Source organism: Pseudarthrobacter sp. NPDC055928 (assembly GCF_042270935.1).
Lineage (GTDB): Bacteria > Actinomycetota > Actinomycetes > Actinomycetales > Micrococcaceae > Arthrobacter.
This window is the reverse complement of record NZ_JBHJZH010000010.1, coordinates 112,392-170,062: the sequence shown is the minus strand read 5'-3', so window position 1 is coordinate 170,062 and position 57,671 is coordinate 112,392. Positions and strand designations below refer to the sequence as shown.

45 protein-coding genes (2 of these 45 cut by a window edge) are annotated in these 57,671 nt (G+C 65.9%); 28 read left to right on the top strand and 17 right to left on the bottom strand.

Annotation, left to right across the window (positions count from 1 at the left end; genetic code table 11):
- Nucleotides 1–1,047, top strand: partial view of a S41 family peptidase gene (locus tag ACFC25_RS14050; RefSeq protein WP_376046103.1) — the 3' portion only. The gene continues 2,445 nt to the left of window position 1, outside the view; the window shows 1,047 of its 3,492 coding nt (coding positions 2,446–3,492); its start codon lies beyond the left edge, outside the window; its stop codon occupies nucleotides 1,045–1,047.
- A gap of 116 nt (nucleotides 1,048–1,163) precedes the next feature.
- On the opposite strand, the gene ACFC25_RS14045 is transcribed toward ACFC25_RS14050, so the two are convergent.
- The 5 genes from ACFC25_RS14045 to ACFC25_RS14025 form a co-directional block, all read right to left on the bottom strand.
- The gene (locus tag ACFC25_RS14045; RefSeq protein WP_376046100.1) at nucleotides 1,164–1,592 is read right to left on the bottom strand and encodes an OsmC family protein; all 429 of its coding nucleotides are present in this window, start codon (nucleotides 1,590–1,592) and stop codon (nucleotides 1,164–1,166) included.
- 208 nt (nucleotides 1,593–1,800) lie between these two features.
- Entirely contained in the window at nucleotides 1,801–2,151 is a 351-nt protein-coding gene (locus ACFC25_RS14040; RefSeq protein ID WP_337347779.1) for a hypothetical protein, read from the bottom strand.
- A 167-nt stretch (nucleotides 2,152–2,318) separates the two neighbouring features.
- Nucleotides 2,319–4,049: a 2-oxoglutarate dehydrogenase, E2 component, dihydrolipoamide succinyltransferase gene (sucB, locus tag ACFC25_RS14035; RefSeq protein ID WP_376046097.1), complete on the bottom strand. Its 1,731-nt coding sequence runs from the start codon at nucleotides 4,047–4,049 to the stop codon at nucleotides 2,319–2,321.
- Nucleotides 4,050–4,164: 115 nt separating this feature from the next.
- Nucleotides 4,165–5,547 (bottom strand): dihydrolipoyl dehydrogenase, encoded by a 1,383-nt coding sequence (lpdA, locus tag ACFC25_RS14030; RefSeq protein WP_337347781.1) that lies wholly within the window; start codon nucleotides 5,545–5,547, stop codon nucleotides 4,165–4,167.
- 251 nt (nucleotides 5,548–5,798) lie between these two features.
- A complete protein-coding gene (locus ACFC25_RS14025; protein WP_376046094.1) occupies nucleotides 5,799–7,325 on the bottom strand; it encodes a leucyl aminopeptidase in 1,527 nt (508 codons plus the stop codon).
- 258 nt (nucleotides 7,326–7,583) lie between these two features.
- Between ACFC25_RS14025 and ACFC25_RS14020 the strand changes: the two genes are divergently transcribed.
- The 4 genes from ACFC25_RS14020 to ACFC25_RS14005 all read left to right on the top strand — a co-directional run bounded on the left by ACFC25_RS14020 (nucleotide 7,584) and on the right by ACFC25_RS14005 (nucleotide 12,898).
- Entirely contained in the window at nucleotides 7,584–8,522 is a 939-nt protein-coding gene (locus ACFC25_RS14020) for a PAC2 family protein (RefSeq protein WP_337347783.1), read from the top strand.
- Between the two features lie 69 nt (nucleotides 8,523–8,591).
- The gene (locus ACFC25_RS14015) at nucleotides 8,592–9,941 is read left to right on the top strand and encodes an MFS transporter (RefSeq protein ID WP_337351458.1); all 1,350 of its coding nucleotides are present in this window, start codon (nucleotides 8,592–8,594) and stop codon (nucleotides 9,939–9,941) included.
- Between the two features lie 84 nt (nucleotides 9,942–10,025).
- The gene (locus ACFC25_RS14010; RefSeq protein ID WP_376046090.1) at nucleotides 10,026–11,336 is read left to right on the top strand and encodes a DUF4192 domain-containing protein; all 1,311 of its coding nucleotides are present in this window, start codon (nucleotides 10,026–10,028) and stop codon (nucleotides 11,334–11,336) included.
- Nucleotides 11,337–11,584: 248 nt separating this feature from the next.
- On the top strand, nucleotides 11,585–12,898 hold the full coding sequence (locus ACFC25_RS14005; protein ID WP_337347786.1) for an RNA polymerase sigma factor: 1,314 nt from the start codon (nucleotides 11,585–11,587) through the stop codon (nucleotides 12,896–12,898).
- A gap of 169 nt (nucleotides 12,899–13,067) precedes the next feature.
- Here the strand turns inward: ACFC25_RS14005 and ACFC25_RS14000 are convergent, their stop codons facing one another.
- Nucleotides 13,068–13,289 carry a hypothetical protein gene (locus ACFC25_RS14000; RefSeq protein ID WP_310164642.1) on the bottom strand — a complete coding sequence of 74 codons (222 nt, stop codon included), beginning with the start codon at nucleotides 13,287–13,289 and terminating at the stop codon, nucleotides 13,068–13,070.
- Nucleotides 13,290–13,544: 255 nt separating this feature from the next.
- Here ACFC25_RS14000 and ACFC25_RS13995 point away from each other — a divergent pair, with 255 nt between their 5' ends.
- Nucleotides 13,545–15,653 carry a DNA topoisomerase IV subunit B gene (locus ACFC25_RS13995; protein ID WP_337347787.1) on the top strand — a complete coding sequence of 703 codons (2,109 nt, stop codon included), beginning with the start codon at nucleotides 13,545–13,547 and terminating at the stop codon, nucleotides 15,651–15,653.
- 122 nt (nucleotides 15,654–15,775) lie between these two features.
- Here ACFC25_RS13995 and ACFC25_RS13990 read toward each other — a convergent pair whose 3' ends face one another.
- A complete protein-coding gene (locus ACFC25_RS13990; RefSeq protein ID WP_376046086.1) occupies nucleotides 15,776–16,771 on the bottom strand; it encodes a M56 family metallopeptidase in 996 nt (331 codons plus the stop codon).
- 6 nt (nucleotides 16,772–16,777) lie between these two features.
- The gene (locus tag ACFC25_RS13985) at nucleotides 16,778–17,164 is read right to left on the bottom strand and encodes a BlaI/MecI/CopY family transcriptional regulator (protein ID WP_337347789.1); all 387 of its coding nucleotides are present in this window, start codon (nucleotides 17,162–17,164) and stop codon (nucleotides 16,778–16,780) included.
- Nucleotides 17,165–17,423: 259 nt separating this feature from the next.
- On the opposite strand from ACFC25_RS13985, the gene ACFC25_RS13980 reads away from it, so the two are divergent.
- Genes ACFC25_RS13980 through cydD form a run of 3 tightly spaced genes read left to right on the top strand, consistent with a single transcriptional unit; the run spans nucleotide 17,424 to nucleotide 23,603 of the window.
- Nucleotides 17,424–19,028 (top strand): cytochrome ubiquinol oxidase subunit I, encoded by a 1,605-nt coding sequence (locus tag ACFC25_RS13980; RefSeq protein WP_337347790.1) that lies wholly within the window; start codon nucleotides 17,424–17,426, stop codon nucleotides 19,026–19,028.
- An 18-nt stretch (nucleotides 19,029–19,046) separates the two neighbouring features.
- Nucleotides 19,047–20,093 (top strand): cytochrome d ubiquinol oxidase subunit II, encoded by a 1,047-nt coding sequence (gene cydB / locus ACFC25_RS13975; protein WP_376046081.1) that lies wholly within the window; start codon nucleotides 19,047–19,049, stop codon nucleotides 20,091–20,093.
- Nucleotides 20,094–20,096: 3 nt separating this feature from the next.
- Nucleotides 20,097–23,603 (top strand): thiol reductant ABC exporter subunit CydD, encoded by a 3,507-nt coding sequence (cydD, locus tag ACFC25_RS13970; RefSeq protein ID WP_376046078.1) that lies wholly within the window; start codon nucleotides 20,097–20,099, stop codon nucleotides 23,601–23,603.
- A 2-nt stretch (nucleotides 23,604–23,605) separates the two neighbouring features.
- Here the strand turns inward: cydD and ACFC25_RS13965 are convergent, their stop codons facing one another.
- Nucleotides 23,606–25,123: an FAD-dependent monooxygenase gene (locus ACFC25_RS13965; RefSeq protein ID WP_376046075.1), complete on the bottom strand. Its 1,518-nt coding sequence runs from the start codon at nucleotides 25,121–25,123 to the stop codon at nucleotides 23,606–23,608.
- Nucleotides 25,124–25,288: 165 nt separating this feature from the next.
- Here ACFC25_RS13965 and ACFC25_RS13960 point away from each other — a divergent pair, with 165 nt between their 5' ends.
- On the top strand, nucleotides 25,289–26,281 hold the full coding sequence (locus ACFC25_RS13960; RefSeq protein ID WP_376046072.1) for a GNAT family N-acetyltransferase: 993 nt from the start codon (nucleotides 25,289–25,291) through the stop codon (nucleotides 26,279–26,281).
- A gap of 6 nt (nucleotides 26,282–26,287) precedes the next feature.
- On the opposite strand, the gene ACFC25_RS13955 is transcribed toward ACFC25_RS13960, so the two are convergent.
- Nucleotides 26,288–26,806: a DinB family protein gene (locus ACFC25_RS13955; RefSeq protein ID WP_376046069.1), complete on the bottom strand. Its 519-nt coding sequence runs from the start codon at nucleotides 26,804–26,806 to the stop codon at nucleotides 26,288–26,290.
- A 9-nt stretch (nucleotides 26,807–26,815) separates the two neighbouring features.
- On the bottom strand, nucleotides 26,816–29,323 hold the full coding sequence (locus tag ACFC25_RS13950) for a DNA topoisomerase (ATP-hydrolyzing) subunit A (RefSeq protein WP_376046066.1): 2,508 nt from the start codon (nucleotides 29,321–29,323) through the stop codon (nucleotides 26,816–26,818).
- An 89-nt stretch (nucleotides 29,324–29,412) separates the two neighbouring features.
- Here ACFC25_RS13950 and ACFC25_RS13945 point away from each other — a divergent pair, with 89 nt between their 5' ends.
- From ACFC25_RS13945 to ACFC25_RS13930, 4 genes are read left to right on the top strand one after another with little or no spacing between them, the layout of a single operon-like run.
- Nucleotides 29,413–32,094 carry a GNAT family N-acetyltransferase gene (locus ACFC25_RS13945; protein WP_376046063.1) on the top strand — a complete coding sequence of 894 codons (2,682 nt, stop codon included), beginning with the start codon at nucleotides 29,413–29,415 and terminating at the stop codon, nucleotides 32,092–32,094.
- Between the two features lie 42 nt (nucleotides 32,095–32,136).
- Complete coding sequence (locus ACFC25_RS13940) at nucleotides 32,137–32,883, top strand: DUF5998 family protein (protein ID WP_337347798.1); 747 nt, start codon at nucleotides 32,137–32,139, stop codon at nucleotides 32,881–32,883.
- Nucleotides 32,883–34,115, top strand: a complete 1,233-nt coding sequence (locus tag ACFC25_RS13935) for a nucleotide pyrophosphatase/phosphodiesterase family protein (RefSeq protein WP_337347799.1) — start codon at nucleotides 32,883–32,885, stop codon at nucleotides 34,113–34,115. The genes ACFC25_RS13940 and ACFC25_RS13935 overlap by 1 nt, the downstream gene beginning before the upstream one ends.
- A complete protein-coding gene (locus ACFC25_RS13930; protein WP_376046059.1) occupies nucleotides 34,108–34,827 on the top strand; it encodes a thymidine kinase in 720 nt (239 codons plus the stop codon). The genes ACFC25_RS13935 and ACFC25_RS13930 overlap by 8 nt, the downstream gene beginning before the upstream one ends.
- Here ACFC25_RS13930 and sepH read toward each other — a convergent pair.
- Nucleotides 34,824–36,182 carry a septation protein SepH gene (gene sepH / locus ACFC25_RS13925; protein ID WP_376046056.1) on the bottom strand — a complete coding sequence of 453 codons (1,359 nt, stop codon included), beginning with the start codon at nucleotides 36,180–36,182 and terminating at the stop codon, nucleotides 34,824–34,826. The two genes, ACFC25_RS13930 and sepH, sit on opposite strands and share 4 nt — an antisense overlap.
- A gap of 292 nt (nucleotides 36,183–36,474) precedes the next feature.
- On the opposite strand from sepH, the gene ACFC25_RS13920 reads away from it, so the two are divergent.
- The gene (locus tag ACFC25_RS13920; RefSeq protein WP_337347802.1) at nucleotides 36,475–36,774 is read left to right on the top strand and encodes a DUF4193 domain-containing protein; all 300 of its coding nucleotides are present in this window, start codon (nucleotides 36,475–36,477) and stop codon (nucleotides 36,772–36,774) included.
- A 41-nt stretch (nucleotides 36,775–36,815) separates the two neighbouring features.
- On the opposite strand, the gene ACFC25_RS13915 is transcribed toward ACFC25_RS13920, so the two are convergent.
- On the bottom strand, nucleotides 36,816–37,304 hold the full coding sequence (locus ACFC25_RS13915) for a DUF3093 domain-containing protein (RefSeq protein ID WP_376046052.1): 489 nt from the start codon (nucleotides 37,302–37,304) through the stop codon (nucleotides 36,816–36,818).
- Nucleotides 37,305–37,399: 95 nt separating this feature from the next.
- Between ACFC25_RS13915 and dut the strand changes: the two genes are divergently transcribed.
- From dut to ACFC25_RS13895, 4 genes are all read left to right on the top strand, one after another.
- Entirely contained in the window at nucleotides 37,400–37,921 is a 522-nt protein-coding gene (dut, locus tag ACFC25_RS13910; RefSeq protein ID WP_376046050.1) for a dUTP diphosphatase, read from the top strand.
- A gap of 146 nt (nucleotides 37,922–38,067) precedes the next feature.
- A complete protein-coding gene (locus ACFC25_RS13905) occupies nucleotides 38,068–38,781 on the top strand; it encodes a DUF3710 domain-containing protein (RefSeq protein WP_376046047.1) in 714 nt (237 codons plus the stop codon).
- Complete coding sequence (locus ACFC25_RS13900; protein WP_337347806.1) at nucleotides 38,774–39,127, top strand: hypothetical protein; 354 nt, start codon at nucleotides 38,774–38,776, stop codon at nucleotides 39,125–39,127. The genes ACFC25_RS13905 and ACFC25_RS13900 overlap by 8 nt, the downstream gene beginning before the upstream one ends.
- On the top strand, nucleotides 39,124–39,870 hold the full coding sequence (locus ACFC25_RS13895; protein ID WP_337347807.1) for a DUF3159 domain-containing protein: 747 nt from the start codon (nucleotides 39,124–39,126) through the stop codon (nucleotides 39,868–39,870). Before ACFC25_RS13900 ends, ACFC25_RS13895 begins: the two co-directional genes overlap by 4 nt.
- On the opposite strand, the gene ACFC25_RS13890 is transcribed toward ACFC25_RS13895, so the two are convergent.
- The 3 genes from ACFC25_RS13890 to ACFC25_RS13880 form a co-directional block, all read right to left on the bottom strand.
- Nucleotides 39,837–40,577: a TrkA family potassium uptake protein gene (locus ACFC25_RS13890; protein ID WP_337351441.1), complete on the bottom strand. Its 741-nt coding sequence runs from the start codon at nucleotides 40,575–40,577 to the stop codon at nucleotides 39,837–39,839. The genes ACFC25_RS13895 and ACFC25_RS13890 overlap by 34 nt on opposite strands.
- Nucleotides 40,577–41,248: a potassium channel family protein gene (locus tag ACFC25_RS13885; protein ID WP_376046045.1), complete on the bottom strand. Its 672-nt coding sequence runs from the start codon at nucleotides 41,246–41,248 to the stop codon at nucleotides 40,577–40,579. Before ACFC25_RS13885 ends, ACFC25_RS13890 begins: the two co-directional genes overlap by 1 nt.
- Before the next feature lie 100 nt (nucleotides 41,249–41,348).
- Nucleotides 41,349–43,682, bottom strand: coding sequence for a SulP family inorganic anion transporter (locus tag ACFC25_RS13880; protein WP_376046043.1), 2,334 nt, complete (start codon nucleotides 43,680–43,682; stop codon nucleotides 41,349–41,351).
- Nucleotides 43,683–44,136: 454 nt separating this feature from the next.
- Between ACFC25_RS13880 and ACFC25_RS13875 the strand changes: the two genes are divergently transcribed.
- From ACFC25_RS13875 to ACFC25_RS13840, 8 genes are all read left to right on the top strand, one after another.
- Nucleotides 44,137–46,104, top strand: coding sequence for an APC family permease (locus ACFC25_RS13875; RefSeq protein WP_376046138.1), 1,968 nt, complete (start codon nucleotides 44,137–44,139; stop codon nucleotides 46,102–46,104).
- The gene (locus ACFC25_RS13870; RefSeq protein ID WP_376046041.1) at nucleotides 46,101–47,492 is read left to right on the top strand and encodes a class I SAM-dependent RNA methyltransferase; all 1,392 of its coding nucleotides are present in this window, start codon (nucleotides 46,101–46,103) and stop codon (nucleotides 47,490–47,492) included. The genes ACFC25_RS13875 and ACFC25_RS13870 overlap by 4 nt, the downstream gene beginning before the upstream one ends.
- Nucleotides 47,493–47,659: 167 nt before the next feature.
- A complete protein-coding gene (acnA, locus tag ACFC25_RS13865; RefSeq protein ID WP_376046039.1) occupies nucleotides 47,660–50,470 on the top strand; it encodes an aconitate hydratase AcnA in 2,811 nt (936 codons plus the stop codon).
- A gap of 130 nt (nucleotides 50,471–50,600) precedes the next feature.
- The gene (gene dxs, locus ACFC25_RS13860; RefSeq protein WP_376046037.1) at nucleotides 50,601–52,574 is read left to right on the top strand and encodes a 1-deoxy-D-xylulose-5-phosphate synthase; all 1,974 of its coding nucleotides are present in this window, start codon (nucleotides 50,601–50,603) and stop codon (nucleotides 52,572–52,574) included.
- Complete coding sequence (locus ACFC25_RS13855) at nucleotides 52,571–53,188, top strand: DUF402 domain-containing protein (RefSeq protein ID WP_337347813.1); 618 nt, start codon at nucleotides 52,571–52,573, stop codon at nucleotides 53,186–53,188. The genes dxs and ACFC25_RS13855 overlap by 4 nt, the downstream gene beginning before the upstream one ends.
- On the top strand, nucleotides 53,185–53,745 hold the full coding sequence (locus ACFC25_RS13850) for a hypothetical protein (protein ID WP_376046034.1): 561 nt from the start codon (nucleotides 53,185–53,187) through the stop codon (nucleotides 53,743–53,745). Before ACFC25_RS13855 ends, ACFC25_RS13850 begins: the two co-directional genes overlap by 4 nt.
- A 12-nt stretch (nucleotides 53,746–53,757) precedes the next feature.
- The gene (locus tag ACFC25_RS13845; protein WP_337347815.1) at nucleotides 53,758–54,735 is read left to right on the top strand and encodes an aldo/keto reductase; all 978 of its coding nucleotides are present in this window, start codon (nucleotides 53,758–53,760) and stop codon (nucleotides 54,733–54,735) included.
- A gap of 25 nt (nucleotides 54,736–54,760) precedes the next feature.
- Nucleotides 54,761–55,792, top strand: a complete 1,032-nt coding sequence (locus tag ACFC25_RS13840; RefSeq protein WP_376046029.1) for a nucleoside hydrolase — start codon at nucleotides 54,761–54,763, stop codon at nucleotides 55,790–55,792.
- Between the two features lie 22 nt (nucleotides 55,793–55,814).
- Here ACFC25_RS13840 and ACFC25_RS13835 read toward each other — a convergent pair whose 3' ends face one another.
- A complete protein-coding gene (locus tag ACFC25_RS13835) occupies nucleotides 55,815–57,239 on the bottom strand; it encodes a mycothione reductase (RefSeq protein WP_376046026.1) in 1,425 nt (474 codons plus the stop codon).
- Nucleotides 57,240–57,515: 276 nt separating this feature from the next.
- Here ACFC25_RS13835 and ACFC25_RS13830 point away from each other — a divergent pair, with 276 nt between their 5' ends.
- Nucleotides 57,516–57,671: the 5' portion of an ECF transporter S component gene (locus tag ACFC25_RS13830; protein ID WP_376046023.1), read on the top strand. The gene runs 699 nt beyond the window's last position; 156 of the gene's 855 nt are visible here — the first part of the coding sequence; its start codon is at nucleotides 57,516–57,518; its stop codon lies off the right edge, out of view.

Below are 57,671 nucleotides of genomic sequence, written 5' to 3'. Positions count from 1 at the left end.
GTCCGGCCTGCCCCGGTGACGGAGAACGGCAGCAACGGCCAGGGACGCCTCGGAGCCGATCTCGCGTTGACGCCTGCCGGATGGGAGATTACCCGGATCCTGGCGGGCGAATCCTCGGATCCGCTGGCAACGTCCCCACTGACCCGCCCCGGCGCAGGGGCCAGGGCAGGGGACCTCCTGCTGGCCATCGATGGTGTCCCGCTCTCGGCCACGGTGACGCCCGCCATGCAGCTCGTAGGCGCAGCGGGCCGTGCCGTGGAACTCACGCTCCGCAACGGTCCTGGCCACGGCCCTGCGGCCGGCACCCAACGGCGCATCGCCGTCGTCCCGGTCAAGGACGAGGAGCGCCTGCGCTACCAGGAATGGGTGGCCGCGAACAGGCGAACCGTGCGCGAGGCATCCGGCGGTTCATTCGGCTACCTGCACATTCCGGACATGATGGCCAATGGCTGGGCCCAGCTGCACCGCGACCTTGATACGGAAACGGCGCTTGACGGGCTGATCGTGGACGTCAGGCGCAACCGCGGCGGGCACACCTCCCAGCTGGTAGCGGAGCTGATCGGCCGCAAAGTTACTGGCTGGAGCATGCCCCGCGGTGAGGCGCCGCGCACCTACCCGCATCACGCCCCGCGCGGGCCGGTGATCGTCCTGGCTGATGAATTCGCGGGCTCCGACGGCGACATCATCACGCAGGTTTCCAAGCTCCGGGGCATTGGCCCCGTGATTGGTACGCGCACCTGGGGTGGTGTCGTCGGGATCGACAACAGGTTCTCGCTCGCCGACGGCACAGGGGTCACCCAGCCCCGGTACGCTACCTGGTTCGGCGGCGGCGTGGGCTGGGGCGTTGAGAACTACGGTGTGGATCCGGATATCGAGGTTGCGTACCCGCCGCACGCCTATGCCGCTGGCCGCGACCCCCAGTTGGAATACGGAATCGGCGCACTGAAGGAAATGATCCAGGAGCTGCCCACGGACCGCCCGCCAGTCCGCGAAGGCTATCGCAGGCTCAAGCCCGCGCCGTTGCCGGCCCGCCGTCACGTGGACTGACCGCACGCCGCGGCAAGAAAGGCTCACACACCAAAAAGGCCCTGCTTCAACCGGTGATCCGGTTGAGGCAGGGCCTTGAGGTTTTCAGCAGCTGGATACGCTGCTGATTCCCTGGATCAGGACTCCAGGGTTGCATCCAGGGTGATGTCGATGCTGGCAAGCGCTCCGGATACGGGGCAGCCAACCTTGGCCTCGCCGGCGATTTTCTGGAACTCCTCTTCGGAGATGCCGGGGACGGTGGCAGAGACGGTCAGGTGGCTGCCGGTGATGCCGGTGCCCGGAACGAAGGTCACGTCAGCCTTGGTGTTGACCTCGTCCGGGGTGTGCCCGGCCTGGGCGAGCATGTTGCTGAACGCCATCGAGAAGCAGCTTGCGTGGGCGGCGGCGATCAGCTCTTCCGGGCTGGTCTTGCCTTCGGCAGCTTCGGTGCGTGCCTTCCAAGTGACGTCGAACGTGCCCAGTCCTGAGCTGTCCAGCGTGGTCTGACCCGATCCTGCAAAGAGGTCGCCATTCCATACTGTGTGTGCGCTGCGCGTTGCTGCCATGTCCACTCCTCAAACGTAGATTCGAACCGGGGCCGGCTCCTGCCTGGGGCCCCGCCGGTTCCCATCCTAGGGACTCGCGGGCACCCATGCACGGGCTGTCCGCTCTCAGTGGATTGTGACCGCCCAAAGCTTGATCTTTGCGGCTTAAGCGCGACGGCGCCGTTCCCGGACGAGGGGAGCGGCGCCGTCGGGCTTTGTTGGAAGGCGGTCAGTTCCACAGGGTGGCGATGGCCACGTTGAGCAGTGCAAGCCCGCCCACGCTGTGCGCCAGGCCCTTGCTGATGTCCTCGCCGTTTTTGTATTTGCGGCGGCCGATGAAGGCCAGCACGCCGACAGCCAGGGCAATCGCGAACTTAATGCCCAGCTTGGCGTAGTTCGCGTCCATGTCCAGGGCCGGGATCAGCCCCATCATCACGATGCCGGTGATGAGCTGAAGCGCCGCGCCGTCGAACTGCCGGGGGTGGACAGTGGGCTTCTTCATGTTGCCGATCCAGATGCCGACGATCATGGCGGCGCCAACGATGTGCAGGAAGACCATGATGTTGTAGACGATAATCATGGCTTCAGTCTAGCCAGAGGTTTCTACGCTGTGTAGTAAGGCTGGCCGGGTCCTGCCGTGTCGTGCGGTCAGCATCGGCCGGAACCGTTAAACCGCGACGGCGGTGCGCGCTTTCCGGTGGTTTCCCACCGGCGCGTGCACCGCCGTCGAGCGTTCCGAAGCCGGGGCTACAGGCCCAGGTCAGCCTCGAAAGCGCCTTCTTCAAGGCGGGCCTTCAGCGTCTGCAGGAAGCGGCCTGCGTCTGCGCCGTCCACCAGGCGGTGGTCGTACGTCAGCGACAGGTACATCATGGAGCGGATGGCGATCGAGTCATCGCCGTTCTCATCGGCCACCACCACCGGGCGCTTGACGATCGCGCCGGTGCCCAGGATGCCAACCTGCGGCTGGTTGATGATCGGGGTGTCGAACAGTGCGCCGACCGATCCGATGTTGGTGATGCTGAAGGTGCCGCCGGACAGCTCGTCCGGGCCGATCTTGCCGTCGCGGGTGCGGCCGGCGACGTCGGCGATCTTGCCGGCCAGGCCGGCCAGGTTGAGGTTACCGGCATCCGAGATGACCGGGACCAGCAGGCCCTTGTCGGTGTCGACGGCGATCGCCAGGTGCTCGGCATTGTGGTACGTGATTTCCTGCTTGTCCTCGTCGTACGCAGCGTTCAGCTTCGGGTGCTGCTTGAGGGCCTCGGCAACTGCCTTGGCGATGAACGGCAGGAAGGTGAGCTTGACGCCGTTCTGGGCCTGGAACGAGTTCTTGGCCTTGAGGCGGAGCTTGGCGACCTTGGTCATGTCCACTTCGTGCACCTGCGTGAGCTGGGTGGAGACCTCAAGGGACTCGCGCATGCGGCGGGCGATGACCTGGCGGATGCGGGGAGCCTTCTGAGTGGTTCCGCGCAGCGAAGAAGCAGCCGGGCCAGCGGGCGCAGCGGATGCCGCCGGTGCTGACGGCGCAGCGGCCGGGGCAGCCTTTGCCTCGGCTGCGGCGATGACATCCTGCTTGCGGATGCGGCCACCAACACCGGTGCCCGTGAGCGAGGAGATGTCTACTCCCTGCTGGTTTGCGAGCTTGCGGACCAGCGGCGTGACGTAGCCGGATTCGGCCGCTGACGTGGCCGGTGCGGCCTCAGCGGCCGGCTTGGGGGCTTCAGCCTGGGGAGCTTCTGCCTTGGGTGCCTCTGCCTTGGGTGCCTCAGCCTTGGGCGCTTCAGCGGCAGCCGGGGCCGGAGCTTCGGGCTTAGCTTCGGCGGCCGGAGCGGGAGCGGCGGCGGGTGCTGCCGCAGGGGCGGCGGCACCGGAACCGATGACGGCCAGCACCGAGCCAACCTCGGCGGTTTCGTCCTCGTTCACGCGGATTTCCTGCAGCGTTCCGGCTACGGGGGACGGGATCTCGGTGTCGACCTTATCGGTGGAAACCTCGAGGAGGGGCTCGTCCACCTCGACGGAGTCGCCTATTGCCTTGAGCCAGCGGGTGACGGTTCCTTCAGTAACGCTTTCGCCGAGGGCCGGGAGAGTGACCTCGTGGCCCTCGCCGCCGGTTGCCGCGGGAGCCTCAGCTGCGGGAGCCTCCTGAGCCGGAGCTGCCGGGGCCTCTTCGGCGGGCGCTTCTTCGGCAGGAGCCGCGGGAGCTTCTTCGGCCGGGGCGGCTGCCTCGGGTGCCGAGGAACCTGCTCCATCGCCGATGCGCACCAGGGGAGCGCCAACTTCGGCGGTCTCGTCTTCGGCGACGAGGATTTCCTCAATCACACCAGCAATTGGAGAGGGGATTTCGGTGTCTACTTTGTCGGTGGAAACCTCGAGCAGCGGCTCGTCCACCTCTACCCGGTCACCTACCTGCTTGAGCCAGCGGGTGACGGTTCCTTCGGTGACACTCTCACCGAGGGCGGGCAAGTTAACGGATTCAGACATGTCGTCCCCGTTCTCCTTATTGATCTTTTGTGCGGATGATTGCTGGCTTGTTCGAGCTTAGTGCACCCGGCGGATCATGCCGGGTGCACTAAGCCCTGTTGTCTTGCTGGGCTGCTTAGCCGTGAAGGGCTTTGCCTGCCAGGGCGAGGTGGGCCTCGCCCAGTGCCTCGTTCTGGGTGGGGTGGGCGTGCAGCAGCTGGGCCACATCCTCCGGGTAGGCTTCCCAGTTCACGATCAGCTGGGCTTCGCCGATCTGCTCACCCATGCGGGAGCCGATCATGTGGACGCCCACCACGGGGCCGTCCTTCTGGCGGACAAGCTTGACGAGGCCGCCGGTGCCCAGGATGGAACTCTTGCCGTTGCCGGCCAGGTTGTACTCCTGGATCTGGACCTGGTCGTCGCCAAACTTTTCCTTGGCGGCTTTTTCCGTGTAGCCCACGGTTGCGATCTCAGGCTCGCAGTAGGTGACCTTGGGGATGTTGACATCCTCGACGATGACAGGGTTCAGGCCTGCGATCTCCTCGGCGACAAAAATGCCCTGCTGGTATCCACGGTGGGCCAGCTGCACGCCGGGAACGATGTCGCCCACGGCGTAGACATTGCCCACGCCGGTGTGGAGGCGCTCGTTGGTGATGACGAAGCCGCGGTCGATGGTGACGCCCGCTTCTTCATAGCCGAGGTTGGCGGTGACGGGACCGCGGCCCACGGCGACGAGGAGGTATTCGGCTTCGAACGTCTGGCCGTCCACGAGGGTGACCTTGACGCCGGAGTCGTTCTGCTCGACGCCCTGGAAGAAGATGCCGGTGGAGAACTTGATGCCGCGCTTCTTGAAGGCACGCTCAAGGTTCTTGACGATGGCGGTGTCCTCGTTGGGCACCAGGGAGGGCAGGCCCTCAACAATGGTCACGTCCACGCCGAAGGACTTCCACACGGAGGCGAACTCGACGCCGATGACGCCGCCGCCGAGCACGATGGCGCTCTTGGGGATGGAGTCCATCTTCAGGGCCTCGTCCGAGGTGATGACGCGGCCGCCGATTTCCAGGCCCGGAAGGGAGCGGGAGTATGAGCCGGTGGCGAGGACGATGTTCTTGCCCTTGTAAGCGGTTCCGTTCACCACAACGGTGTCGGTGCCCTGGAGCTTGCCTTCACCCTCGATGACGGTGATGCCCTTGGACTTGATCAGGCCCTGGAGGCCCTTGAACTTGCCAGCGACGATGCCGTCTTTGTAGGCATTGACAGCGTTGATATCGATGCTGTCCAGGGTGACATTCACGCCGTACTTGGCGGAGTCGCGGGCGTGGTCGGCCAGTTCAGCCGAGTGCAGCAGTGCCTTGGTGGGGATACAGCCATTGTGGAGGCAGGTGCCGCCCAGCTTTCCCTTCTCCACGAGGCCGACGGTGAAGCCAAGCTGTACGGCCCGCAGGGCGGTGGCGTATCCGCCGCTGCCGCCACCGAGTACCAGGATGTCGAATTCTTGCGCAGTTGCCTGATCGGCCACTTAGACGCTCCCTCGCGTGAACGATGACGCGAGAGTACGCATCATCTGGTCTTGGAACTTGTACTGCCGTGATTATGCCAGCAGGCAAGTTCTCTTGCATTTGTGACTACCGTGGTTCACCTTAGCGAACCACTTATCCATGCTCCACCTTGGCGCAGCGTTTGTGGAGCGCTTGTGGTGAGTGTCACGCGGCTTTGTGTCCAAGCATTCACTGTGGGGTCACAAAGCCGCGTGACAGGTCAAAGAGCCGGTCAGGCAGCGGCGGCCAGGAGGTCCTCCACGTAAGCAACCAGCGTACGGACCGTGCAGCCCGTGCCCTGCTTGTGGGTGTAGCCATACGGGCTCCCGTTGTTGAACGAGGGCCCGGCGATGTCCACGTGGGCCCAGGGGATCTGCTCCCCGTCCTTGCCCTTACCCACAAACTCGCGCAGGAAAACGGCAGCGGTCATCATGCCGCCGTGGCGTTCGCCGATATTGGCAAGGTCCGCCACCTGGGAATCCAGGCTGGGGCGGAGTTCCTCTGGCAGGGGCATCGGCCAGACCAGCTCACCGGCGCGGTCCGCCGCGGCCTTGAGCGGGCCGGTGACACTGTCAGAGCCCATGACGCCGGCGGTGCGGTTGCCGAGCGCGATGAGCTGGGCGCCGGTCAGCGTGGCAACGTCGATGATGGCGTGCGGGTATTCCCGGCTCGCCGCCACGATGCCGTCCGCCATGACCAGCCGGCCCTCGGCGTCGGTATTGAGCACCTCCACAGTCTTGCCGCCGAACATGGTTAGGACGTCCGCGGGCCGCGAAGCCGCACCTGAGGGCATGTTTTCCGCGATGCAAAGCCAGGCGGTCGCCTTCACCGGCAGGCCCAGGCCGGCGATCGCCAGCACTGTGTTAAGGACGACGGCGGCGCCCGCCATGTCGGACTTCATGTCGCCCATGCCCAGTGCCGGCTTGATGGAGATGCCGCCGGTATCGAAAGTGATGCCCTTGCCGACCAGGGCAATTTTTGTGGTCGCCTTGGCGGGGGCGTACTCGACCTTCACCAGGCGGGGCTGCCGGGCGGATCCCTTGCCCACGCCCATGATGCCGCCGAAACCTTCCTTTTCCAGGCGTTTTTCGTCCCAGACGGTCACCTTGACGGGCAGCCCCTTGGACAGTTCCTTGGCGGCATCGGCGAACGTCTCGGGGTAGAGGTGGCTGGGCGGTTGGTTGACCAGAGTCCTTGTGGCGTTCACTGCCTTGCCGATCAGGCCCGCGCGCGTCAGGGCGGGGCGGAGTTCCGGCTCGCCGGCAACATCCGTGTAGATCACCGCATTGCTGACCGGGGCCTTCAGCCCGTCCTGGGAGGAACGGTACTCAGTGAAGGCATAGGCTCCCAGCGCGGCACCCTCCGCGACGGCAGCGACGTCGGCAACCGCCGCCGTCGGAAGCGCCAGGACAACAGTGGTGAGGCCGGCGAGCTGCCGCACAGCGGAGCCGGCGGCCCGGCGGAGTGATTCTTCGGAGAGGACACGGTCCGCGCCGACCTTGCCCACCCCGGCGAGTACCAGCACGCCGGCGCCCGTCTCGGGGAGGCCTGGGAGCCGGACCAGCTGGTCAGCGGCCCCCGTGACGCCGAGGACCTTAAGGGAATCTGCCAAGGCTTCGGCGGACTTGGCCGTCAGCGGATTCTCGAGGAGGACAGGCCCGTCCGATCCCTGGCCCACACCGATGACAACAGCGTCACTCGATGCCTTCCTAAGGTCCCGGGAGAGGGTACTAAGGTTGATTTCAGTATTCTTGACCACAGGGATCAGTCCTCAATTCTCAAAGATTGTTCGGGCAGGAATGCATGTTTGGCGTCCTGCCATGGACACCTCGGCTGCGGTGGGCCAGGTACTCCGCCGGGGCGTCGCAAGCCCGTCCGGCAGGCAGTTCCGATCGTAGCCCGTCTGCGCCGCGGCAGCGGAATCAGCTGAGAGCTGGGACACACCAACAAGCGGAATGCGCCGGTGTCCCGCGGCGTTGTACGAGGTATCCACCTGAAACCACGAAAGGAACATGCCGTGCTTGAACGGATTTCCGGCTCCCTGCTGGACCCCGATGCGCTCTATGCGAGCAACATCGAGCTGTTCCACAGCCCGGCGCTCCGGGGACTGAACCTGGTGATGGGGTTTACGGGGTTCGCCGATGCCGGCCATGTGGTCAAGCAGATCAACGCAGAGCTGCTGGACACCCTCGACGCCGAGACGGTAGCGGTCTTCGACGCCGACCAGCTCATCGACTACCGGTCCCGGCGGCCCCACGTCTCGTTTGTGGAAGACCACCTGCAGGATTACCAGGAGCCGAAGCTGGCGCTGTACAGGCTGACGGACGGCCTGGGCCTTCCCTTCCTCCTGCTGGCCGGCTTTGAGCCGGACCTGCAGTGGGAGCGGTTCGCCCGTGCCGTGGTGGGCATTGCTGAGAAGCTGGATGTCAACCTGGTGACGTGGATCCACTCCATTCCCATGCCGGTTCCGCACACCCGCCCCGTTGGCGTCACCGTCCACGGGAACCGGCCCGACCTGATCGAAGGCATCTCAGTGTGGAAGCCCACTGTGGAGGTCCCGGCGGCCGTCGGCCATATCCTCGAACTTCGGCTGGTTGAGGCCGGACGCAACGTAGCCGGCTATGTCATCCATGTCCCGCACTACCTTGCTGAAGCGGAGTACCCCACAGCCGCGGTGGCAGGCCTGGAATACCTGGGCGCCGCGACGTCGCTGATGCTGCCCACGGACAGGCTTCGTGAAGCCGGCCGGGAAGTCAGCCGCCAGATTGCCGAGCAGATTGAGGCGTCCGAGGACGTCAAGCAGGTGGTTTCCCGCCTCGAATCCCGTTACGACGAAAAAGCCGAGGGGACCGTCCGCCGATCCCTGCTGGCCGACGAGAACGACAACCTGCCAAACGGTGACGAACTCGGGGCCGCAGTGGAGGCCTACCTCGCCCGCGAAAACCCCGGCCACTAGACCGCCCGGGCCTGTCCGCCTGGTGGCTCCAACACGTGGACGCCGCCGCGGCGCGGGCATAATGGGGGAGTGACTGCACCCCGCGCCTGGCCGATTTGGACCATCGGTGTCTTCGCGTATCTGGTAGCCGTCTCGCAGCGGACCTCCTTCGGCGTGGTGGGCCTGGAGGCCACCGAACGGTTCCACGCCAGCGCCTCGGCCATCTCCTTCTTCACTGTCCTCCAACTCCTCGTCTACGCCGGGCTCCAGATCCCGGTGGGCGTCCTGGTGGACCGGTTCGGCTCACGGGCGATGATTGCCGGCGGAGCAGTCCTGATGGGACTTGGGCAGCTGCAGTTGGCGCTTGCCGACGGCATCCCCGGCGGCGTGCTGGGACGGGTGCTCGTTGGCGCGGGCGATGCCATGACCTTCATCTCCGTCATCCGCCTTATCCCGCTGTGGTTCGCCCCGGCGCGCGTACCCCTGGTCACGCAGCTGACCGGTATGTCCGGACAGCTGGGCCAGCTTTTCAGCGTTGTCCCGTTTGCCCTGGTCCTCCATGCGGCGGGCTGGACCCAGGCGTTCCTGATGCTGGCCGGGATGTCCGGGCTCGCCGTCGTCCTGGTCCTCCTGTTCCTGCTGGACGTCCCTCCGGGCACGCCGCGGCAACAGTCGCAGCAGGGGCTGAAGGCCACCGGAGCCTCGCTCGCGCGGGCGTGGCGCCAACCCGGCACACGGCTGGGGATGTGGAGCCATTTCACTATCCAGTTCAGCGGCACGGTCTTCGCGATGACTTGGGGTTATCCCTTCCTCATTTCAGGCCAGGGCCTCGACGCCGGCACCGTCGCGGCGCTCATGGCGCTCTATGTCGCCGCCGCGATGGCCGTGGGCCCCTTCATCGGCCGCTTTGTGTCCAGGCACCCGCTGCGGCGCTCCACAATGGTCCTGCTCATCGCCGGTGCCACCGCTGCCGCGTGGGCCGCGGTGCTGCTCATGCCCGGACGTTCGCCGCTGTGGCTCCTCGCGGGCCTGGTTGTTGTCCTGGCGATCGGCGGGCCCGGTTCGATGATCGGCTTCGATTTCGCCCGGACATTCAACCCGGCGCACAGAATCGGCACCGCCACGGGCATCGTCAACGTGGGCGGGTTCATCGCCGCCCTTGTGGCGATCTTCCTGATCGGGCTGGTCCTGGACGTCCTTTACGCCAGCGGTTTCTCCAACGGCATCCTTTACGGGCTCGAGCCGTTCCGGATCGCCTTGTGCGTCCAGTTCCTGCTCATCGGGATCGGCGCCTCGGCGACTTTGGCCTCCCGGCGGAAAGTGCGGCGGCAAATGGCAGCGCAGGGAGTTATTGTTCCGCCGCTCCTGCGGACCCTCGCACAGCAGCGTCGGGAAAACCTGGCCCGGAAAAAGCAGCGGACGCCCGCGGACGACGACTGACACTCCTCCTCCACTTGGGGGGACTTGTCCACATAGGTCATATTGGGTATTTGTTGCGGGCTGTGCTGCGCGAAAGCTGGACGCATGACTCCTCCAGAACACCTCACCGTCCAGGGCCCCGAGGACATCCTTGGGTTCATTCCGCATTCCCTTGGGTATTGGCCGGCCGACAGCCTCGTTGCCATGACGCTCCAGGGGAAAAGCCTGGGGGCCACGCTGCGCCTTGACCTGCCGGGCAGCGAAGTCCTTGCGGATCCAAAGAAGTTTGCCTGCACCGTACGGGACTACCTGCGCGCTGACCAGCAGGCAGACGCCTCCCTGCTGGTGCTCTTCACCAACGAGGGCTGGACGGATGCGCGCCCGGGTGCTGTCCAGACCTACACAGGATTACTGGCAGCGCTGCAGGCGGTGCTGGGCGCCGCCGGCATGCCCGTGCGGGATGCCTGGTACGTGGGGGATACGTACTGGCGGGATGCATATTGCACGGACGGATCCTGCTGCCCACTGCCGGGCAGGCCCATCAGCGACATCCGCGACAGCAGGCTCAATGCCGAAATGGTCTACCGCGGCAGCAGCGTGGGTCCGGCGCCGGAGGACCAGTGCCCCACGCCGGCCGCGAAGCCGGCGGAGTCCAAGGCCAGGCTCCGGGCAGCCGAGGCCTCGTGGATGGTCCCGTTGGATCGCCGCCGGGCCAGCCGGGCACAATTCGAGACGCTCCTTGACACCTGGGAGTTGCTCTTCCGGTCCGGGCAGTGCCCGGCAGATCCGCTTGTCCTGGGCTACGTCCGGGCAACACTGCGCGTGCCCGCATGGCGTGATGCGGTCCTGGTCATGGCCGCCGCAGGCAGGGCTGCCGCGTCTGCCGGTGCAGATCAGTTCGGGATATTCGACGCCGGATGCCGGCTGGCGCCAGTGCGCCCGCAGGCCGACGGCCGCCAGGAAGCCGCGGCGGGCACTGCGATTGCCGCGGGAGGCCCCGTCCGGCCCAGCCCCGTTCCGTCCCACCCCGTCCCGGGCGGTGCCGTCTCGTCCCACCCCGTCCCGGGCGGTGCCTTCGGCGATGCTGCCCTGGTCCCGGGATATGGCGAGGTGCTGCTGGGCCTGGCCCCGCCCAGGCCTGACTGGAGCAGCATGAACAACCTGGACCGTGTCCTGGAGCAACTGGCCCCCGGGGGAGGGCAGGCCGCAGCGGCAGCGCTTTCGGGGCGCGGCTGGATTTCGTGGTGCCGCGGACGTGGTTCGTACGCTGCTGCGCACCTCGGCCGGGCGCTGGATGAGGAGCCCGGATACCGGCTGGCTGAACTCCTGCTCGAACTCGTGCGGCGCGGGACTCTCTGCGGCTGGGCCGCCCGGAAGGATGCTGCCTGGCAGAAGTTCGGACCTGACGCCGCCTGAGAGGGATGGGGCGGCGTCATGCGGCCACGTTTGGGAAACCGTGAGACAATGGATGCCGAGACCCGGTTGGGTCCGTGAATCTGGTGCACGTAATGGCAACCTTTATGGGAACATTACAGCCGCTTCGGCAGTTCTACTTAAGGACTCTGCCGGCCGTGGTTGCACCTGATATTCATCACGGACTTGACAGGGTCATAGTGGTGTTGCCCGTATGGTGATTCCACAGACCGCCGCTAGAAAGGTTTTCTGTGACCCCGTCTTCCGAGAAGAAGGAACCCGCTGCCCAGGACGACTTGTCCCCTGAGGAGAAGCAGGCTGCAACGAACGCCAAGCGTGCAGCCACGCGGGCAGCAAACAAAGCTGTCAAGGACGCCACCGCCGGTGATGTGGATGGCAAGCCCGAGCCCAAGAAGCGCGGGCCCAAGCCCGGTGCCAAGGCCGCTGCTGAAGCCGCCGGAAAGTCCGCGCGCGGGGACGACGAGGACGATGTCGAGGAAGACCTCGACGACATCATCCTGGATGGCCCGGACGCCGTCGACGACGGTGAAATCAATGCTGCCAAGGAAGCGACCGCTGCAACCGGCAAAGGCTTCGTCTACTCCGACGCCGACGACGACGACGCCCCTGTCCAGCAGGTCATGTCCGCGGGCGCGACCGCCGACCCCGTCAAGGACTACCTCAAGCAGATCGGTAAGGTAGCGCTGCTCAACGCCGAGCAGGAAGTTGACCTTGCACTCCGGATCGAAGCCGGCCTCTTCGCCGAAGAGAAGATCAACGCCGACGACGGCAGTATGGACCCGAAGTTCAAGCGCGAGCTCGAATTCGTCATCCACGACGGCAAGCGCGCCAAGAACCACCTGTTGGAGGCCAACCTCCGGCTCGTAGTCTCGCTGGCCAAGCGCTACACCGGCCGCGGAATGTTGTTCCTGGACCTCATCCAGGAAGGCAACCTGGGCCTGATCCGCGCGGTGGAGAAGTTTGACTACACCAAGGGCTTCAAGTTCTCGACGTATGCCACCTGGTGGATCCGCCAGGCCATCACCCGCGCCATGGCTGACCAGGCCCGCACCATCCGTATTCCGGTTCACATGGTCGAAGTCATCAACAAGCTGGCCCGCGTCCAGCGCCAGATGCTCCAGGACCTGGGCCGCGAACCCACGCCGGAAGAGCTGGCGCTGGAACTGGACATGACCCCCGAAAAGGTCGTCGAGGTCCAGAAGTACGGCCGCGAGCCCATCTCGCTGCACACCCCGCTCGGCGAGGACGGCGATTCCGAGTTCGGCGACCTCATCGAGGATTCCGAGGCCGTAGTTCCCGCGGATGCGGTCAGCTTCACTCTGCTGCAGGAGCAGTTGCACTCGGTTCTGGATACCCTCTCGGAGCGAGAAGCCGGCGTAGTGGCCATGCGGTTCGGCCTCACCGACGGACAGCCTAAGACTTTAGACGAAATCGGCAAGGTCTACGGCGTCACGCGTGAGCGCATCCGCCAGATCGAATCCAAGACCATGTCCAAGCTGCGCCACCCTTCGCGGTCCCAGGTGCTCAGGGACTACCTGGACTAAGACCAGTTGGATTGAAAAAGGCACTACACTGCGGGCCGGCTGGCGCCGTGATCTGGTAGATCATGGCGCCGGTCGGCCCGTTTCTTTGTCCTCAACGTTTCCAAGGCGACCGCTTAAAAGGATCAGGACCCCTCCGTGGGAGGGGTCCTGATCCTTTTAAGCCTGCTGTCTAGTCGACTGCTACGGGTGCCTTCTCGTGAAGCCGGCCCGTCTCATCGTGCCAGTCGGAGCTCAAGGGCTTGAGCGTTGACTCGACTGCACGGGCATGGTGGCCGCAGAAAAGAAGCTCACCCCCGGAGGACTCGAGTACAACACGGACGTACGCCTGGGCTCCGCAACGATCGCACCGGTCCAGTGCGTTGAGTGTGCGGTCTGCCACTGCTGTTGTCATTTCGGCCTCCTTAGTAGATCTGTATGTCTATGTAACCAGTATTCGTAGCAATTCCATCGCAAGGATTGGGCAAGTTCGCTGTCCGCGTATCCGCAAGACTTGATCAAGAGCCATCTGCCGCATAACGGGAAGATAACGAGTGGCGTCTGCCACAGCTCCGGACAGGCGTGGGAGGCCGGTGTTCGACGCTTGTCAGACTAGGCTGGGAAGGGCGCTTTAGCGCCTGCTGTTCCGTCACTGAAGGAGTTCACAACCGTGGCACCGAGTTCTGATTACACCGCCCGGCACCTCTCTGTCCTGGAGGGCCTTGAGGCCGTACGCAAACGGCCGGGCATGTACATCGGCTCCACTGACTCCCGCGGCCTGATGCACTGCCTGTGGGAGATCATCGACAACTCCGTCGACGAGGCCCTCGCCGGTTTTGGACACGACATCAAGATCATCCTGCACGCCGACAACTCCGTCGAGATCCACGACGACGGGCGCGGCATTCCCGTTGACGTCGAGCCCAAGACCGGACTGTCCGGCGTTGAGGTCGTGTTCACCAAACTGCATGCAGGCGGAAAGTTCGGCGGCGGCTCCTACACTGCGTCCGGCGGCTTGCACGGTGTGGGCGCGTCAGTGGTCAACGCGCTGTCCTCCCGCCTGGATGTGGAAGTGGACCGTGGCGGGAAAACCTACAAAATGTCCTTCCGGCGCGGTGAGCCGGGAAGGTTCAAAGATCCCGGGACCAAGTCCGACCCCGCTGCCACCTTCGAACCATTTGTTGAGGACTCCGTCCTGGACATCGTGGGCAAAGCCAAGCGCGGCGTCACGGGAACGCGCATCCGATACTGGGCAGACCGTCAGATTTTTACCCCCGACGCCAAATTCTCCTACGACGAACTCGCGGCGCGAGCCCGGCAGACCTCGTTCCTCGTACCCGGCCTGAAGCTGACCGTCCGCGACGAGCGCCGCGTGGCCGGCACTCCGGGCGAAGGCGGCCCGCACGAAGAGGTGTTCCACCACGACGGCGGTATCTCCGAGTTCGTGGATTTCCTCGCCGCTGATCCGGCCGTTACCGACATTTGGCGGTTGCACGGCTCGGGCAAATTCAAGGAAACCGTGCCGGTGCTGGACGAACGCGGCCACAGCCAGCTCGCCGAGGTTGAACGCGACTGCGAAGTGGACGTCGCGCTGCGTTGGGGCATCGGCTACGACAGCACGGTCCGCAGCTTCGTCAACATCATCTCCACGCCCAAGGGCGGTACGCACCAGTCCGGCTTTGAGCAGGCGCTGGTGAAGACGTTCCGCAAGGCGGTGGAGAGCAACGCCCGTAAGCTCAAAGCCGGGAACGACAAAATCGAGAAAGACGATATCTTCGCCGGCCTCACTGCCGTCCTGACCGTCCGCCTTGCTGAGCCACAGTTCGAGGGCCAAACCAAGGAGATCCTCGGGACCTCGGCCGTGCGCGCCATTGTGGCCAGGGTCGTGGAGCAGGAAATCAACGCCAAGCTCAACTCAGCCAACCGTAATGACAAGGCCCAGTCGGCACTCTTGCTGGAGAAGATCGTCAGCGAGATGAAGTCCCGCATCTCGGCGCGCGTCCATAAGGAAACACAGCGCCGCAAGAATGCGCTGGAAACATCGTCGATGCCCACCAAGCTTGCTGACTGCCGTACGGACGACGTCGCCCGCTCTGAACTTTTTATCGTGGAGGGCGACTCGGCGCTGGGAACGGCCAAGTTGGCCCGGTCCTCGGATTTCCAGGCGTTGCTGCCCATCCGCGGAAAGATCCTTAATGTCCAGAAGGCTTCGGTAGGGGACATGCTCTCCAACGCCGAGTGTGCTGCCCTGATCCAGGTGGTGGGCGCCGGTTCGGGCCGCAGTTTCGACATCACCGCCGCCCGCTATGGCAAGGTCATCCTGATGACGGACGCCGACGTCGATGGCGCCCACATCCGCACGCTCCTGCTGACCCTGTTTTTCCGCTATATGCGGCCGATGATCGACGAGGGCAGGGTCTTCGCCGCTGTTCCGCCGCTTCACCGCGTGGAGGTGATCAATGCAGGCCAGAAGGCCAACGAGATGATCTACACGTACTCGGAAGCCGAGCTGCACGTCCTCCTGGCCCGTCTCGCCAAAGAGGGCAAGCGCTACAAGGAACCCATCCAGCGTTACAAGGGCCTGGGCGAAATGGACGCGGAGCAGCTGGCGGAAACTACCATGGACCCGCGGCACCGGACCCTGCGGAAGGTGGGGATCGAAAACGCCAAGCAGGCCGAGGACACCTTCGACCTACTGATGGGCTCGGACGTCGCCCCGCGCAAGGACTTCATTATTGCCGGCGCGGCAAGCCTGGACCGGGAGCGAATCGACGCCTGACCGCGCCCCCATCGATTGCTCCACACCTGCCCTTTCGGACGCTCAAAACGGCCGTTATGGAGCACTCGATGGTTGCGGATGCACCGAAGTACTCCTCGCTTTGAGGGAAGGTCCGGGCCCGCTCAGCCCAGCAGGCCGGGCACAATCAGCAATGCCGTGGGCAGGGCCAGCAGCAGGACGCAGCCCGCCAGGACACTTCCACGGATGGCAGTCGGGAGCTGTGGGCGCGGTGACAGCAACCTGCTGACCCTCGACGCGGTGGTCCGCGCAGAATCGGCCCCGGTGACACCTGCCGCGGTTTCGAGGCCCTCAAGGGCAAGGCCTGCCTGGCCTGCGGGCTGGAGCTCAGCCCCTCGGTCTGCCGACACTGAACCGCTGGCCACGATCGCTATGGCCTTGATGAGGGTTGCCTTGCTCTCTGTTTTCAGGGCGACGTCATCAGCAAGCATCTCGATGAGCGAGTTCACGGACTCCTGCGCGAGCCGCGTGGTGGGAAGCCAGGGCAGGGCTTGCCGCCATGCGGCGAACGCCCAGAGCAGGAGATGGTGACGCTGGCTCAGGTGGGCGTTTTCGTGGATCAGGACGGCGCGCAACTCAGCTGGTTCGAGGGCCGCCATGAGGCCATCGGACAGGACCGTGACCGATCGTGCGCCGCCGGGAAGGCAGTAGGCCACTGGAGAGTCGTGGCTGATGACCACTGTTCCCGCCCCTTGGGTGGAGGGTGAGGCCAACAGCGCAAGGAGCTCGCGATGCCGCCGTCGCTGCCGTTCGATCTTGTAGTAGGTGAGCAGCAGGGTGAAGACCAGGTGTGCCGTCAGCAGGGCCGCGGCGGACAGCGCAAAGAGATGCCAGAAGCCGAGGGCTGTGGTGGGCGCATTAAAGAACACCATTCCCGCGAGTGCCCGCAGCCCGGCGATCAGGTTCTCGCCGATTGGTTCGAGGCCGTACACGAGCATCGCGCCGATCATGGAGAGTCCACCAGCGAGGGCGATGGCCTGCCAGAGGAGCATCGCGGTGAAGGGTGACCTCGCCGGCCACTGGGCGCGTGAAAGGAAGATAGGTACCGGCCACGCCAGGACTATCGCAAGGACCGCCAGCAGGTACGAGGTCCAGAACATGGCCCGCTAGATGTGGCCGAGCAATTTGCGCAGTGTTTCGGCTTCACTTTCGGTCACGGACCCAATGAACCTTGCCAGTACGGCTTCGCGGTCGGGGGCGGATCCCAGTACCTCATGCATGAGCTCCGCCGTGTGGTCTTCCCTGCTGGAAACAGCCTGGTAGCGGTGCGGCCGGGTGCCGCGCTCCCGCTCGACGAGGCCCTTCTTCTCCAGCCGCGAGAGGACCGTCAGTACGGTGGTAACGGCCAATTCCTTGCCTTCATGCCCCGCTGAGCCGCCGGTGGCCTCGGTGCTTTGCGCCAACAGATCGCGCAGGGTGTTTGCCGTGGCTGCTTCATGGCCCGCCCAGAGCAGGTCCATCACTGCCCGTTCCAGTTCGCCCAGACTAGCCATTCCATACATCCTTTGATTCCCCGCACCGTTGGGCCCGAAGGCCGCGGTGACAACACCTGAACACTACAGATACAAATTTACCCCGTTTCTCCCATACTTTCTACGCCAAGTAGAACAGTGGGCGCGCCGCGGCCTTGTGGGCCCGACGTGATGATGGAACTGTTGGTTTACAGTGCCCCGCGCATTGTTCTACACTCGGTAGAAGTCAAGTTCTACGGGACGTAGAAAAGTTGAGACCCCGACAACAGTAGGGACTGCCTTGGACGCCTTGGAAATCGCACGCTGGCAATTCGGCATCACCACGGTCTATCACTTCATGATGGTGCCGCTGACCATCGGGCTGGGCCTGGTGGTGGCCATCATGCAGACCATGTGGCACCGGACGGGCAAGCAGGAGTACCTGCGGATGACCAAGTTCTGGGGCAAGCTCTTCCTGATCAACTTCATCATGGGCGTTGCCACCGGCATCGTCCAGGAGTTCCAGTTCGGCATGGCCTGGAGCGAATACAGCCGCTTTGTGGGTGACGTGTTCGGCGCTCCGTTGGCGCTGGAGGCGCTCCTTGCCTTCTTTGTGGAGTCCACCTTCCTGGGGCTCTGGATCTTCGGGTGGAAGCAACTCAAGCCCGCCATCCATCTGGCCTGCCTGTGGATCGCGGTTGTTGGCTCGCTGTTCTCTGCCTACTTCATCATCGTGGCCAACAGCTGGATGCAGCACCCCGTGGGTGTGGAAATGATCGACGGCCGGCCGGTCATGACAGACGCCTGGGCCGTCTTTACCAACAACACGGCCCTGGTTGCCGTTCCGCACACCCTGATGGGCGCACTGGCGGTGGCCGGCGGCTTCCTGCTGGGTATCGCCTGGTACCACCTCTGGCGGCGCCGGCGCGACGGCGTCGACACCGTGGACGTAGACGGCAAGGTGGTTCCGGGCGAGGCAGCGATCCCCGGCCGTGACCGCACCGACCACACAGTCTGGATCCGGTCCCTCCGCATCGGCGCCGTCGTTGCGATGATCTCCTTCGCCGGCACCGCCCTCACCGGCGACCTGCAGGGCAAGCTCATGTTCGAGCAGCAGCCCATGAAAATGGCAGCCGCCGAGGCCGCCTGCCATGACGGCACCGGATTCTCGGTCCTGAGTGTCGGCAACCTCGGATCCGGCAACTGCGATGACATCGTGGCACTCATCGAGGTCCCGGGCATCCTGTCCTTCCTGGCGAAGGGCGACTTCACCACCGAAGTCAAGGGCGTCAACAGCCTCCTGGACCAGTACAAGGCCGACTATGGAACCAACCTGCCGGACAATCCGATTTACGGCGACCGCGCCGGCCAGGAGATCCAGTACGTCCCCGTCATGGAGGTCACCTACTGGGGATTCCGGATGATGATCGGGTTCGGCGGACTCGCCGCGCTTGCAGCCCTTGTGGCCCTGTGGGTGACCCGCAAGGGCACCGTACCCGCGTCTCCGTGGCTGATGCGCCTGGCCGTCTTTGGCATCCTGGCACCATTTGGCGCCAACGCCGCCGGCTGGATCTTCACCGAAATGGGCCGGCAGCCTTTCGTCGTGGCTCCCAACCCCGACCTGAACGGCATCGACCAGGTCTTTATGTTTACCGCAGCTGCCGTCTCCCCGGGAGTATCGGCCGGGGAACTGCTGACGTCGCTGGTGGTGCTCACCGCCGTCTACGCGCTCCTGCTGGTGGTGGAGGTCAAGCTTCTGGTCAAGTACATCCGCGGCGGCATCGTCTCAGCCATGCCTGAGCTGGCCCACGCACCGGTGGACGAGAACGAGGACGCCACCCCTGGCGGCGAGGGTGGCCCCGGTTCCGGTAAGCCCGCGGACGATGTCCTGGCATTCGCCTACTAAGAGCAGAGGATACTTCGAATGGAACTGCTGCCCACTATTTGGTTCATCGCCATCGCGGTGCTGTGGACGGGATACCTCTTCCTGGAGGGTTTTGACCTCGGCGTGGGGATGCTGATGAAGCTCTTTGCCCGCAACAACACCGAACGCCGCGTGCTGCTCAACACCATCGGCCCGGTCTGGGACGGCAACGAGGTGTGGCTCCTGACCGCCGGGGGCGCAACGTTCGCGGCGTTCCCGCTGTGGTACGCCTCCCTGTTCTCAGCCCTGTACCTCCCGCTGCTCGTGGTGCTCGTGGCGCTCATCTTCCGCGCTGTGGCTTTCGAGTACCGCGGCAAGGTGGACACCGAGAGCTGGCGGGCGCGCTGGGACTGGGCCATCGCCCTGGGTTCGTTCCTGGCCGCTTTCGGGGTCGGGGCGGCCTTGGCACTCACCACTACGGGGCTGCCCCTCAACGCAAACGGCGATCGCGAAGGCGGCCCGTTCGCCTGGTTCAGCGGGTACGCAGTCCTGGGCGGGCTGGCGGTTGTCTGCTTCTCGCTGCTGCATGCCCTGGCCTTCCTGGCACTGAAGACCGACGGCGACGTGCGGCACCGTGCGCGCAGCTGGTTCATCCGCCTGCTTCCTGTTTTGCTCCTGCCTCTGGCCGGATGGGCCGTCAGCGTCCAGGTCCTGTCCGGCAAGCCCTGGACCGTGGCCGCGGTGGCCGTTGCCGTAGTAGCCGCAGCAGTTGCCTGGTTCCTGGCCCGCAAGGGTGCGGAAGGACGGGCGTTCACAGCCCTCGGAGCCTTCCTGGTGCTGGGCAGCGCCTCGATCTTCGGCGCGGTGTTCCCTGTGGTCCTGCCCTCCACGCTCAGTCCGGAATTCAACCTCACTATTTCCAACGCCTCGTCCTCGGACTACACGCTGGGGCTGATGAGCATCGTGGCGGCGGTAGGGCTGCCCCTGGTCATCGCGTACCAGGCGTGGACTTACTGGGTCTTCCGCCGCCGCGTCAGCGCAGCCCACATCCCGGAAGCGCACAGCTTCCTCCCGGCAGTCGCCGCCAAAGCCTTTACCAAGGGCTGAGCCGTGCGCCCAGGCTTCCCCTCCGGCCCCGTTACCCGCTCAGCGATCTACTGGCTGGGATTCCTGGCGGCGTTGAAGGCGTTGTCCCTTGTCCTGATGGGGCAGGCGGTCGCCTCCATGCTTGCGGGCCTGGCCGCAGCGGACCCCGCGTGGGCGGACGGACTCGGCTGGGGGATGGCCGGCGTCGTCCTGCGGTCCGTCACTGTCTGGGCGCAGGCGGTGGCTGCCCGCCGCGCCGCCCTCGGCGTCAAAGAGGAGCTGCGGTACGGGCTGCTCGCCCGGGCGCTGCGGAACGGGGCCCGCACAGCCGGACCTGCCGACGGCGGACTGGCCGTCCTGGCCACCCGCGGGCTGGATGCGCTGGACAGCTACTACACGCAGTTCCTTCCCGCACTGGTGAACTGCGCGGCCATTCCGCTGCTTCTCGGGGCCCGGATACTGTTCGCCGACTGGGTCAGCGCCGTGGTCATTGTCCTCACTGTCCCGCTGGTACCCCTCTTTATGGTCCTGATCGGCCGGTACACGGAGGACAACGTCCGGGCTGCCCAGGCCACCCTGTCCCGCCTTTCCGCGCACATGCTCGAGCTCGCCAAGGGCCTTCATGTTCTGGTGGGGCTGGGACGCGCAACAGCCCAGCGCAAAGCCCTCGAGGAGATTTCCGAGGAGTACCGGTCCCGGACCATGGGGACATTGCGCACCGCGTTCCTCTCGGCACTGGCCCTGGAGCTCATCGCCACAATCTCCGTGGCAGTCGTGGCAGTCTTCATCGGCGTGCGCCTTGTCCACGGCGACATGCCGCTGGAGGCCGGCCTCCTGGCCCTGGTCCTCGCGCCGGACTGCTACCTCCCGCTCCGCGAACTGGGCACCGCACACCACGCCAGCGACGACGGCCGTGCGGCGCTCGCAGAAACGAGGGCGGTCACCTCGGCGCCCGAGCCCCGGCCGCTGCCGGCCAGCGAGGCCAAGGGCGGGGCCGCGGCCGGGGGCGCGGAGTCCCCGGGCCCTGAGGACGACGGCGATGCCGCGGCTGGTGCGGCAGCTGGCGGGGGAGTGAGCGTTACCGCACTCACGGTGACCTACGCGGGCAGGTCCGCGGCCGCCGTCGGGCCTCTCAGCTTCACTGCGCCGTACGGACAGATCACCGCACTGGATGGCCCCAGCGGCACGGGGAAAAGCACCATTTTGGGCGTGCTGGCCGGGACGATCGGCGACGGTAACGGCACGGCCATCAGCGGCCGGCTTGCCGGCTTCGACCGGGACAGCGTGGCCTGGGTGCCGCAGCACCCGGTCATGGTGCAGGCAACGGTCCTCCACGAAATGGCGCTGTACCTCGGTGGCGGAAGGAACGCAGCGGCCCCCGACGAAGCAACGGCCCGCGAATGCCTCGCCGCAGCCTCCGCAGGCCACCTTGCCCATAAACACCCGGCCGAACTGAGCCCGGGGGAGCTGCGCCGCGTGGCGCTGGCCCGCGGGCTGGCACGCGTCAGGTCCGGCGCTACGGTGCTCCTGCTCGACGAACCCACGGCACACCTTAACAGCGCCTCGGCGGCGCAGGTGGAGGCTGCCATCCTGGCGCTTCGCGGGCGGGTCACTGTCATCCTGGTGGCACATGACGCCCGGACCCGGGCACTGGCGGACTATGTGGTGCCCGTGTCGTCCCAAGGCATCACAGCTGCTTCCGCGCCGGTCAACCGGGCGCCGGAAGGCGCGGAGGCCGTACCGGCGGACAGCGACGGTGCCGCAGAAGGCACGTCCGCAGCCGTGGCGGCAGCGGCCAGCGGAAGGTCATGGCGGGACGGCGGCCGCGCTACGGGCCCACTGCTGGTCCGCCTCCTCGCGCCCGTCGCGGGGCAATTCACCGGAGCAGCTGTGGTGGGAACCTTGGCGGCACTTTTCGCCGCCGCCCTGTCCGGTCTCTCCGGCTGGCTGATCATCCGGGCGAGCGAACAGCCACCCATCCTGTACCTGCTCAGCGCCATCGTCGGTGTGCGGTTCTTCGGCATCGGCCGAGCCGTCCTTCGCTACTGGGAACGCCTCCTGGTGCACGATGCGGTGTTCTCCACCCTTACGCGGCTCCGCGGCCGCCTGTGGGAGTCACTCAGCCGCCGCGCACTGTCCCTTCGGCGGCTCCTGCAGGGCGGCAACGTCCTGGGCTCGGTGGTCACCGACGTCGACACCGTCCGGGACTTGCTCCCGCGGGTGGTCCTGCCGCCTGTGACAGCGGCTGCAGTTGCTGTCTCGGCACTCACCGCGACTGCCCTGCTGGTGCCTGCAGCAAGTCCTGCCGTGGCGGCGGCCGCAGCCGCCAGCCTGGTCCTGGCCCCCGCGTCGGCGTTGTGGGCGGACCGGAAATCGGCGGCGGCGGAGCAAGACCTACGCGACGGCGTGCTCCGACGAACGTCCGCGGCATTGGATGCCCGGGCCGAGCTCCATGCTAACGGCGTATCCTCCAGGGTGCTCCGGGACCTCGCCGCTGAGGACCGGGCGGCCACCAGGGCTTCCCAACGTTCCGCTTGGGCTGAAGGACTGGGACAGGCTGTGACCACAGCTGCCTGCGGGGTGGCCGCGCTGGCCGTCGCCGTCCTTGCAGCCCCCCAGGTGCTCGCCGGATCACTGGCGCCTGCCACGGCCGCCGTGATTGTCCTGCTGCAGTTGGCGCTGGTGGAACCTTACGCAGCCATGACGACGGCGGTCCGCCAGTTTCCGGCCTTCCGCGACGTCATGCGCAGGATCGGCCGTTCCGGCGCCCTCGAGGGCATGCCACCGGCATCCGACGCCGACACAGGAACCACCGCCCACACAGACGCCGACGGCGTCGTGCGGCGTGATGCCCGCGCCGCTGGGGCGCCGGGCCTGGAACTTGAGGGAGTGGCAGCAGCCTGGCCGGGCGGGGACGCCGTGTTCACCGGGTTGAGTGTTTCAGCGGCCCCCGGACGCTGGCTGGCAGTCACTGGGCCGTCCGGCGCCGGGAAATCCACGCTGTTGTCCGTGCTGCTTGGCTTCCTCCCGCCGTCCGCCGGGCAGGTCCGCGTGACCGGACGGGCTGCCTGGTGCCCGCAAGAGGCGCACCTGTTCGACTCCACGCTCCGCGGCAACCTGCTGCTGGGCCGCCCCACTGCGGGCGAGCCGGACACAGCTGACCGAGAGATGGCAGCGGCCCTCGCCGCCGTAGGCCTCAGCCAACTTGTTTCCCGCCTCCCTGCAGGGCTGGACACCAGGATCGGACCGGGAGGGTCGTTCCTCAGTGGCGGCGAGCGGCAGCGCCTGGCTGTTGCCCGGACGCTGATGACCGGGGCTGAGGTCATCCTCCTGGACGAGCCGACGGCCCACCTGGACGCCGAAGCGGGACGGGCCATGCTGGCAGACCTGCGGTCCGGACTGGCGGACCGGACGGTAGTCCTGGTAACCCATAACCTGGCTGACATCCGCCCGGAGGACGACCTCCTGGACCTTGCCCAGCCGGAATTTCCCGGTGCGGTACAACGCCCGGGCATGGTGCCGGCGTCGTAACCCTATGCCGTGGCCGGCGCTCCGAACCAGGTGGCGAGCGCGTCTCCAAGGCCCTGCCGGCCGGGGCTTCCCACCCAGGCCACGTAGCCGTCGGGGCGGATCAGGACGGCGGTGGGGGCTGTGACCGGCCCAAGCGCCGGAAGCTCCCAGGCGCCCTCGCATGTGGCGTCGACCAACTGGACCCGGTCCGGCCGCGGAACGGTGTCGAAGCCACCGGGCTCACCGAGGTTGAGCAGCACAGGCCGGGCATCGTGCAGTAAGGAAAAGACCCGCAGCGGGCCGTCGGCAGTGGCGAGGTCGAGATCGGGCATGCGGCGCCCGAGCAGCGGGTGGCCCTCGCCGAGGTCGTAGTGGATGTCCAGGCCGGACATCATGGCGGCGAAGCGTCTCCGTGGCTCGTCCATGCCCAGCAGTTCGGCCACGGTGTCGCGCAGAGCCTCGATGCGGTCATCGACGCGCATGAGGGCGACCTGCGCCATAGTGTTGCGAAGGACGCGGGCAGCGACCGGGTGGCGCTCGGCATGGTAGGTATCAAGGAGGCTCTCCGGCGACGTTCCGTTGACCACCTGGGCCAGCTTCCAGCCCAGGTTCGCCGCATCCTGCACGCCGGTGTTCAGGCCCTGGCCCCCGACCGGGGAGTGCACGTGCGCCGCGTCGCCGGCCAGCAGGACCCGTCCCCGCCGGTAGGCAGCGGCTTGCCGGGTCATGTCGGTGAACCGGGAGATCCACGTCGGGCTGTGGACCCCGTAGTCGGTCCCGTAGACGGCGATGAGGCCCTCACGAAGATCGCGAAGGGTGGGCTCGCCTGTCCCGATGTGCGGCTCGGTCAGCACCACGCCCACGGTTCCACCTGGCTTGTAGATGACCTCTCCGTCCTTGATTTGGTATTCGACCTTGCCGAGGGCGTGCGTGCCGGAGGGTGTGCGGCGGATGCCCAGTTCCGGTTCTTCGGTCATCTCGACTTCGGCGCGCAGGGAACTCGTCGTCGGATCCCAGCCGGGAAAGTCGATACCCGCTGCTTTACGGACCAGGCTGCGTCCACCGTCGCACCCGGCCAGATACGCCGCCCGCAAGGACTGCCCGTCCGAGAGAGCAACGTTGACGCCGGCTGCGTCCTGCAGAAAACCGGTCACCTCACGTCCCCGATAGAAAGTCACCGGCAGCTCACCAACCCAGCCGGCCAGGATGCGCTCGATGTGGTTCTGCCACAGGCCGAGGCCATAGTTGTGCCGGGTTGGAAAGTCACTCAGGTCCAGGCGGACCGAGGCGAAGCCCGCGACCTGGGCCACCTGCCCCTCAGCAAGGAACCGGTCGGCGATTCCACGCTGGTCGAAGGTCTCGATCGTGCGCGCGTGCAAACCCCCGGCGCGCGAACCGGGGAGGTCCTGGCTGGCGCGCCGCTCGACAACGGCAACGTCGACCCCCGCCAACGCCAGCTCTGCCGCCAGCATCAGCCCGGTCGGACCTCCTCCGGCGATCACCACGGCGTGCTCCGCATTCCTCGACACACTTTCAGTCATAGTGCTGCCCCCGTTTCCCTGCGTATTTGGCGTCCGGCGATTATGCGCCCTCCTTGGGGGCTTGCCGCAAGCCCCCATGGAGGGCATACATTGGAAATGGAAGCGGTCTGCGGATCAGCTGGGAGGCTGGCTTCACGCGCAACATCCCTGGGTTAGCCTGTTCCAATGAACCAGGAACTCACAGTGGACTTTCCGGGGCTCCGGTGGCGGCCGGCAACAGTATCCGACGTACCGGCCTGGGCGGCCTTGATTGCGCGGACTGCCGCCGTGGAGAATCCCGTCTGGTTCGAGCGGGAGGCTGACCTGCAGCAACAGGTGGAATCCCGGAAAAACCCGCCAGCCGAGAACACGGTGCTGGGCCTGGATGACGACGGCGTTCCCCGGGCCTATGCGCGGATCTCCCGCAACCCGGGGGGTGGGAAAGCCCATGGCTTCGGCTGCGTGGACCCGGACTGGCAGCGCCGCGGGATTGGCAGGGCGCTGCTTGGCTGGCTGGAGGAACGCACCCGGCGACGTTTCGCCGCGGACCTTCCCGACGACGGAACACGGCAAGTGCCATTGTTGAGGATTGGCACCGAAGAGCAGCGCCACAACCAGGGAAGGCTGCTTGAGTCTTCGGGGTATGCCGTGGTCCGCTACTTCAATGAAATGCACCGGCCACTCAAACAGCCGTTGCCGGGGAACGTCCTCGGCAACGGCCTGGAACTGGCCGGCATGGTGCCGGGCCTCCACGAGCCGGTCCGCCTGGCGCACAACGACGCGTTCCGCGACCACTGGGGAAGCGAGCCGCGAGACGAGGAGTCCTGGAATTTCACGGTGAACCACCCGCAGGCCCGTCCCGACCTGAGCACGGTGGTCCTGGACAGCAGCACCGGGCAAGTGGCGGGCTACCAGCTGGCAAGCCACGACCCCGACATTGCCGTCCAACGCGGCATCCGCGAGGGGTATACCGAACTGCTCGGTGTCCGGCGCGAATACCGCGGGCGGGGGATCGCCCAGGCCCTCCTCGCCGACGCCATGCGCCGTTTCACCGACGCCGGCATGGACGTGGCCTCACTGGACGTCGATTCGGAGAACCCCACGGGCGCGCTGGCCCTCTACACCAAGATGGGCTACCGGCCGGTCAACACCAGCATGGCGTGGGACAAAGAGGTTTAAGCCCGCTCAGCCGTCCACATCGTGGAGGTGGTGGACGACGTCGTGCAGGAAGTACTGCGCGAGTGTCAGTACCGTGAACTCCGAGCCGTTGCTGCGCAGGCCTTTACGGCCCCACTCTGCCTGCCTGACGCCGGCAAAAGACTCGGCGACCTGTTCGCCTTCCGCGGTCAGCTCTGCACTGACGACCGCCGGGTCGGCGTTCGCATAATCCTTCTCGACGGCGGTCTGGTCCTGGTCCCAGTTCTCGAACCGGGCGTCATCGGCGTCGAGCATGAGGTTCAGCCGCTGGTCAAAGAGGGTGAAGACGTCGCGGACATGGCATGCGTATTCGAGCGGGGACCACGTGGCCTCGTCCGGGCGGTCGGCCACGTCAGGGCGGCGGAGCACTGCCCGCCACCGCGGAAGCATATTCTGCACCGTGCCGGGAACCGTGGCCGGTGTAACGGTGGAGGCGTCGAAGGAGCATTCCGGGCACGGCCGGGAAAGGACCCAGGTCCAGTCTTTGACATCGGGAATGATAACCATGGCAGCAGTCTAGGCCGGATCCGGCCAGGCCATGGCAGGACCCACCACATCAACTGGCTGGGACAGCGGGATGCCCGAACCATCCCGCCTGCCGTGCTCCTGCGGCAGGGAACGGGCCACGCCGGACGACGACGATGCCTTCGCCGGACCGTGGCCAGCCCAGCCAAGGAGCAGTGTGTCTTCACCCTTGAGGAACCGATGAGCCCGGACCCCGGCGGTGGCGCGGCCCTTGGCAGGGTACTCGGCGAAAGCCGTCACCTTCGCTGCGCCGGGTGCCGTTCCGGGCAGCGCTCCGTTCGTTCCGGCGATGGTGACCACCACGGCGTCGTCGTCCCCGGGCGCCACCGCGCCGAAGAACACCACCTGGTCACCGGAGGCCAGTTTGATGCCGGCCATTCCGCCGGCCGTCCTGCCCTGCGGGCGGACCGTCCCGGCTCCGAAGCGGAGCAGTTGGGCCTGGCGGGTCAGGAATACCAGGTCCTCCTCCTCGGAAGCGGCGGGCGCAACACCCACCACCTGGTCCTTGTCCTTGAGGGCAATGATCTCCCAGTCCTCCCGGTTCAGGGGGTAATCGGGCTGGACACGCTTCACCACGCCCTGGGCAGTGCCGATGGCCAGGACCTGGTCCAGGGGAGCGAATGCCACCAAGGATTCGCCCTTGAGCAGGGTGATGAACTCCCGGGCCTGGACTCCGCCGGCGAGGTTCGGCAGGCCGGACATCGGGGGCAGGACTGGCATGTCCATGACCTGCAGGCGAAGCATCCGTCCCTGCGACGTCACGGCGGCAATTTCTCCGCGGGCCGAGGTTTTGACGACCGACAAAAAGACGTCGTGCTTCGACCGCGGACCCGCTTCCGCGAGGGGCTCCTGGTTGGACGTGCGGGCGATCTGCCCGGACGCCGTCAGGATCGCCCAGCAGGGATCATCGGCGATTTCCAGGGCCAGTGGCGCCGCCTTGCCCTTGCCATTGGGTGCAGCCAATGCAGCGGCCACCGTGGGGGAGACGGCCTCGGACTCAAGCAGCACGGTCCGCCGGGGCGTGCCGTACTTTTCGGCGATTTCGCCCAGTTCAGTGGAAACCAGTTCGCGCAGCCGCTCCTCGGAGCCGAGGATGGCCTCCAGTTCCGCGATCTCGCGGCGCAGTTCGTCCTGTTCCTTCTCCAGCTCGATCCGGGAGTACTTGGTCAGCTGGCGCAGCCGCAGTTCCAGGATGTAGTTGGCCTGGATCTCGGAGAGGTCGTAGATGGACATCAACCGTACCCGGGCAGCCGCGGCCTCGTCGGAGGATCGGATGATCTGGATGACCTCGTCTATATCGACGATGGCCACCAGCAAGCCCTCCACCAGGTGCAGTCGGTCTTTCTTCTTGCCGAGCCGGAACACAGTGCGGCGGCGGACGACGTCGATCCGGTGCCCCACATAGACCGACAGCAACGCCACCAGGCCCAACGTCTGCGGCTGGCCGTCCACGAGGGTCACGTTGTTGATGCCGAAGGAGTCTTCCATCGGGGAGTAGCGGTAGAGCTGCTGGAGCACGGCATTGGGGTTGAACCCGTTCTTGAGCTCGATGACCAGGCGCAGCCCGTGCTTTCGGTCGGTCAGGTCAACGATGTCGCTGATCCCGGTCAGCTTCTTGCCGTTGACGGCGTCCTTGATCTTCTCGATCACCTTTTCCGGCCCCACCATGTAGGGCAGTTCCGTGACCACAAGGCCCGTTCGCCGTGCGGAGAGCTGTTCGATCTCCACCTTCGCCCGGGTCTTGAAGGATCCACGGCCGGTGGCGTAGGCATCGCGGATGCCGTCCAGGCCCACGATCCGGCCGCCCGTGGGCAGGTCCGGGCCGGGTACAAAACGCATCAGGTCATCCAGCGTGGCGTCCGGGTGGGCGATCAGGTGCCGCGCCGCGGAGATCACCTCCACGAGGTTGTGCGGGGCCATGTTGGTGGCCATCCCCACCGCGATGCCGGTGGCTCCGTTGACCAGCAGGTTCGGGAACGCGGCAGGAAGCACGTCTGGCTGGGTCAGCTGGTTGTCATAGTTGGGGACGAAATCCACCACGTCTTCGTCGAGGTGGTCCGTCAGTGTCAGCGCTGCCGCCGCGAGCCTGGCCTCGGTGTACCGCGGGGCTGCCGGGCCGTCGTCGAGCGAGCCAAAGTTGCCGTGTCCGTCAATGAGGGGCAGGCGCAGCGAAAAGTCCTGGGCCATGCGAACCATGGCGTCGTAGATGGCGGTATCGCCGTGCGGGTGCAGCTTGCCCATCACCTCGCCCACAACACGGGCGCTCTTGACGTGGCCGCGGTCCGGGCGGAGGCCCATCTCGCTCATCATGTACAGGATCCGGCGCTGCACCGGCTTCAGGCCGTCGCGGGCGTCAGGCAGGGCCCGGGAGTAAATCACCGAATAGGCGTACTCCAGGAAGGAGCCTTCCATCTCGGACGTGACGTCGATGTCCACGATGTGCTCGGTGTAATCGGAGCTGGAATCCACTGCTGGGGCTGGACTTTGGCGGCGGGCCATGGGGCTGGTAAATCCTTCTGGGGTACTGGTCTTTGCACTGATTGGCGGCACCGGGGTGTGCCGCGGGAGTTTTTGGCTAGGCTAAGCCTATGGTGGATCAGCCCGGGGACGGCGTATATCCGGAATATTGGGAAGCCGATGTCGTCTTGCGGGACGGCGGAACAGCGCATCTGAGGCCCATCCACCCGGCCGATGCCGACGCCGTGCAGGCCTTCCACACTGGCCAGTCCCAGGACTCCATCTACATGCGTTTCTTCGCCTTCAAAGCCAGGCTCTCCAGCAAGGAGCTCAAGCGCTTCACGGAGGTGGACTACAAGGACCGGGTGGCGTTCGTGATCACCATCGGCGGCGAAATCATCGGGATCGGGCGCTACGACAGGCTTGATGACCCTACCGAGGCCGAGGTCGCCTTCAACATCGCCGACGCGCACCAGGGCCGGGGCATCGGCTCGATCCTGCTCGAACACCTCGCAGCTGCCGCCCAGGAAAACGGGATCCGCCGGTTCAGCGCCGAAGTGCTCCCGGAAAACCGGAAAATGCTGATGGTCTTCTCCGACGCCGGTTACGACGTCAAACGCCACTTCGACGACGGCGTGGTCAGCCTCGAGTTCAACATCGGGCCCACGGACAAGTCCCGGGCCGTGATGGAATCACGCGAGCACCGTGCCGAGGCGAGGAGCGTGCGGGACCTGCTGACGCCGTCGTCCATTGCCGTGATCGGTGCCAGCCGCAAATGGGGGACCGTGGGCTACCAGCTGCTGGAGCACATCATCGAAGGCGGCTTCACCGGTCCCGTCTACGCCATCAATCCCGAGGCGCTGGAACTCGCCGGGATGCTGTCCTTCGGCCGGCTGGCCGAGGTACCCGGTCCAGTGCAGCTTGCGGTCATCGCCGTCCCGTACGAGGAAGTTTCCACCGTGGTGGACGAGTGTGCCGCTGCCGGCGTCAAGGGCGCGGTGATCGCCTCTGCAGGCTTCGCGGACGACGGCGAACGTGGCCTCGCCCGGCAGCGCGAGCTTGTCCGGAAGGCGCGGGCGAACGGGATGCGCGTCATCGGCCCCGCCTCCCTGGGCATCGTTAACACCCACCCGGACGTATCGCTGAACGCGTCCATGGCCCCCACCCTGCCGCGGCGCGGCGGCCTGGGCCTCTTCAGCCAGTCAGCCGCCATCGGGGTGTCACTTTACGCCGCGTCCAGCCGGCGGCGGATGGGCCTCTCCACCTTCCTGTCGGCAGGAAACCGGGCGGACGTCTCCGGGAACGACATGATGCAGTTCTGGGAGGACGACGCCGACACCACCGCGGTGGCGCTCTACCTGGAATCGATCGGGAATCCCCGGAAGTTCTCCCGCCTGGCCCGGAGGCTTGCCCGCACCAAGCCGGTGATTGTGGCCAAGTCCGAGTCCATGGGCCTGCGCCTCCCGCCCGGGCACGCCGTCCGCACCACCCAGGCCCCTTCCGGTGCATTGGATGCCATGATGCGCCAGTCAGGCGTCATCAGGGTGGAGACCATCGAGCAGCTGATGGATGTGGCGCAGATCGTGGCGGGGCAGCCACTGCCGGCAGGCCCGGAACTGGCCATCCTCAGCAATTCGCAGGCATTGGGCAAAGTGGTGGCCGACAGTGCCATGGCCAATGGCCTGGGCGTGGGCTCCCTGGTCACCGGCCTGGACCTTGACGCCGGCATGTCCGTCGCGCTGCCTGCGTTGCGTCGCAGCCTCCAGGAAACGCTGGCTTCGGAGCACGTGCACGCCGTCGTGGCGGCCCTCCTTCCGGCCCGGGGCCTCACCGTAGAGAACATCGCCGGGGTACTGGCCGAATGTGCCGCTGAAGCCGGGAAACCCGTGGTGGCCGCGTTCACCGGAATCCTGGACCCCTCCATCTATGTGGAAGGCATGGTGGGCGAAGCACCGGCCATACCGTGCTTTTCCAATCCCGGGGCGGCTGTGGCAGCGCTCGCCGCAGTGGTCAGGTATGCCGAATGGGTTGCGCGCGACCAAGGCCATTTCGTGGAACCCGTGGGATGCGATCCGGAGGGGGCGCGTGCAAGCCTGGATGAACTGCTCGCCGATGTCCACGGTGAGCAACTCAAACAGCTCAACCAGGCTGAAGCCGCTTCCCTTCTGGCTTATTACGGGATCCGAGTCCTGCCCTCCCTCGGATTTGAAACAGCTGACCAGGCCGTTGACGCCGCGGAGGCGCTGGGGTGGCCCGTAGCCGTCAAAACCACCGACCCCGGACTCCGGCACCGTCTTGACCTGGGCGGCGTGCGCCTGGACATCGAGGACGCCGAATCGCTGCGCCGGAACATCGAGCAGATGCGGCGCTCGCTGGCACCCTATGGCGCGCCCTCACTGGAGGTGCAGTCCATGGCGCCCGTGGGGCAGGCGTGCACCTTCCGGGCCATCGAGGACCCGCTGCTGGGCCCGGTGATCTCCTTCGGCCTGGCCGGCGACGCCGTCAACCTGCTGGACGACTGGGCCCACCGGGTGCCGCCGCTGTCCGCTGCCGACGTCAAAGACTTCATCCGCAGCCCCCGGGCGGCCCGCAAGCTCTTCGGCTACCAGGGCCTTCCCGCGGTGGATGTGGGAGCCCTGGAGGAACTCGCCGGCCGGGTGGCGTGGATGAAGGACAACCACCCGGAGATATCCCTCGTCGAATTCAATCCGGTGCTGTGCGGAACGCAGGGCGTGGCAATCCTTGCGGCGGACGTCCGGATCGGGAACGCGGCACAGCGTACGGACAGCGCCCGCCGTGCCATGCTGGGCTGACCGCAGTTAGCAAGTCCCCGGCCGATCTGTGAAAATGGGGGAATGAGCTCACAGCCTCCCACGTCGACGCCTCAACCGCCCGGCAATGACAACCAGGCCACCCGACCCCACAGCTCACACAGCCACAGCGCCCAGGGGCAGAGCCTTGACGGTGCCCTCCAAAAGGCCGGCTTCTACCCGCGGCTGGTGGCCGACGTCGTTGACGACGCCCTGGACGGCCGCGACTGCGTAGCCCACCTGGTGCACCTGGAGACGCACTTTGACCGGGCCGAAGTCCGGCGCCACATCACGGTCCTGGTCCTCACTTCTGACATGCTGGTGATCACCCACGTGGACGACCAGCAGCTGGACGAAGCCGGCGAACAAATTGTCGCGCAGATCTCCACCGAATCCGTTCCCGTGGCCCAGATCCGCTCTGTGGTGCTCAGCTACATGTATGCGCAGCCGCAAAACTACAAGCCCTCCGATCCCGTGCGCGAGCTGACCTTGGCCATCGCCTGGTCCGGCGGCCAGCGGCTGGATATGGGCCCGGCCAGCTGCGGGGACCCGCAGTGCGAGGCCGACCACGGCTACAGCGGCACTATCGCCCAGGAGGACATTGTGCTGCGGATCAGCGCCGAAGCAGACGGACTCCAGGCCGTTCAGGACGCCAAGCTCTTCGCCCGTGCACTGCGGGCCGTCAACACTGGGTCCACCTCGCCGGTCCTGCACACCGCGCAGTCCATGCAGCCCCGGTCGCGTGCCGGTGTCTTCGGAAACCGCCTCAGCCGCGGTCACCAGCAGCGCTGATGCCCGGCCACGGGAAAACTGCAGTCCCTCCACCCCCGGCCGAAAAAGCAGGTACGGCCACCCTGCCGCACGCTCCCGCCTTCGGTCAGCGCTCCATCGCGGACGTGCTCACCAGCGCCGCGGCAAGCCTGGGCGTGGAAGGGTTCGCCAACACATTGGACCTGCCGCCGTCGTCACGGGTCTGCGTGGTCCTGGCCGACGGACTGGGCCGGAACCTGCTGAAGCAAAAGTCTGCCCACACACCGTTCCTGCGGTCCGTGATGCAGAACGGGCAGGGCTCTGTCCCCGTCTGGCTGGACTCCACTTTTCCGTCCACCACCGCAGCGGCACTGGCCAGTTTCGGAACCGGGCTGGCTCCGGGCCAGCACGGGATGGTGGGCTATGACGTCCTGGACGCGGACCAGGACAAAGTGGTCAACATGCTCGGGAACTGGGACGCCGGCGTTGACCCGCTCACCTGGCAGCCATTCCCCACTGTTCTCGAACAGGCCGCCGCGTTCGTCGACGTCACTACGGTCAGCCTGCCGCAGTTTGGTAACTCGCCGATGACCCAGGCAGCCCTTCGTGGCGGCCGCTTCATCTCCGGCACAACCTCCCATGCCCGGACGGGCTCGGCCGCAGAAGCCATGGCGGCAGCAGCACCTGCCCTGATGTACTTTTACGTCAACGACCTCGATAAGGCGGGCCACCGGTACGGTTGCCAGTCAGAACAATGGGAACACCAGCTCGAGGAGCTGGACGCGACCGTCAAGCGACTCAACGCCTCCCTTCCTGCCGGAACGACCGTCCTGCTCACCGCCGACCACGGCATGCTTGACGTCCCGCCGCAGCAGCGGATCGACTATGCGGCGGATCCCGCCCTTATCGCCGGCGTGCGGCACACGGCGGGGGAGCCGAGGATGGTTCACCTCTACTTGGAAGATGGCGTCGACGGTGCGGGGCGCGACCGCCTCCTGGATGCCTGGCGGAACCGGTTCGGCGACAGGATCTGGGCATTCACCCGCGAAGAGGCGGTGGCCGGAGGACTATTCGGTGCCCTGCGTCCCGCCGTCGGACCGCGGATCGGAGACGTCATGATCGCGGCGCGGGACGCCCTTGCGCTGTATGACAAGCGTCGCGTCAGGCCGGCCGCCATGGAGGTAGTGGGCCAGCACGGCTCGCTGACCAAAGCCGAACGCGAAGTCCCGCTGCTGTGCTTCACTGCCGAAGGCAGAAAGGCCGGACGTGGCTGAGCTGGTGTTCTTCTCGGGGACCATGGACTGTGGCAAATCCACACTCGCACTGCAGATGGACTACAACCATCGTGCCCGTGGGCGCGGTGGAATCAGGTTCAGCCGCAACGACCGCGCCGGCGGCTCCCGGATCTCCAGCAGGCTCGGCCTGGAAACCGACGCCGTGGAGGTTACGGACCACACTGACTTCTGGGACGAGGTGGTCACCCGGCGCACCCGCGGACAGCGGGTGGACTACCTGATCTGTGATGAAGCTCAGTTCTATTCGCCCCTGCAGGTGGAACAGTTGGCTCGGCTCGTCGACGAGATCGACGTCGATGTTTTTGCTTTTGGGATCACCGCGGATTTCCGCACGAGGCTTTTTCCCGGCTCCCAACGGCTGATCGAACTCGCCGACCGGGTTCAGGTCCTGCAGGTGGAGGCGCTGTGTTGGTGCGGACGGCGCGCAACACACAACGCACGCACGGTGGATGGCGTCATGGTGATGGAGGGTGCCCAGGTGGTGGTGGGCGATGTGGACATGGCTCTGGACCCTGCCGCGGCCGGTACCGAAGGCCAGCTGCCGGTAGTGGGTTACGAAACGTTGTGCCGCCGGCACTACATGCGGCGGGTCACTGCGCACGGAGCCAACATCATGGCCCAGAAGGACCAGTTGCTGCCGTTCGAGACGGACGCCTGCCTGTGGCGCGGTTCAGGCGGAACCGCGAGTTAGTCGCCCCTGGTCCCGAAAACGATCTCGTCCCAGCTCGGAATGCTGGAGCGTTTTGGCTTGGAAGGCTGCCTTTCGGGAACATCCGCATCGCGGTCGGCACGGCTGGCTGGAGCGGACTCGTCATGGGCGCGGCGCTGATTCCGGCCGCCCAGCAGTTCCTCAAGGCCAAAGCTGGCCCCTGTGTGCGCTGGATTCTGCGCCGGCGCTGCAGGAGGAGCAGCCTCCGAAGGGCGGGCCGGGGACGCGACGATGGTGACTTCGCGGGTTTCCGTGCTCACGCCGTCGTGCAGTTTCAGCACGTCGTCGCCGTCGTCTTCGTCTTTGTTGTGCAGGGGAATCAGGCTCAGCCGGGACAACATGGAGGGCCTGGCGTCGCGCCTGCGCGTGAGGGGATCGGCCTGCGCAGCCGGGGCGTCCGGCTCCGAGCCCGGTCCGGAGGGAGCAGCCTCGTGCTGCTCCGGTTCAGGCGGGACCTCGGACGGCCTCGGGTGGGCTGCCGGTACGCCGTGCGTGAGGAGCAGGGCCAAAGCGTCATCGGCGTCCTCATCCACACCAAGCCGCTGGCCGCGGCGGGAACGGAGCATGTCCAGCAGCCCGTCAGCATCCTTGCCAGGCTGCGGGACAGCCGTAGGGCCGGTGTGCACGCCGCCGGAATGGCGTGCGGCCGCTTCAGCGTCTGTCTCAAAATCAAAGGGCCGGTCCGAAACGGCCGTCAGCCGCCGCGCAGGGACAAGGCCGTCGAGGGGCTCAAGTTCACTGAGCTGCTGGGCCCAGCGGTTGGCGTTCTGCAGGGACTTGCGGGCGGGGCTGAACGTCCACAGGGCCGGTGGTTCCTCGCCGATGCCGGCTGTGCCATCCTTTTTTGCTTCGAAACGGGCAGCAACAGTCCAGCTGCCGTCAGGGCGCCGCCACGAGTCCCACTCGACTGACGACGGTTCGATGCCGTGCGCCCTGAGCCGGTGCGCCACCATGTCGTCCAGCGACGCCGGGTTGTCGCCAAAAGCAGAACGGTAGGCATCATGACCGGGGGAAGGGGAAGCCACCTCGATTTTCCGGGCCTGCTGGGCGACGTACTCGCGCTCGGCAAGAACGGGCCCCTCATACCGCTCAACCTTGGCCAGGGGCAGGCCGGAAAGCTCCGCCACGTCCGCGGCGGTTGCGCCGCTGCGGATTCTTGCCTGGATATCCCGCGGGGACATGGCAACGGGCGGCACGGCGGATGTTGCCTTGGCCGACGACCGGCTGGCTGCCCGCAATGCTTCATCGATCGGCAGCTGGAACATCTCGCCGCCGGCTCCGCTCAACAGGAGATGCTCCCCGTCGTCGTGTACGCCTACAAGCCGTAGATCCTGCATACAAATCCTCCACCCTGGCATTACTATCAATCGAAACTCTGCCACCCGGCAGTCCCTTTTTGGGTCAAGAGCTAGGGCGCGCCGCGATATTCCGGGCGTTTCCGGGCCTCTCCCGGAAACGGCGGCCCCAGCCACCGCCGTTCTCGGCCGGCCTGGCGAGGGGCCGTAGCAGACTCTGGCTTTTAGCTCCGTCTTGCGGAAAGATGTGCCCCACGCAGGGCACAAACGCATACTGTCCAGCGTTATGCAGGTGGTAAACCGGCCACCGGAACTGGAGCGAGGTTAAGAGGAAATGGCCACCGATTATGATGCGCCGCGTAAGTCCGAAGAAGACCTCAGCGAGGACTCCCTTGAGGAACTGAAGACCCGGCGCTCGGACAAGCCCACGGCGGTGGTGGAGGAGGACGAGAGCGATCTGGCCGCTGGCTACGAACTCCCCGGGGCTGATCTTTCTGGCGAAGAACTCATGGTCCAGGTGGTCCCCGCGCAGGCCGACGAGTTTACCTGTTCGTCCTGCTTCCTGGTCCGGCACCGGTCACAGATCGCCAGGGAAAAGGACGGCCGGTTCTACTGTGTGGAGTGCGAAGGCTGATCCGGGAGCCGACGCGGCGGACCGTTGCCGGCGGGCAACCGCTACTTGCCGGACAGGGCCGCTGTAAGTTCTTCGGGGCGCCTCGTGGACGTGAGCCAGTACGGGGTCCGGTCGGACGGGTCGGTGATTTCGATCCTGACCACGGGGTCGATCCAGCCTCTGATGCAGAGATAGGCCAGCCCGTTGAGCCGGGTGCCCCGCTCGGCCGTCGCTTCCTTGGCCCGGAACGGCTGCACGCTGCCGACGAACCGGCGTTCGATTGTTGCGCGTCCGACCGTGAGAGCGTCCTGGGTAACCGTGATGGTAGGGGTGGAGAGCACCAGCAGGACCGCCATGATGCCGAACAGGACTGCTGCCGCGGTGTATCCGGCGGCTGCACTGATGGGGGCGAACACCAGGATTCCGGCTCCGGCGATGCCGGCCACTATGATCCAAACCCACGGCGTTGGCCACAGTTTCTCCTGGAAAACAACCGATGGACTGGCGGAGGGGCTGTTGGGAACCGGCACGGCGGAGCTTGATTCGGGCATGCCCCCAGCTTTCCATCTTTGGGTGGCTATTTCATCTTGGCCCGGAACCGCCCAAGCTAGGCCGAATAAGCAGGCGGGCGTTAGAGTGAGTGACTGTGACTGACGAACTTGCCACGGTAGAAACCGCTTCCGAATCCCGGGCCCCTGCATTGCTCGGTGCCCCCACGCTGCAGGTACAGCTGAAAATGCTCGACGCCGGCCTGGAGGCCCCCTCCTACGCTCACCCGGGCGACGCCGGCGCGGACCTCCGCGCCCGTGAGGACGTGGTCCTGCGGCCGGGGGAGCGGAAACTGGTTCCCACCGGGGTGTCCATTTCCTTGCCTGACGGCTTCGTTGCGCTCATCCATCCGCGGTCCGGCCTGGCCACCAAGCACGGGCTGACCATCGTCAACGCACCCGGCACCGTGGATGCGGGTTACCGCGGTGAGATCTCCGTGACCCTCCTGAATACGGACCTGACGCAGGACATCGAACTGCGACGCGGCGATAGAATTGCACAAATGGTCATCCAACGGGTGGAGTACGCACAATTCGTCCGCGTCGATGAACTGGATGGGACAGTCCGGGGTGCCGGCGGGTTCGGCTCTACCGGCGGATTCACCCCTCCCACTGCCTGACGCCTGCCGCAGGAGGACCGGTACGCAGCGGACCGGCCGCGCGGCCGCCAGCCGGCACGGATCGAATACGGCAGCTTTTTACGGCAGCACCCAGGGTTGACGGCGGGACCGCCGGCCAGGCACATTCACAACTAAGGAGACGACCCATGGTTTTTGGGCTCGGCAGGAAAGCAAAAAAGGAACAAGAAGCCGAACCGGATGCCCCGGCCTCGCCGGAGGAGTCCGCGGACGAGGCAACGGACGCATCGGGCCGCAGCGTCACCGGGCCTTTTGATATCTCCGAAATCGCCAGCCGTGACGGCTATGTGGACCTGGGCGCGCTCCTCATCGCACCCAGCGAGGGACTCCAGCTCCGGCTTGAAGTTGAAGAAGCCACCCAGCGCGTGGTGGCCGTGACCATGGACCTGAACGGTTCAAGCCTGCAGCTTCAGGCGTTCGCGGCTCCCAAGTCAGAGGGTCTCTGGGACGAGATCCGGGAACAGATCGGCCAGTCCGTGGGAAGCCAGGGCGGCCAGGTCGAGGAGGTCCAAGGCCAGTTCGGCACCGAGCTGGTGGCAAAACTTCCAGCAGGCGCCGCGGACGGAAGCCAAGGTTACCGGGTGGCCCGCTTCGTGGGCATTGACGGCCCGCGCTGGTTCCTGCGCGGAGTCCTCGGCGGTGCCGCAGCCATGGACCGTGACGCCGCAGCACCCTTGGAAGCGCTGTTCCGAAAGATCGTGGTGATCCGCGGCGACAGCCCCATGCCGCCCCGCGACCTCCTCCAACTTCGCCTGCCCAAGGACGCCAGCACGACGCCGCAGCCGGGCGCTCCTGCGCTGCAGGAACCCGAACGCGGCCCGGAGATTACACAGATTGGCTGATTCCCCTCAGGGTGCCACATCCCCGCTCCGGGGAGCCGGAGTACCCGTCAGCGAACTCCCGGACAAGGGCCGTGTGGCGTGCCACGGCTATATCGAATCGGTCACCTATGTCCCGGCCGACCAAACAGCGGCGTTCACGGCCATCGTCACTGATTCGGAAGGTCCCCGGGCGGGCACCCGGCCAGCGAAAGGCCGCCTTCGCGTCATCTGGCTCGGCCGCCGCCGGGTTCCGGGCATCGACGCCGGGACCGAAGTTCGGCTTGAAGGCATGCTGACACACAGCCAGGGCCTGCCCACCATGTTCAACCCACGCTACGAAATACTGTCCCGCCAGGAGAACGAATGACCGCGCCCCAGCAGCCAGAGAAGCCTTCCGAGCCGGCCCAGGAGCCGCCAACGATGGCAATGCTCGCCGAGGGTTACGCGGCCAAAGCCGGCCTGCACCGTACCCACGATGGCCGGATCGACGTTTTGCGCAGCGCCGGCGGTGTCCAGGGGATCGCGGAGAGCATTGTCCCCGGGCTGGTTTTCCTGATCTCCTTCACCATTACCCGCGACCTCACCCCGTCGCTGGTGGCAGCCCTGGCCTCTGCAGCAGTTTTCACTGTGGTGCGCCTGGTGCAGCGGCGGCCCCTGACCCAGGCCCTTGCCGGTGTAGTGGGTGTGGGAATCTCAGCCTGGCTAGCCAACACCACAGGTAAGGCCGAAGACTTCTACCTTCCCGGATTCATCACCAATGCGGCTTACATTGTGGCCATGATGGTGTCGATCTTCGTCAAGTGGCCCATTGCGGGGCTTCTGTTCGGCTTGATCCGCAACGAAGGCTTTGACTGGCGCAAGGACCCTTCCCGCCTGAAGGCCTACCGGCTGGGGACCTGGATCATCGTCGCTGTCCTCGCGCTGCGGCTGATCGTGCAGGTTCCCCTGTACCTCCTGGGCGGTGAAGGGCTCACGGCCCTGGCCACAACCCGGCTCATCATGGGTGCGCCGCTGTACATCCTGGGTGTCTGGATTGCCTGGCTGGTCACGCGGCCTGTCCCGGCGGGCGCCGGAACTCAGCCCTCGAAGCCGTCGTCCTCCGGAACCTGAGCTTCCGCCGGCTGGGCGGGGCGGTCGCCGTCGTCGGAGCCCTCGGCCGGTTCAGCAGAGAGCAGCGCGCGCAGCTCGTCCTCGGCCGCGATGGTGGTGACAAAGAACAGTTCGTCTCCGCCGTCGATCACGTCATCGCGACTGGGGGTGATCGGCGCGTGGTCCCGCAGGATGGCCACGAGCGTGGAGTCCTCGGGCCAGCGGATCTCGCCCACGGTCAATCCGATGGCGTGGGAATCGTGCGGAACCGTGAACTCCACGATCGATGACACCCCGGTCTGGAGCGTCAGCAGCCGGACGAGGTCGCCGATCTCCACTGCCTCTTCCACCAGGGCGGTCATCAGCTGCGGAGTGTTGACGGCCACGTCCACTCCCCAGGAATCGTTGAACATCCAGTCGTTCTTGGGATTGTTGACCCGGCCCACGGTGCGGCCGACGCCAAACTCGGTTTTGGCCAGGAGGGACACCACAAGGTTGACCTTGTCGTCGCCGGTGGCTGAAACCACGACGTCGGCGTCTTCCACTTTGGCGCCCTGCAGCGTACTGAGCTCGCAGGCGTCGCCCACCAGCCAGTGCGCACCGCGGAGTCCACTGCGCCCAATGACCTCCGGCTTGAGGTCGATGAGCAGGATTTCATGCTTGTGCGCCAGCAACTCCCTGGCGATTGATGAGCCGACACTGCCGGCGCCCACGATGACGACTTTCACTACAACTCCTTGGCGGGTGCTTTGGCCAGAATGTGGGCGACCTGTGGGCTCCGGTCCACCAGCAGCATGGCGTGGACAGTGTCGCCGTCCTGGTAGGCCATGCCGGGTTCGGGAAGGATGCCCTCACCGAACCGGGTGAGGTAGGCGACCCGGATGTCAGCGGCCTTCTCGATCTCACTGATCCGGTGCCCGATCCAGCCGGCGTCGAGGTCCAGTTCCGCCAAGACCAGGCGGCCCGACGGTTCGCGGAAATCGCCGGCGAGGTGCTGTTCGGGAAGGATGCGCCGCAGGACCTGGTCCGCGCTCCAGCGCACGGCCGCGACCGTGGGAATACCGAGCCGTCGATAGATCTCCGCGCGGCCGGGATCGTAGATCCGGGCCACCACGTGCGGGACATGGAACGTCTCGCGGGCAACGCGGGTGGCCAGGATGTTGGAGTTGTCGCCGCTGGACACTGCTGCGAAGGCATACGCTTCGGCAACCCCGGCCTGCTTCAGGGTGTCCCTGTCGAACCCCACGCCGGTGACTTTCCGGCCCGTGAAGCCGTGCCGGAGCCTGCGGAAAGCGCGGTCATCCTGGTCGATGATGGCCACGGAATGGCCTGCATCCTCGAGTGTGTGCGCCAGCGTTGCCCCCACCCGGCCACATCCCATGATCACGAAATGCGCCACCCGTATCTCCTCAACTTTTCCTTGCCCGTTACTGCTGCTAGAACTCTACCGGCACGGGCACCGCGATCGTTCCGCACGGAGCGTCACAGGCACGGGCGGGCTAGCCAGCCGCCACTGGGGCCCCGGTCCGCAGCTGCTGTGGCAGCGGGTGCAGGTGGCCGATTCCTTCCGCGGTGACCTGGAGGACGCGGGCTGTGGGAATGTCATAGAACAGGCCGGTGAGCTGGACGGCGCCGGACTCCAGGGCCCCTGCCACCGAGGGGTGGCCCTGGAGCCGCTTGAGCTGCACGGCGACATTGACCATGGCCAGCTGATCCACGGGATTGAAGCCCGCCTCCGCTGCCGCCCGCTGCACCGGGTGGCCGCCGCGGAAGGCCAGCAGGCTGGCGCGGGTGTGTTCAAGCCACATGTCGATTGGCCCTTTCGCCTGGTGGCCAGTTCCTCTGTCCAGCAACGCCGTCATCGCACCGCAGCCGCTGTGGCCGCACACCACCAGGGTCTCGACGGACAGTTTGCCCACCGCGAACTCCAGGGCGGCGTCGGTTGCCGCGTCGGTTCCCGATCTGCCCACCACGTTGCCCACGTTGCGGACGGTGAACAGGTCTCCCGGGCCGCTGCTGGTGATTACGTTGGGTACCACGCGTGAGTCCGCGCAGGTCAGGAAGAGGGTGGACGGGTCCTGGTGGGTGGCCAGTTCGCCCACATGCGGCTGAAGCAGGCCTGCGGTCCGGCGGTGGTAGTTTTCGACGCCGGCCATGATGGGCTGCAGCGCCGGCGCATCATCGCCGTCCGGCCTGGGAGGAGTTGGCGTCCGTCCCTGCCAGGCGCTCCACGGTGCGAACCCGCTGCGAACGGCGGACCGGGCGTCCCCGCGGCAGGGCGCTGAAGCGTGGGCATCTTCCAGGCTCGCAGTGCCGTGCTCCTGGACGGTGACGGAACCGCCGGTGGCCACATGGCGGGTCTGCCAGGCGTCCAGCGCGTCCTGGACGGGGTGGTCCAGGTAATCAACATCCAGCTCCAGGGTCACCTTGGTGCCGGCGGGGACAGCGGCGAGGACAGCGCTGAGCCGGGGCAGCGACAGAAAGCTGCACGAACCGTCGATGACGACGCGCCAGGCGCCGTCGGACCCTGATTCCGGGGAGGCGCTGACGGTAGCCCGCGCTATCCGCCACAGCACCAGTGCAATGGCCAGCAGCAGCCCGGTCAGCACGCCCACCAGCAGGTTGGCGAACACAACGATGGAGAGGGTCACCGCGTAGACGGGAAGGTCGCCGGTCCGGCGGGCGGTGCGGATGTCCGCCGGGCGTACCAGCCGGGCCCCGACGATGATCAGCAGCCCGGCGAGGACGGACTCGGGGATCAGTTGGATCAGTCCCGCCAGCAGGAGGGAAAAGACAAGCACCCAGACACCATGGAGCACCGCCGAGGACCGGGTCCGTGCCCCGGCCTCCAGGTTGGTGGCGCTGCGGACGATCACTCCCGTCACCGGCATGCCGCCCAGCAACCCGGACGTCACGTTGGCGGCGCCCTGGCCCATGAGTTCCCGGTTGAAGTTGGTCCGCGGGCCGTGATGCATCTTGTCAACTGCCACGGCCGAGAGCAGGGATTCCACGCTCGCGATCAGGGCGATAGTGACGGCGCCAATGACCGCGGCGGACCAGTTTCCTGCGGGCAACTGCGGCAGGGACAGCGAATCCGTCAGGGATCCGCTGAAGGTGATCCGGTCTACGCCGAAGGGGAGTGAGAGGGCCGTGGCGGCGATGACCGCCACCAGCGGGCCGGGGACGCGGCGCACCGGCTCAGGCAGGCGCCGCCAAAGGAGCAGCGTTCCGATGACGGTGATGCCGAGCCCGGCAGCGGCAAGTTCGGCGGCGACTACGCTGGCGGGGATGGCAGCGATGTTACCGAGCGCTGAACTGGCAGACCCGGCTCCCAGCAGCACGTGGAACTGTTGGAGCACAATGGTGATGCCAATGCCGGCCAGCATGGCGTGGACCACCACGGGGGCAATTGCCAGGGCCACCCGTCCGAACCGTGCCAGGCCCAGCAGGGCCTGCAGTACGCCGGCCACGGCGGTGATGGCACACGTGGCCGGCCACCCGAACTGGTCAACAAGTCCAGCCACAATCACCGTCAGGCCTGCGGCGGGTCCGCTGACCTGGAGCGGCGAGCCGCCCAGGCTTCCGGCCACGATGCCACCCACCGCGGCTGCGATCAGGCCGGCCATGATGGGCGCGCCCGAGGCCGCCGCTATGCCCAGGGATAGGGGCACCGCCACCAGGAAAACCACCAGCGACGCCGGGAGGTCGTACCGCAGCGCGTCAGCAAACCGCCCGCCGGCAGCCCAGCGGGGCCGTGGACCGGGGAACCCCGTTCCTTCGTCCTTGCTGCCGGGATCGTGAAAATTTTCCGTCGTAACAGGTGCTGTTCTCAAGGCAGTCCTTCGTTTGTCCGGTGGGTGGTGGCCACGCTATTGACCGGCCGTCGGCGGGTGCAAGGTGCCGGACCGTGAGAAGAAACACTCCGATTCCTGGCTCTCGCGTGCGTGGCAGGGGCGATTCCGGGGTTCCGCTGGCAGGGCGGCGGCGGGTCTTTTCCTGCCACGCCGCGGCGCACACCCCGGTGTCCCTTATTCAAGTCAAATTGCTGGCAAGGGCCGCTTTGAAGCCCTTATCGCCGCCAAAATCATTGGCCATAGCAGCCGACGGACCCGTGTGGTCTAGGCCGGTGACCGCCTGTTGCGCTATGACTGGACTGCCGCGGGTTTGTGTGGATGCCTACGGTGCGTCTGGGCCCTGATCCGGTCTGACGGCAGTGTCGTAAGGTTGCTCTAGTGCTCAACAGAAGTGGGGCGTCGTGAGTAGTCTCAAGGAACAAACGTGCTGACAATGCTGAACGCCATAAAAAGGGTGCTGGTGGGCCGGCCCTTCAGGAACGACAGGCTCGCCCACACCCTGCTCCCCAAACGGATCGCCCTTCCGGTCTTTGCCTCCGACGCCCTGTCCTCCGTTGCGTACGCGCCGGATGAAATCCTCCTGACCCTTGCCCTCGCCGGCGTCAGTGCAGTGGCATTCTCGCCGTGGGTGGGCCTCGCGGTCATGGTGGTGCTCTTGACTGTGGTGGCGTCTTACCGCCAAAACGTGCACGCCTACCCGTCCGGCGGCGGCGACTACGAAATCGCCAACGAGAACCTCGGCAAGTTCGCCGGCCTGACCGTGGCCTCAGCCCTTCTGGTCGACTACGTCCTGACCGTGGCCGTCTCCATGTCCTCGGCCGCCACCTACCTGACCACGGCTGTGCCTTCCCTGCACGGGCAACAGGCGCTCTTCGCCACCATCGGCGTCGTCATCCTTGCCCTGGTCAATCTCCGCGGAGTCAAGGAGGCCGGCACCCTCTTCGCCGTCCCCACATATATCTTCATGGCCTCGATCCTGGGCATGACGGCGGTGGGCATCTTCCAGGCCGCCACCGGCCAGCTGCGTGAAGCGCCCTCCGCGGGATTCACGATTGTCCCTGCCCCGGGTTTTGATGAAGGACTCGTGGGCCTTGCCGGCGCCTTCCTGCTGCTGCGGGCCTTCTCCTCCGGTGCTGCGGCCCTCACCGGTGTCGAAGCCATCAGCAACGGCGTCCCCAATTTCAAGGTACCCAAGTCCAAGAACGCCGCCACCACACTGCTGCTGCTTGGCCTCATCGGGGCGTCAATGCTCGCCGGCATCATCTACCTGGCCAACGCCACGAAGGTCCACATTGTGCTGGACCCGGCAACGGAGTTCTTGGTGAACGGCTTGCCGCTGCCGGAGGGCTACATCCAGAGTCCTGCCATCAGCCAGATCGCCCAGACCATCTTCGGGCCCGGGTCCGTCGCCTTCTTTATTGTGGTGGCTGCCACCGGCGTGATCCTCGTGTTTGCCTCGAACACGGCCTTCAACGGGTTTCCGGTGCTCGGCTCCATCCTGGCCCAGGACGGCTACCTGCCCCGCCAGCTGCGGACCAGGGGAGACCGGCTGGCATTCAGTAACGGTGTCCTGGCCCTGGCGGCCGGGGCGCTGGTGCTGATCCTGGCCTTCAACGCCGATGTCACCAAGCTGATCCAGCTTTACATCGTGGGCGTCTTTATCTCATTCACCCTCAGCCAGCTGGGCATGATCCGGCACTGGGGCCGGCAGCTCAAGCTCGCCAAGGACAAGGCTGTCCGGCTGCGCATGGCCAAGTCGCGCACCATCAACACCATCGGGTTCGGCATGACGGCCCTGGTGCTGGTCATCGTCCTCATCACCAAGTTCGAGCAGGGCGCCTGGATCGCGCTGCTGGCCATGTTTGTCCTGTTCCTGATCATGTGGAGCATCCGCGCACACTATGACAACGTGGCGAAGGAACTGGCCGTGGACGAGGATTCCTCCCCGCGTGCCCTGCCCTCCCGGGTCCACGCCGTCCTGCTGGTCTCGCATGTGCGCAAGCCGGTGCTCCGGGCGCTGGCCTATGCGCGTGCCTCGCGGCCGTCACGGCTGGACGCCGTCACCGTGGACATTAACGCCGAGGAAACCGCACACACCGTGGCCGACTGGGAAAAGCTGGACATCCCCGTCCCGCTGACCGTGCTGGCAAGCCCGTACCGGGAGACCATCACGCCCATCATGGAGTACGTCAAAAACATGCGGCGCGATTCCCCCCGCGACCTCATCGTGGTCTATATCCCCGAATATGTGGTGGGCAAATGGTGGGAACAACTCGTCCACAATCAGACTGCGCTGCGCATCAAGACCCGGCTGCATTTCGAACCCGGCGTGATGGTGGCCAGTGTTCCGTGGCAGCTGAAATCATCCGAAGAAGCCAAGAACCTGCAGGATATCCAATGAGCTCGCATACCCAGACCCAGTTCCCTTCCACCACCGAGGTTAAGGAACTCGTGCTCGACGTCGGCCCTGTGGCCCACGGCGGCCACTGCGTGGCCCGGCATGAGGGCAGGGTGATCTTCGTGCGGCACGCCATCCCCGGCGAAAAAGTCCGCGCCCGGCTGACCGACGCCGGTGATGCAGCCAAATTCTGGCGCGCCGACGTGGTGGAAGTCCTCGAGGCGTCCCCGGACCGTGTTGAGCACTTCTGGCACGCGGCCGACTCCCGACGCGCCTGGGCCCACGGCCACCCGCCGGTGGGCGGCGCCGAGTTCGGCCATATAGCGCTGGAACGCCAGCGAAGCCTGAAGGCTGCGGTCCTGACCGAACAGCTTCAGCGGCTCGCCGCCGTCGGCCAGTTCCCGGGCGGTGAGGTCACCGTTGAGGCGGTGGCCGGCAGTACCCCCAATGCGGACACAACGTACGACGCCGGCAGCGGCCTCGGGTGGCGGACACGGGCCAGTTTCTCGGTCACCGCTGCCGGAAAACTGGGCATGCACGCCCACCGCTCCGACCACATCATCGCGCTGCGGGAGATGCCGCTCGCCTCTGACGGCATCAACCGGCTGCGGCTGTGGAATATTGACCTGCAGGGGATCGAGCGCGTGGAGGTGGCCGCACCGGCCAACGGTTCACGTCCCCTGGTGCTGCTTGCCCCGGCTCCCGGGACGAAGCCAAAGCGGCTAAGCGCCATTGCCGCCCAGCTTCCGGAGGATGTCTCGGTGGCCACCTTCGATCCGCTCACGGACGACGTCCAGCAGTTGCGGGGACGCACCTGGGTGCAGGAATCCGCCGCGGGGCACGAATACCGGGTCACCGGCGCCGGCTTCTGGCAGATCCACCGCGACGCGCCCGAAGCACTTGTGGGGGCCGTCACAGGATTCCTGCACGACGGTGGCTTCCTTTCGCCCGGTTCCGTGGTGGCAGATCTCTATGCAGGCGCCGGACTTTTCACGGCGCCGTTGGCTGATGCGGTGGGCGAAACAGGCTCTGTACTGTCGGTGGAAGGCGCTCCCGGCACCAGCAAGGACGCCCGAAAGAACCTGCACGGGGCGCCGCAGGTGGAGATTGCCCAAGGGCGGGTGGAACGCATCCTCCGCCAGAAACCACGCAATTTTGATGCCCTGGTGCTGGACCCGCCACGTGCCGGTGCAGGCAAGGCCGTCGTAGGCCAACTGATGGCCGCGAGTCCGCGGGCCATTGCCTATGTGTCGTGTGACCCTGCATCCTTCGCCCGTGACGTGGGTTACTTCCAGCAGGGAGGCTGGTCGCTGGCGGGGCTGCGCGCCCTGGACTTGTACCCGCACACCCACCATCTGGAGACGGTGGCTTTACTGGTGCCGAGCCGCTGACGCCGCAGTTATTTGGACTACTATGGCCCTTAGTAGTCCCACGTCGCGCTCCGTATTCACGGGTGACCCCATGTAATTTTTTGCGGGCACGCACTAATTAGGCCTGCCTAACTAGCAAGCGGTCAACCGCGCGACAAAGATGAAACTGTTGCGAGAGGAGTCCTGCGATGAGCACTGTGGACAGCTTCGGTTCAAAAGGCAAACTTAATGTAGCCGGAACCGAATACGAAATTTTCCGGTTGAACTCCGTTGAAGGTGCAGAAAACCTTCCGTTCAGCCTCAAGGTATTGCTTGAAAACCTGTTGAGGACCGAGGACGGCGCGAACATCACTGCCGATCACGTTCGTGCCTTGGCAGGCTGGGATCCTGATGCCCAGCCAGATACAGAAATCCAGTTCACGCCTGCACGGGTGATCATGCAGGACTTCACCGGTGTTCCCTGCGTGGTTGACCTGGCGACGATGCGTGAAGCGGTCAAGGAGCTCGGTGGCGACCCCAAGCGGGTCAACCCCCTCGCTCCTGCGGAGATGGTCATCGACCACTCCGTGCAGATCGATGCTTTCGGTAACTCCGGCGCACTGGAGCGCAACATGGAGATCGAATACCAGCGGAACGGCGAGCGTTACCAGTTCCTCCGCTGGGGCCAGACCGCCTTCGATGACTTCAAGGTTGTTCCCCCGGGAACCGGCATTGTGCACCAGGTCAACATCGAATACCTGGCCCGCACGGTCATGACCCGCGAGGTGGACGGTGCCCTGCGCGCCTACCCCGACACCTGCGTGGGCACTGACTCGCACACCACCATGGTCAACGGCCTGGGTGTCCTCGGCTGGGGCGTTGGCGGCATTGAAGCCGAAGCCGCAATGCTGGGCCAGCCCGTCTCGATGCTCATCCCGCGCGTCGTCGGCTTCAAGCTGACCGGGTCCATCCCGGCCGGAGCCACCGCCACCGACGTCGTGCTGACCATCACCGAGCAGCTGCGCAAGCACGGTGTTGTGGGCAAGTTCGTGGAATTCTACGGCGAGGGTGTCGCCGCGGTGCCGCTGGCCAACCGCGCCACCATCGGCAACATGAGCCCGGAATTCGGTTCCACCGCCGCAATGTTCCCGATCGACGACGTCACATTGGACTACCTGCGCCTCACCGGCCGCTCGGACGAAAACGTGGCACTCGTGGAGTCCTACGCCAAGGAACAGGGCCTCTGGCACGATCCGTCGCGTGAGATCAAGTTCTCCGAGTACCTCGAGCTGGACCTGTCCACGGTTGTTCCCTCCATCTCCGGCCCCAAGCGTCCCCAGGACCGCATTGAGCTGACCGATGCCAAGGAGCAGTTCCGCAAGGACATCCACAACTACGTGGCCATCGAAGACGGCAGCGTGGACGAGTCCCTGGAAGAGTCCTTCCCGGCCTCGGATGCGCCATCGTTCACGCACGCTGATTCCCACACCACGGAAACCGCACGCGTGGTCTCCGCCGCGAACGGCGCCAACGGACGCCCGTCCAACCCGGTCCACATCAAGACCGAAGACGGCCGCGAGTTCGAGCTGGACCACGGAGCAGTTTCCATCGCCTCCATCACGTCCTGCACCAACACGTCCAACCCCTCCGTCATGCTTGCCGCCGCACTGCTGGCACGCAACGCCGTTGACAAGGGCCTGACGTCCAAGCCGTGGGTCAAGACCTCTGTTGCTCCCGGCTCCAAGGTCGTCACCGACTACTACGAGAAGTCCGGCCTGACCCCGTACCTGGAGAAGCTCGGCTTCTACATCGTGGGCTATGGCTGCGCCACCTGCATCGGCAACTCCGGCCCGCTGGACGCCGAAATTTCCGAGGCCATCCAGACCAACGACCTCTCGGTGACTGCGGTGCTCTCCGGCAACCGCAACTTCGAAGGCCGGATCAACCCGGACGTGAAGATGAACTACCTGGCCTCCCCGCCGCTGGTCATCGCCTACGCCCTGGCCGGTTCCATGGACTTCGATTTCGACACCGATTCCCTGGGCAAGGACGAGGCCGGCAACGACGTCTTCCTGAAGGACATCTGGCCCAACCCGGTCGAGGTCCAACAGGTCATCGATTCCTCGATCGACAAGGACATGTTCGCCCGCGGCTACGAGGGCGTCTTCGACGGCGACGACCGCTGGAAGGCTCTCGACACCCCCGCCGGCGATACGTTCGCCTGGGACCCGAAGTCCACCTACGTCCGGAAGCCCCCGTACTTCGAGGGCATGAAGGCCCAGCCGGAGCCTGTCCAGGACATCTCCGGTGCACGCGTGCTGCTGAAGCTGGGCGATTCGGTCACTACTGACCACATCTCCCCGGCCGGCTCCTTCAAGTCGGACACCCCGGCCGGCCAGTACCTCCTGGCCAACGGTGTGGAGCGCAAGGACTTCAACTCCTACGGTTCACGCCGTGGAAACCACGAAGTCATGATTCGCGGCACGTTCGCGAACATCCGCATCAAGAACCAGATCCTGGACGGCGTGGAGGGTGGTTTCACCCGCGACTTCACCCAGGCTGACGGCCCGCAGGCCTACGTTTACGACGCCGCCCAGAACTACCAGGCAGCCGGCATCCCGCTGGTGGTCCTGGCAGGCAAGGAGTACGGCTCCGGCTCGTCCCGTGACTGGGCAGCCAAGGGCACCGCGCTCCTGGGCGTCAAGGCTGTCATCGCCGAAAGCTACGAGCGCATCCACCGCTCCAACCTGATCGGCATGGGCGTCCTGCCCCTGCAGTACCCGGCCGGAGAAAGCGCAGCAACCCTGGGCCTGACCGGCACTGAGGTTTTTGCGGTGGAAGGCGTCACCGGGCTAAACGAGGGCTTCACGCCCAAGACCCTTAAGGTGACCGCCACCGCTGAGGACGGCACCGCCAAGTCCTTCGATGCCGTCCTGCGCATTGATACCCCGGGCGAAGCCGACTACTACCGCAACGGCGGCATCCTGCAGTACGTCCTGCGTCAGATTTCCGCCAACTAGCGGCTTTCTGTACTCAGGCAAACACCCTGACGAAGCCCCGGCCGGTCACCGACCAGCCGGGGCTTCGGCTTTGGATTTGAGCCGAGGCGTTAGAGTTAACAGGCACGTCTACCACCTGAAGGAGGGGTCATTGGGACTCTTGGACGCCATCCGGAATCCGCAGGACCTGAACGAGTTGTCCGAAAAGCAGCTGGCGGAACTCGCCGGTGAGATCAGGAGTTTCCTGATCACGAACGTCTCCCAGACCGGTGGACACCTTGGACCCAACCTTGGGGTGGTTGAGCTGACGCTGGCCGTGCACCGCATCTTTGACTCGCCGCGGGACAGTATCGTTTTCGATACCGGCCACCAGTCGTACGTCCACAAGCTCCTCACCGGACGCCAGGACTTCAGCACACTCCGTCAGGAAGGCGGCCTGTCAGGCTACCCGTCCCGGGCCGAATCCGAGCACGACATCGTCGAAAGCTCACACGCTTCCTCGTCCCTGTCCTGGGCGGACGGTATCTCCCGGGCCCGGCAGCTCACCGGGGAAGGCAACCGGTACACCGTCGCGGTGGTAGGCGACGGTGCCCTGACCGGCGGCATGGCCTGGGAAGCCATCAACAATATCGCGGCCGATAAACGCCGCCGCGTGGTGATCGTGGTCAACGACAACGGCCGCTCCTATGCGCCCACCGTCGGCGGCTTCGCCGACTACCTGGCATCGCTGCGTCCCACCATCGACTCCTTCCGTGCCGCCCCCGCCTATGAGGGGACCCTGGACTGGTGGAAAAAGAAGCTCCAGAACAGCGGCCCCGTTGGGCAGTTCACCTACAAGAGCCTGCATGCCATGAAAAAGGGCATCAAGGACTGGTGGGCGCCCCAGGGCATGTTCGAGGACCTCGGCATGAAATACATCGGCCCCGTGGACGGGCACAACCTCCAGGCCATGGAGCACGCCCTGTCCACAGCCAGGAACTACGCGGGCCCGGTCATTGTCCACGCTATGACCGAAAAGGGCCACGGCTACGCTCCCGCCCGCGCCCATGAGGCGGACCAGTTCCACGCCGTCGGCATCATCGACCCCGAGACGGGCGAGCCTACGGGCAGCGCCGGCGCCCAGTCCTGGACCTCCGTTTTCGCTGACGAGATAGCCGAGATATCCGATGTACGGCCGGACATCGTGGGCCTCACCGGCGCCATGCTGATCCCCGTGGGGCTGCACAAATTTGCCGCCAGGCACCCCGACCGCGTGATCGACGTCGGAATTGCCGAACAGCACGCCCTGACGTCCGCCGCAGGCATGGCCTTCGGCGGGCTCCACCCGGTAGTGGCCGTCTACGCCACGTTCCTGAACCGCGCGTTCGACCAACTCCTGATGGACGTCGCCCTGCATAAGGCCGGCGTCACCATCGTGTTGGACCGGGCTGGCGTCACCGGGCCCGACGGCGCAAGCCACCACGGTATGTGGGACATGGCCATGGTCCAGATTGTGCCGGGACTGCACCTCGCGGCCCCGCGCGACGCCTCCCGCCTGCGGGAGGAACTCCGCGAGGCTGTAGCCATCAGTGACGCCCCCACCGTGGTGCGCTTCTCCAAGGGCACCGTGGGCGCCGAAGTCGAAGCCATCGAAAGGCTAAGCGACGGCGTGGATGTCCTGGCCCGACGTCCGTCCGGTTCCACTGAGAACGACGTCCTGATCGTCAGCGTCGGGGCCATGTCCGAACTTGCCCTGGACGTTTCCAACCGCCTCGGCGCGCAGGGAATCAGCACCACCGTGGTGGACCCGCGCTGGGTGCTGCCGGTCCGCCGTTCCATCATCGCGCTGGCCTCCCATCACCGTCTGGTCATCTGCATTGAGGACGGCGTCCGCGCAGGCGGAGTGGGGTCGCGGATCAGGCAGGAAATGCGCGCCGCCGGGGTGGACACTGCCCTGAACGAGGTTGGCCTGCCCGTGGAGTTCCTTGACCACGGCACCAGGAGCCAGGTCCTGGAGCGCGTCGGGCTGACCGCCCAGCAAATAACGCACGACGTCGTCGCGCAGGTTTTGGGCACCAAGGTTCCGTTTGCGCGTCCCCTCCCGGGCCAGCAACACCCCACCACCGGCAGCCTTCCGATTCTGTGAGGGAAGAAGACGCACTGAAGTACCCGGGGGCAACCGGTGAAAGCGGACCGGCGATACATACCAGCACCACACGCGTTCCGGGCCCGCTGCAGCCCGGCCAATTGGTGGTGGCCCGGAACCGCAAATGGAACGGCAAGGCCCACTGGGTGGTCCCAGGCCGCTATCTGGGTGAGGACCGGCACGGCTGGTGGATCTTCCAGGGAACCAACGAATTCTGCTCCCGGCCCGGCGCCGCGTTCTACACCCGGTCCGATGCAGTGCTGCTGGTGCCTCGATCGGGCGACTGGGTGGCCACGTTCTATGACGACGCCCACCCCAACGGGGTCCGTGTCTACGTTGACCTCGCCGTTGCGCACGAGTGGACGGACATCCGGCCCGCCGTCACCGAGTTCCATGTGATCGACATGGATTTGGATGTCATCCGCATGGCGGGCCGCGGCGTCTTTATCGATGACCAGGACGAGTTCGCCGAGCACCGCATCGCCATGAATTACCCGGACCGGCTGGTGGATGACATCCAGGCCGCCGCGGATGAGCTTTACCAGGCCGTCAAGGCACAGCACGCACCGTTCGACGGAACAGACGTCGAATGGTTCACGAAGGGACGGTCATGAGCGGAATCATCAGGATCTACAAACGGGACGATGAGGGAGTGCTGCACTTCCGCGAAGGCTGGTTCGACGAGGACTACAGCCAGTTCGTGATGAACTATGGCGTTGTGGGCCACCAGAGCAAGACCGAAGAAACCGACGTCGCCGACGCCGCCGCGGCGGAGGGCCTGATGGATGCGTTTGCCGTGCAGTGCGCGGAGGACGGCTACGCCGAAATCCCCGACGAGGAGCAGTTTTGGGTGGTAGCCCAGTTCGCCCTGAAGACCAAGGAGGGCACCGACCGCGACCGCTACCTTGAGGAGAAGGCGAAGGATGCCCTCATCAGCCACCTGGCGTGGCGTGGGCTGGGCACGGTGGAACGCTCGGAATTCAGCGACTACAAGCTGAACATCTTCTGCCTTTGCCCCGACGTAAACAAAGCCGTCAACGCGATCAAGGTCTGCAGCCGCGGCGAGGATTTGGACTTCACCAAGCTCAGCATTGGCGCCGCACCCTTCACTGATCCGGACAGCTTCAAGCTCAAGCACTCGGCGAAGCCAGCCAACAGCTTCAGCCTCTAGGACGGAAAGTCGATGACTGAATACCGACGCCTCGGAAACTCCGGCCTCACCGTTTCTGTTGTGGGCCTGGGCTGCAATAACCTGGGCCGGGCCCATACGGCCACCGAGTCCCAGGAGGCCACTGACGCCGTCGTCCACGCCGCCCTCGACGCCGGTGTGACTCTCTTCGACGTGGCGGACACCTACGGGCGCGAGCCCGGCCTCAGCGAGAGCATGCTGGGCAAGGCTCTGGCCGGGCGGCGGGACGAAGCCGTGGTGGCCACCAAGTTCGGGATGGACATGCACGGGGCCAATGGCCGCGATTTCGGCGCCCGCGGCTCCCGCAGCTACATCATCCGCGCGGCGGAGGCATCGCTGAGGCGGCTGGGCACCGACTGGATCGACCTGTACCAGTTCCACACTCCGGACCCGCTGACGCCGATCGAAGAAACCCTGTCGGCGCTCGATGACCTGGTGACAAGTGGGAAAGTGCGGTACATCGGGCACTCCAACCGCGCTGGCTGGCAGATCGCCGAAGCTGAGTTCGTGGCACGGACCGCCGGGGGTGCCCGGTTCATCTCCACCCAGAACCACTACAACCTCCTGGACCGGCGGGCGGAGCTGGAAGTCACCCCCGCGGCCGAGGCGTATGGCCTTGGCGTCCTGCCCTACTTCCCGTTGGCCAACGGGCTCCTTACCGGGAAATACTCGCCGGATACGGCTCCGGAAGGCACCCGGCTCAGCCATACCCGGACCCATCTGGTGCACGATGCCGACTGGGGCCAGCTCACACGGTTCAGCGCCTTCGCCGAACAGCGTGGCCTGTCGGAGGTTCAGGTTGCCTTCTCCTGGCTCGCGGCCCAGCCGTCGGTCAGCAGCGTGATCGCGGGGGCCACCAGGCCCGAACAGGTCCGCCAGAACGCGGAGGCCGTGGCCTGGGTGCCAACCCCGGCGGAGCTTGCGGAACTGGATGACATCTTCCCCAAAGTCCCCAAAGTGGCACTCTTCTAGGAAACGGCCTGAAGGAACGACGCCGATGACCAGGCTGCTGCTGGATGTGGATACCGGGATAGACGACGCCTTGGCACTGGCGTACCTGGCCTCGCTGCCGGAAGTGGAGTTCGTGGCTGTGACTGCGACCCCCGGAAACGCGGGCCTGCGCCAAGTGGCCTTGAACACGCTGGCCATGCTGGAGTTGTGTGGGCGTCCTGGGGTTGAGGTCGCCGTTGGCGCCGAAGTTCCCCTTTCCGTCCCCCTCGTGACCACCCCGGAGACCCACGGACCCCAAGGTCTTGGACACGCCGTGTTGCCACCGCCGTCCGGGTCAGTGTCCGCTCGGCACGCCGCCGATGTCTGGGTGGAAGCAGCACGCGCCCACCCGGGGGAGCTGACGGCGCTGATTACGGCGCCGTTGACGAATTTCGCCCTTGCCATCCGGCGTGAACCGCGGTTGCCGGAATTGCTGAAACGGGTGGTGATCATGGGCGGCAGTTTCTACCACCAGGGAAACACCACGCCCACGGCAGAGTGGAACACCCATGTGGACCCGCATGCGGCCAAGGAAGTCTATGCGGCGTTCCGCGGGCTGCCGGAGGACCGGCTCCCCATTGTCTGCTCGCTGGACACCACGGAGCGGATCGAGATGCGGCCCGAGCATATAAGGCTGCTTTCCGCGGCGGCGGGCTGCGCCGTGGAGGAACTTGTGCTTCCCGAGCAGCCCGAGGGGCTCCGGAGCACGTCCGAGAACCCGCTGGTGCGGCACCTTTCCGATGCGTTGCGGTTCTACTTTGAGTTCCACCGGCACTACGACCAGGGGTACCTGGCGCATGTCCACGACTTCTTCGCCGCAGGCGTGGCGGCCGGCACGCTGGAGTACAGCACCCGGACGGCAACCGTCGACGTCGAGGTCGAGTCCACCTTGTTGATGGGGACCACCGTGGCGGACTACCGCAAGCTGTGGGGACATCCGCCCAACGCCCGGGTGGTGTCCGGGAACAACCCTGAACAGGCCTTCCAGGAACTCATCCGGTCCGTCGGCGCCCTCGCAGCCCGGCTGTACGAACGGTAAGTCCGGCATTGACCTGTCAGTCCTACAGCGGAGCGTCGTCAAGAAGGTCCACGTCCAGGGCCAGCAAGGCGTTCTCCACCACCTCGGTCAAAGCCGGGTGGATCCAATAGGGGCCGCGCGCCAGCGTATGGACCGGCACGTCCGTGGCCATCGCCTGGACCAGTGGCTGGATGAGGATGGAGGCTTCGCGGCCCATGATGTGGGCTCCGAGCAGGCGTCCGGTGGACTTCTCGGCGACGAGCTTGACCACCCCTTCCTCGTCCTCCATGGCCCAGCCGTAGGCGGTGGAGCCGTAGTCCTGGACCGCCGTAACGATTTCCGTGCCTGGCGCTGCCTGCGAGCGGGCGTCATCTTCGGTCAGGCCGACGGAAGCCACCTGTGGGTTGGAGAACACGGCAAACGGCACTGCCCTGTAGTCGATGGGCCGGAGCCGGTCCGGGTGTTCGAGGTTGTTCGCCACCACCCGGGCTTCCCGGTTGGCGACGTGCTTGAGCTGGTAGCTGTTCGCGATGTCGCCCAGGGCGTACACGCCGTCCACAGGCTGCCCGTTGGAGAGGACCCTGAGGTGGCGGTCCACGGACAGGGTGCGGTCCCCGTCCAGGTCAAAGCCGGCAGCCTCCACGCCCAGCCGGTCCGTGTTAGGCACCCGCCCCGTGGCCATCAGGACGATATCCGCCGGGATGCGAAGCGGCGTGCCATCATCATCGGAGAAAACGACCGTGACCGAGCCGTCGCCGTTGTCCTCCACAGCCTGGAGCGCGTATCCAAGCTCCAGCCGCCAGCGGCTGGCGGCTGCGGCTGCGAAACGCCCGGCGATCTCCCGGTCGTTGCCGCGAAGCAGTCTGCCGGAACGGTTTACCTGGGTGACGTCGGCGCCGAAGCCATGGAACACCGCGGCAAACTCCGCCGCGATGTAGCCGCCGCCCACGACCACCACTCTCCCCGGCAGGCCGTCAATGCGCATGACGGTATCGGAGGTATGTACTTGCGGCAGGCCGATCCCCGGAACCTCGGGCAAGACGGCCCGGGAACCGGCGGCCACTACTACCCGGTCCGCGGTGAGTTCCACGCCTGAATCCGTGACGAGCGTCCTGGGACCCGTGAACCGAGCGTGGTCCTGGTACAGGTCCACATTGTCGAGTTCATCCGCCCGGTACCGCCGGCCGGACTCGGAAATCGAATCGATCCGGCCAAAAATCCTGTCCCGCACGTCATTCCAGTGAACCTTATCCAGGCTCAGGTCCACACCGAGGCGGCCCGCTTCCGAGGGCGTGGCGGCAAGCCCGGCCGGGTAGACAAACATCTTGGTGGGGATGCAGCCGACATTCAGGCACGTACCGCCGAACACGCCGCCGTCGATCATCGCTACCTTCCTGCCGTCCCAGAACGGAGTAATCAGCGAATTTCCGGATCCCGAACCGATGATAACCAGGTCGTAGTGGGGCATGCATCCGCCTTTCGTGAGGTCCTCCGCAGGACGGCGGGGGTGGGGTGGTGGAGTGGGCCTTTCCGTGAGTCTATGGCAGACCTGGGCCGACGTCGGAACGCCGGCCTGCCGGAAATCGGCCGAAAACGGCCGGATAGCTGCGGGGTACCAGCCGGTAGACTGGATGGCGGACCGGCCGGCACCCAAACGCGCCGGTTGCCGCCGAGGTGACATAGGCGGCGTTCCGCATTGCCCGGGCTTTCCGGGCTTCCCAGCCTGAACCTTCGAAGGAACGCCATGTCATCGCCCTCCCTTACGCTGGAATCCCCAACCCCGGCCGCCGCCCGGAAACGCCGGTTGCTGGAAATCCTTGGTGCACTGGCCATCGCAGGCACCTACATCTACCTTGTGCTCAACCAGCCCGCGGACATCACTGGCGGACCGGGCAGCGCT

Bases quoted from the DNA above. Each gene is read 5' to 3' on its own strand.
- ACFC25_RS13840 (WP_376046029.1), top strand. From the start codon at position 54,761: ATGACCAGGCTGCTGCTGGATGTGGATACCGGGATAGACGACGCCTTG.
- ACFC25_RS13950 (WP_376046066.1), bottom strand. From the start codon at position 29,323: ATGGCCCGCCGCCAAAGTCCAGCCCCAGCAGTGGATTCCAGCTCCGAT.
- ACFC25_RS13990 (WP_376046086.1), bottom strand. From the start codon at position 16,771: ATGTTCTGGACCTCGTACCTGCTGGCGGTCCTTGCGATAGTCCTGGCG.
- ACFC25_RS13835 (WP_376046026.1), bottom strand. From the start codon at position 57,239: ATGCCCCACTACGACCTGGTTATCATCGGTTCGGGATCCGGAAATTCG.
- ACFC25_RS13845 (WP_337347815.1), top strand. From the start codon at position 53,758: ATGACTGAATACCGACGCCTCGGAAACTCCGGCCTCACCGTTTCTGTT.
- ACFC25_RS13935 (WP_337347799.1), top strand. From the start codon at position 32,883: ATGCCCGGCCACGGGAAAACTGCAGTCCCTCCACCCCCGGCCGAAAAA.
- ACFC25_RS13875 (WP_376046138.1), top strand. From the start codon at position 44,137: ATGCTGAACGCCATAAAAAGGGTGCTGGTGGGCCGGCCCTTCAGGAAC.
- ACFC25_RS14000 (WP_310164642.1), bottom strand. From the start codon at position 13,289: ATGACAACAGCAGTGGCAGACCGCACACTCAACGCACTGGACCGGTGC.
- ACFC25_RS13850 (WP_376046034.1), top strand. From the start codon at position 53,185: ATGAGCGGAATCATCAGGATCTACAAACGGGACGATGAGGGAGTGCTG.
- ACFC25_RS14045 (WP_376046100.1), bottom strand. From the start codon at position 1,592: ATGGCAGCAACGCGCAGCGCACACACAGTATGGAATGGCGACCTCTTT.
- sucB (WP_376046097.1), bottom strand. From the start codon at position 4,049: ATGTCTGAATCCGTTAACTTGCCCGCCCTCGGTGAGAGTGTCACCGAA.
- ACFC25_RS13905 (WP_376046047.1), top strand. From the start codon at position 38,068: ATGGTTTTTGGGCTCGGCAGGAAAGCAAAAAAGGAACAAGAAGCCGAA.
- ACFC25_RS13960 (WP_376046072.1), top strand. From the start codon at position 25,289: ATGAACCAGGAACTCACAGTGGACTTTCCGGGGCTCCGGTGGCGGCCG.
- ACFC25_RS14010 (WP_376046090.1), top strand. From the start codon at position 10,026: ATGACTCCTCCAGAACACCTCACCGTCCAGGGCCCCGAGGACATCCTT.
- ACFC25_RS13955 (WP_376046069.1), bottom strand. From the start codon at position 26,806: ATGGTTATCATTCCCGATGTCAAAGACTGGACCTGGGTCCTTTCCCGG.
- sepH (WP_376046056.1), bottom strand. From the start codon at position 36,182: ATGCAGGATCTACGGCTTGTAGGCGTACACGACGACGGGGAGCATCTC.
- ACFC25_RS13915 (WP_376046052.1), bottom strand. From the start codon at position 37,304: ATGCCCGAATCAAGCTCCGCCGTGCCGGTTCCCAACAGCCCCTCCGCC.
- ACFC25_RS13920 (WP_337347802.1), top strand. From the start codon at position 36,475: ATGGCCACCGATTATGATGCGCCGCGTAAGTCCGAAGAAGACCTCAGC.
- ACFC25_RS14040 (WP_337347779.1), bottom strand. From the start codon at position 2,151: ATGATTATCGTCTACAACATCATGGTCTTCCTGCACATCGTTGGCGCC.
- ACFC25_RS13985 (WP_337347789.1), bottom strand. From the start codon at position 17,164: ATGGCTAGTCTGGGCGAACTGGAACGGGCAGTGATGGACCTGCTCTGG.
- ACFC25_RS13895 (WP_337347807.1), top strand. From the start codon at position 39,124: ATGACCGCGCCCCAGCAGCCAGAGAAGCCTTCCGAGCCGGCCCAGGAG.
- cydB (WP_376046081.1), top strand. From the start codon at position 19,047: ATGGAACTGCTGCCCACTATTTGGTTCATCGCCATCGCGGTGCTGTGG.
- ACFC25_RS13940 (WP_337347798.1), top strand. From the start codon at position 32,137: ATGAGCTCACAGCCTCCCACGTCGACGCCTCAACCGCCCGGCAATGAC.
- ACFC25_RS13870 (WP_376046041.1), top strand. From the start codon at position 46,101: ATGAGCTCGCATACCCAGACCCAGTTCCCTTCCACCACCGAGGTTAAG.
- ACFC25_RS13945 (WP_376046063.1), top strand. From the start codon at position 29,413: ATGGTGGATCAGCCCGGGGACGGCGTATATCCGGAATATTGGGAAGCC.
- ACFC25_RS13965 (WP_376046075.1), bottom strand. From the start codon at position 25,123: ATGACTGAAAGTGTGTCGAGGAATGCGGAGCACGCCGTGGTGATCGCC.
- acnA (WP_376046039.1), top strand. From the start codon at position 47,660: ATGAGCACTGTGGACAGCTTCGGTTCAAAAGGCAAACTTAATGTAGCC.